Origin of the sequence: Paludibacterium paludis, assembly GCF_018802605.1 — a bacterium.
Lineage (GTDB): Bacteria > Pseudomonadota > Gammaproteobacteria > Burkholderiales > Chromobacteriaceae > Paludibacterium > Paludibacterium paludis.
Window position 1 is genome coordinate 1,362,002 of record NZ_CP069161.1, and the last position, 57,671, is coordinate 1,419,672.

Below are 57,671 nucleotides of genomic sequence, written 5' to 3' on the forward strand. Positions count from 1 at the left end.
GGGCGGACCGCAGTACGATACGCTGGAGCGTGCGCTGCGGCCGGAGCGCGGTCTGCTGGCGATCCGCAAGGATCTTGGCCTGTTCGCGAACCTGCGTCCGGCCGTGCTGTACCCGCAGCTCGCCAACGCCTCGACGCTGAAACCCGAAGTGGTGTCAGGACTTGACATCATGATCGTGCGCGAACTGACCGGCGACATCTATTTCGGTCAACCGCGCGGCATCGGCGTCAACGCCGCCGGCGAGCGCGAGGCGTTCAATACCATGCGCTACAGCGAGAGCGAGGTGCGCCGTATCGCCCACGTGGCGTTCGGCATCGCCATGAAGCGCAACCGCCGGCTGTGCTCGGTGGACAAGGCCAATGTGCTGGAGACCACCGAATTCTGGAAAGAAGTCGTCACCGACGTGGCGCGCGACTATCCCGAGGTGGAACTGAGCCACATGTACGTCGACAACGCCGCGATGCAGCTGGTGCGCAATCCGCGCCAGTTCGACGTGATGGTGACGGGCAATATCTTCGGCGACATCCTGTCGGACGAGGCGTCGATGCTCACCGGATCGATCGGCATGCTGCCCTCGGCGTCCCTCGATGCGAACAACAAGGGGCTTTACGAGCCCTCGCACGGTTCGGCACCGGACATCGCCGGCCGCGATCTGGCCAACCCGCTGGCGACCATCCTGTCGGCGGCGATGATGCTGCGCTACACCTTCCACCGCGAAGAGGAGGCGAGGCGCGTGGAGGATGCCGTCAAGACGGTACTCGCTTCGGGGTTGCGCACCGCCGACATCTGGGAAGCCGGATGCGAAAAAATCTCCTGCTCGGGCATGGGCGACGCGGTGGTCGCGGCGCTGGCGCGCGGCTAGGCGGCACGAAAAGAACACACAGGACACAGAGTGAAAGGAAAGAGCACAATGAGAGTCGGATTTGTCGGCTGGCGCGGGATGGTCGGTTCCGTGCTGATGCAGCGCATGCGCGAAGAGAACGATTTCGCCCGTATCGATGAGCCGGTGTTTTTCACCACGTCGAATGTCGGCGGCCGCGCGCCCGATATCGGCAAGGACGTCCCCGCGCTGCGGGACGCGTTCAGTGTCGACGCGCTGTCCGCCATGGACGCCATCGTCACCTGTCAGGGCGGCGACTACACTTCGCAGATCTACCCCAGACTGCGCGAGGCGGGCTGGAAGGGGTTCTGGATCGATGCCGCCTCCACGCTGCGCATGCAGGATGACGCGATCATCGTTCTCGACCCGGTCAACCTGTCGGTGATCGAGGCGGGACTCGCCCGCGGCGTGCGCGATTTCATCGGCGGCAACTGTACGGTCTCGCTGATGCTGATGGCGCTGGCCGGCCTGTTCCGGGAAAACCTTGTCAAGTGGGTCAGCGCCATGACCTATCAGGCCGCGTCCGGCGCCGGCGCGCAGAACATGCGCGAACTGATTTCCGGCATGGGCGCCATCCATGCCTCGGTGGCCGGCGAGCTGGCCGATCCGGCCTCGGCCATCCTCGATATCGACCGCAAGGTGTCGGACCTGCTTCGCTCGGACGCGTTTCCCCACGCGAATTTCGGCGTGCCCCTGGCCGGCAGCCTGATTCCCTGGATCGACAAGGATCTGGGCAACGGCCAGTCCAAGGAGGAGTGGAAGGGCGGCGTCGAGGCGAACAAGATTCTCGGCCGCTCGGACAACCCGGTCGTGGTCGACGGCCTGTGCGTGCGCGTCGGAGCGATGCGTTGCCACAGCCAGGCCCTGACGCTCAAGCTGACCCGCGACGTGCCGCTCGACGAAATCGTCGACATGCTCGACGGCGCGAGCCCCTGGTCGTCGGTGGTGCCGAACAATCGCGAGGAGTCGATGGCGCGCCTGAGCCCGGCCGCCGTGACCGGCACCCTGTCCGTGCCGGTGGGCCGCCTGCGCAAGATGGCCATGGGTCCCGCCTACCTGTCGGCCTTCACGGTGGGCGACCAGTTGCTGTGGGGCGCGGCCGAGCCGCTGCGCCGCATGCTGAGCCTGCTCGTGTCCCGCTAGCCGTCTATTCCGGCTTTCGCCACCCGGCGCAATGGCCCCTTCGCGGGGCCATTGTCATTTGCGCCTGCCTGGGGTTGACACCGCCGACTTTGCCGGCGCTGTCGCCGCCAAAAACCTCGTCCGGGACGGTAATTGTGCGTATCGCTCCGGTATCGGAGGCCTCCCCGGGTGCATTGTTGGCGAACAGCGCCTAAAATACCGCCATCGCGACTGCTGCCAGTCGACAATGTTATTGCTTCGGGGCGTCGCGGACGCCCCGTGCCCGTTACAGGAAACGCCATGTCCAGAATGATCCCCGTCGCCGTTGTCGGCGCGACCGGCCTTGTCGGCCAAGCCGTCCTCGATTTGCTGGCCGAGCGCCAGTTTCCCGCCAGCCGTGTGTTCGCCGTCGATGCCGGCGAGCAGGACGGTCAGACCGTGTCGTTCGGCAATATCGAACTGGATGTCCACGATGTCGAGGACTTCGCGTTCGATCAGGTGCGTCTGGCGATTTTCGTGGCGGGCGCAGATGTGTCGCGCCGCTTCGTGCCCGAGGCGGGCAAGGCGGGCGTCGCCGTGATCGACTTTTCCGGGGCATACCGCCTGGACGGTGATATTCCGCTGATCGTTCCGGAGGTCAACGGCGATACGCTGGCCGACTGGGAAAGCCTGTCGCTGGTGTCCCTGCCCAACTGCACCGTCGCGCCGCTGGCGCGCGCCCTCAAGGCGCTGGAAGCCCACGGGCTTTCACGCATCACCGTGTCCACCTACCAATCGGTGTCCGGCTCCGGACAGGCCGCCATGGAAGAACTGGCCAACCAGACGACGGCCCTGTTCAACCAGCGGGAGTCCGATGTCGCGGTCTACCCCAAGCGCATCGCCTTCAATCTGCTGCCCGCGATTGGCGCGATCGGCGAGGACGGCGTCTCCGACGAGGAGCGTTCGCTGATGCTCGAATTGCCGCGCTTGCTCGGGCGGACCGATCTGATCATCGAGGCGATGTGCGTGCGCGTGCCGGTTTTCTTCGGGCATGCCTGGTCCGTGCATGTCGAAACCGCTACGCCGCCCGATGCGGATCGTGCCCGCAAGCTGTTCGCGGCCGTCGGTTTGCATGTGGTCGATGAGCCGTCCCGCGAAGACGGGTTCGCCACGCCCATGGAGGTGGCCGGCAGCGAGGACGTGTGGGTGAGCCGGGTGCGCGCCACACCCCGCGGACTGGCGTTCTGGGTCGTGGCGGACAATGTCCGCGCCGGCGCCGCCCGCAATGCGGTGCGTGTTGCCGAAAGGCTGCTGGCGGACGGCAGGCTGGACTGACCCTGCCGCGGTTGTGGCCAAAATTCGTTGCCAGGCCTAAGATGGCAAAAAAATCTATCCGGAAGGTGGAATGTGAGTAAACGGGCCAACACGATTCGGACTTTTCTTGCCGCCGGCATGGTGGCGTTGTCGCTGCCGGCCTGGGCCGGTCTGGGGAGGGTCAGCGTGCTGTCCCGTCTCGGGGAACCCTTCCGCGCCGAGATCGCCCTGACGGGTATTTCCTCCGCGGATCTGGACGGCGCGCGCGTGGGTCTCGCCGATGCGGCCACTTTCCGGGACATGAACGTCGATCTCACTCCGGACGTGTCCGCTCTGCAGTTCTCTTTGCGCAAGACGCGGGATGGCGCCATGATCCATATCGCGTCGCGTCGCGCGATCAGCGAACCCTATCTGAGGTTCGTGGTGTCGGCGCGTCTGGCCTCGGGCACCGAGCACCGGGAGTACACCGTGCTGCTCGATCCGGCCGGTTACGCGGTGCCCGGCATCGGGCAGATCACCCAGGACATGCCCGACTACTCCGACACGGATCAGGCTTCGCGCTACACCCGCCGTCCGGCCAACGCCGCGCGCAAGAGCGCGGCCGCTGCCCGGTCCGCCGGACGCGGGCCCGGCCCGCACACCGCGAAGGGCGTGGCGGCATCGGCCGCGTCGGCGGCCAGGGACGTGACGGCCCAGCCCGGCGATTCGTTGCGAACCCTGGCGCTCAGGGTCAAGCCCGCGCGTGCGACGCTGGCCCAGACCATGGCGGCGATTTTCGCGGCCAATCCTTCCGCGTTCGTCAATGGCGACGCCAATGCGCTCAAGCCGGGCAGCACGCTGCGCATTCCCCCGGTCGCCGAGATGCTCGCGCTGTCACCGGAAAATGCCGAACGCCGCCTGAACGCCGGCGCCGAAAAACCGAAGATCGATCCTTCCAGCCCGCATGCCGCGGAAGGCGCGCCCAAACCGGCCGGCTCCCCGCCGGCCCGGGAGGCCGCACCGGCCAATCCGGCGCATGAAGCCTCTCAGCCCAACGCTGCCGAACCGGCCCATGCCGGGGCCGAGGCGTCGGCCGGCGCCGCCCAGATCGAGGCGCTGCGCGATGAAGTCGCGAAACGCGATGCCTCGCTCGGTGCCGCCCAGTTGCAGATCCGCGCGCTGGAGCGGCGTCTCGGTTCGATGCAGAAGCAGGCCAGCGCCGCCGCGGCGAGCGCCGCCCTGGCCGAAAAGGGCGCGGGCGGCTGGCGACGCTATTGGCCTCTCGTTGCCAGCGGCGCCGCCGGTTTTCTGGCGCTGGCCGGCTTTGCCGTCCTGCTCCTGAGGCGGCGCAAGAAGGACGGGGCGGGGAAGTCCGAATCCTCCGCTCCTGATGCGCCCCCCGGCGCCCCTGTGGCCGGTCCGGCCATGGCCGGCTCCGCCGCCGCGCCCGCGGCGGGTGCGGATGTCGATCCCCTGGCCGAAGCGGAGGTGTATCTGAGCTACGGCCGGGATACGCAAGCCGAAGAGATTCTGCGCGCGGCGCTGGCCAAGGATCCCTCGCGCCATGATGTTCGCATGAAGCTTCTGGAGATTTATCATCAAAACCATGACACCCCACTGTTCGCGCTGCACGCCCGGGAAATCCAGAAGGCCTTCGAGGGCCAGGGGCCGCTGTGGGGGCGTGTCGTGGTCATGGGCAAGGCTATCGACCCGGACAATCCCTTGTACGGCTCGGCCGAAGCCATGCCGCTTGACGAGCTCGAGGCCCGGCTGATGACGGAGGAGGAGGTGCCGGCCGCGGCCGTGACGGCGGCTCCGCCCGCGGCGGGGGACGCGCTCGACTTCGACCTGGATGTCGGGCTTGCCGAAGGCGATACGCCGGCCGCCGACGCGCCGGCCAAGGACGGAAACCTGCTGGACTTCGATTTTTCCATGGAGACCCCCGAGCCGGTGTCCGATGCGGGCGAGCCGCCGGCTGTGGCGGCGACAGCGGCCGCGGCGGCCGACGAACCGTCCAGGGACGACGATCCGTTCGCCGGACTCTACGCGCAGAACGAGACCGTCGCCGCGACCGAACCGGCCGGCGAGGACGCGATCCCGGCGACCTCTCTGGAGAACGATCCGCAGGCGGCCAAGCTGGATCTTGCGCGTGTTTACATGGACATGGGCGACAACGAAGGCGCCCGTGAAGTGCTGACGGAAATGCTGCCTGAAGCAACCTCGCTGATGAAAACCGAAGTCGAGGCTCTGCTCGAGCGTATTGGCCAATGAAACGGAATTTTGAACCGGCCCGCCATGCCGCGTCCCTGATGCTGCTCGCGGCGTTCGGCGCCATGCCGGGCGCGGCGTGCGCAGGTCTCGGCGCGATCCGCGTCGACTCGGCCGCCGGCCAGCCCTTCGAAGCCGATATTCCCCTGGTCGACGAGACCCTGCCGGACGATGCCGCGGTAACGCTCGCCGACCGCAACCGGTATGCGCTGATTTCTCCTTACAGTCCCTCGGCGGGCAAGCTGGCGTTCACCCTGCTGCGCCGCGCCGACGGTTCCGTGAGCGGCGTCAGGATCCGCGGCCCGGCGGCGTTCGACGAGGATCTCTTGCGCTTCGCCGTCGAGGTGAGCTGGTCGGCCGGACGCCTGGTGCGCGAGTTCGAGGTCGATTACCGCCGCGACGGTCCGCGCCGTTCGCCGTCCCGTGACGAGCCGGCCAAAAAAGCGCTGCCGCCGGCGCAAAAGAATCCCTGGCTCGGCAACCTGGTGCTGGGCGGAATGCGCGTCCTTTCCCGGCCGGGCGAGCCGTTTCTCGCCGATATCGAACTGGCCGGCACAGCGCTTGCCGGCGCGGCCGGGCAGGCCGAGTTGATGGTCGTGCCCGAGCTGGATGGCGGTGCCCTGGCTCGGGAACTGGCCGCGCGCGTCGCCGGAATGTCGGTTGAAAGGCTGCCGGCCGATGGCGCGCGGCTGCGTTGGCGGATCCGTTCGGAGATGGCGCTGGATGCGCCGGTGCTGGCCTTCCGTCTCGAAGCCCGGGTGGGCCGGCATGCGGTGACGCGCCGCTATACCCTGCTGCGCACGCGTGACGCCTGGGTCATGTCCGGCGAGGGGGGGCTGCGCTACCGGGTTCGTACCGGCGATACGCTTTCCTCGATCGCGGCGCGGCTGACCGGCGCGGCGCGCGGCGTCTCCATGGCGAAGCTTGTGGCCGACAATCCGGGTGCCTTCGTCGATGGCGATCCCGACCGGCTCAAGGCCGGCGCGCTGCTGCGTTACCCGGCATCCTGGGGAGCGGCCGGGAGCGAAGCAACACGAGCCGCTCCCTCGCCGCAGCCCGCCGCCGTGCCGGACCGCGCGGCCCCTGCGAAGAAGTCCGTCGCGGATCCCGAAGCCGAGCGCCTGAAAGCCAGGCTCGCCGGCCAGGAGGCGTTGTTGCGCGAAGCCCAGGCGCGTTCCGCCGCGCTCGAAGCGCGCATGCGCGACCTGGCTGCCCGTGAACGGCGCGCTGCCCGGCCCGAGGCGCGCGAGTCCGGGCAGGTCGCGCCGTCGTCCGATCCGGCATCCCTGCTGCTGTATGGAGCGGCCGGCGCCGCGGCGCTGGCCGGAGGCGCCGCGCTGGTGCGCCGCAGCCAGCCCAAACGGGACAAGGGGCGAGGCGAACCTCCTCCGGCTCATCCTGGTGCGTTGCCGGACAGTCCTGAGGACGCCGCCGCCGCGATCTCGCCGCAGGACATTCTTCGCCCGGAAATGCCGTTGCAGGTCGAAGGCTTTTTGCCGGATGAATTCGAATTGCCGTCAGCGAAGGAGGAAGGGCCGGGGACCTTGCCGGACAAGCAGGCGCTCGCCCGCTTGTATCTGGAAATGGGCGACTTCGAGGCGGCGCGCGCGTTGCTCGGGACCGCGCCGCCTCGCTCGCGTTGACTCCCGCGAACGTCCCGATTCTGATAGAGTGGGGGCTTTACCGCAGGGGTCGGGATGAGAATTGCGCTCGGCGTGGAATACGATGGCCGCGCCTTCGCCGGCTGGCAGACCCAGCCTCATGGCAATACCGTGCAGGATGCGCTCGAGCGGGCCATCGCGTCCGTCGCGGGCGAGACCGTCGGAACGGTGGCGGCCGGACGCACGGATGCGGGCGTGCATGCCCTGATGCAGGTGACGCACTTCGACACCGCGGCCAACCGGCCGCTGACCGCGTGGGTGAGGGGCGTCAACGCCTTCTTGCCGCAAGGGGTCGCCGTGCTGTGGGCCCGCGAAGTGGAAGACACGTTTCATGCGCGTTTCAGCGCGTTTTCCCGTTCGTACAGTTATTTTCTGCTGACCCATCCGGTGCGTCCGGCGATGCTGTCCGGCAAGATCGGCTGGTATCACCAGCCGCTCGATGTGGCGGCGATGCGCGATGCCGCGCGCGTACTGACCGGCCGGCATGACTTTTCCAGTTTCCGCGCCGCCGAATGCCAAGCCCGCTCGCCGGTCAAGAATCTGGAGCGCCTGTCCATCAGCGAAGAGGCCGGGGTGCTGCGTTTCGATCTGTGCGCTGATGCCTTTTTGCATCACATGGTGCGCAATATCGTCGGCGCGCTCCTTTACGTCGGCAAGGGCGCTCTGAATAGCGCCGATCTTGCCGCCTTGCTCGCCGCGCGGGACCGGACCCGGGCTCCGCCGACCTTCATGCCGGACGGCCTGTATCTGACCGGTGTCGGCTATCCGCAAGAGTATGCCTTGCCCGCGTCGGCGGACCCGGGCAGACTCATGCTATGGAGATAGCCATGACACCCAGAATCAAAATATGCGGCATAACGCGCGAAGAGGATGCGCGCGCGGCCGCCGCGCTTGGCGCCGACGCCATCGGGCTGGTGTTCTACGCGAAAAGTCCGCGCGCGGTATCGATCGAGACGGCGCGCCGTCTGGTGGCGGCGCTGCCGCCTTTCATGACCGTGGTCGCGCTGTTTGTCGATCCCGCCCCGGAAGAGGTGCGGGCAGTGATCGCCGCCGTCCCCGTGGACGTGCTGCAGTTTCACGGCGACGAATCCCCCGAGTTCTGCCGCGCGTTCGAACGTCCGTATCTCAAGGCGGTGCGGGTGCGGCCCGGAATCGACGTGGCGGCGCTGGCCGGCCGTTATCCGGATGCCCGCGGCATTCTGTGCGATGCTTTCGTCGAGGGCGCGCATGGCGGCACCGGAACGACCTTCGACTGGTCGCTGTTGCCCGACGCGCTGCCCTTGCCCCTGATCCTGTCGGGAGGTCTGGACGAGCGCAACGTCGGGCCGGCCGTGAAGGCATTGCGGCCGGCCGCCGTGGATGTCTCCAGCGGTGTGGAGTCGGCCAAGGGAATCAAGGATGCTGCCAGGATGGCAGCTTTTATTACAGGAGTCAGGCATGCATGAGTATGGTCTTCCCGATGCCCGGGGGCATTTCGGCCCTTATGGAGGCGTTTTCGTCGCCGAAACGCTGATGGCGGCGCTTGAAGAACTGAAGGCGGAATACGCCCTCGCCGCGAAAGACGACGCGTTCTGGCGTGAATACCGCCACGAACTCGCGCATTTCGTCGGCCGGCCGTCCCCGCTCTACCATGCGCGCCGATGGTCGGACTCCCTGGGCGGAGCGCAGATTTACTTCAAGCGGGAAGACCTCAATCATACCGGTGCCCACAAGGTCAACAACACCATCGGCCAGGCGCTGCTCGCCCGCCGCATGGGCAAAAAGCGCGTGATCGCCGAAACCGGCGCGGGACAGCATGGTGTCGCCAGCGCCACGGTGGCGGCCCGCTACGGCATGGAATGCGTGGTCTACATGGGATCCGAGGATATCAAGCGCCAGGCCCCGAACGTGTACCGCATGAAACTGCTGGGCGCCACGGTGGTGCCGGTGGATTCCGGCTCCCGCACCCTGAAGGACGCCCTGAACGAAGCGATGCGCGACTGGGTGGCGAATGTCGATTCGACGTTCTACATTCTCGGCACCGCCGCCGGCCCGCATCCGTATCCGATGATGGTGCGCGATTTCCAGAAAATCATCGGCACCGAGTCGATCGAACAGATGCGGGACATGACCGGCCGTCAACCGGACGTGGTGGTCGCCTGCGTGGGGGGCGGATCCAACGCCATCGGAATGTTCTATCCGTACATCGGCGTGGACGGCGTGCGTCTTGTCGGTGTGGAGGCCGGCGGAGACGGTGTCGCGACGGGCCGGCACGCCGCTCCCTTGTCGGCCGGACAGCCCGGCGTGCTGCACGGCTTCAAGAGCTACCTGATGCAGGATGCAAATGGCCAGGTGCTGGAAACACACTCGGTGTCCGCGGGATTGGACTATCCCGGCGTCGGCCCCGAGCACAGCTACCTGAAGGATATCGGCCGCGCCGAGTACACCTCGATCAACGACGATGAGGCGCTCGCCGCCTTCCATGACTGTTGCCGCATGGAAGGCATCATTCCGGCGCTGGAATCCAGCCACGCGCTGGCCTGGGCCGCCAGGGAGGCGCGCCGACTGCCGTCCGACAAGATCATTCTGGTGAACTTGTCCGGCCGCGGCGACAAGGACATCAACACCATTGCCGGCCTGTCCGGCATCACGCTGTGAAGGAGCCGTCATGAGCCGCATCGCTTCGTGTTTTGCCGCCCTGGCCGGCAAAAAGGCCCTGATTCCATTCATTACCGCCGGCGATCCCGATCCGGCGCTGACCGTGTCCCTGATGCACGCGCTGGTCGAGGGCGGCGCCGACATCATCGAACTGGGGGTGCCGTTTTCCGATCCGATGGCGGATGGCCCGGTCATCCAGCGCGCCTCCGAGCGCGCGTTGTCCAAAGGCGTCGGACTGAAGGACGTGCTGGACATGGTCGCGGCGTTCCGCGCCGACAACACGACCACGCCGGTTGTGCTGATGGGATACCTGAACCCCGTGCTGCGCATGGGGGAGCAGGCGTTTGCCGGGGCGGCGCGCGCCGCCGGTGTCGACGGTGTCCTGACCGTCGATTGTCCGCCGGAGGAGTCGGCGGGCCTGGGCCGGATCCTGACGGAGAACGGCATCGACCCGATCTACCTTCTCGCGCCGACCACGCCGCCGGAACGAGTGGCGCTGATCGCCGAACTGGCGCGCGGATATGTGTATTATGTGTCGCTCAAGGGCGTGACCGGTGCCGGGAATCTGGACATCGACGATGTAAAGCGTAAAATTGCGGCCCTCAGAGAACGGATTTCGCTGCCGATCGGAGTGGGTTTCGGTATCCGCGATGCCGCCACGGCGCGCGAAATCTCGGCGGCGGCCGACGCGATCGTCGTCGGCAGCCGGCTGGTACAGGAAATCGAGGCGGCTACGCATGAAACCGCCAAAGAGCGGTTAACCCGTCTGGTGGCCGAACTGAAGGTCGCCATCCTATAGAACAGACAAGGCGGGGACGTGCCCGGACGGCACGCTCCGGCCAGTGACCGACCCGGCGCTAGAGCGACCGGGACATGAATCAAGGAGTCAGCATGAGCTGGTTGAACAAGCTCCTGCCGCCGAAGATCAAGCGCGATAGTCGCTCCGACAAGCCTTCCGCCGTACCGGAAGGCTTGTGGAGCAAGTGCTCGGCCTGCGAGGCAGTGCTGTATTACACCGACCTGGAGAGCAATCTGCAGGTTTGCCCGAAATGTAACCATCATCATTCTCTGTCCGCCAGGGCGCGGATCGACATGCTGCTGGATGCCGAGGGCCGCTACGAGATCGGTTCCGAAGTCAAACCGGTCGATATTCTCAAATTCAAGGACAGCAAACGCTATCCGGACCGCCTGCTCGCCGCGGAGGAACTCACCGGCGAAGACGACGCGCTCGTTGTCATGCAGGGCAGCATCCAGTCCTTGCCCGCGGTGGTCGCCGCGTTCGAGTTCCGCTTCATCGGCGGCTCGATGGGGTCGGTGGTGGGCGAGCGCTTCGTGCGCGGTGTCCGCGCGGCGGTCGAGGCGCGGGCGCCGTTCGTGTGCGTATCCGCCTCCGGCGGCGCGCGCATGCAGGAGGGCCTCAACTCCCTGATGCAGATGGCCAAGACCAGCGCGGCGCTGGATCTGTTGACGCAGCAGCGTCTGCCGTTCATCTCCATTCTCACCGATCCGACCATGGGCGGCGTGTCCGCGTCCTTCGCGTTCCTCGGCGATGTGGTGATTGGCGAACCCGGAGCGCTGATCGGTTTTGCCGGTCCGCGCGTGATCGAGCAGACCGTGCGGGAAACCTTGCCCGAAGGTTTCCAGCGTTCGGAGTTCCTGCTGGAGAAGGGCGCCATCGACATGATCGTCGACCGGCGCGAACTCAAGGTCCGAGTGGCCGAGCTCCTGGCGCTGCTGATGAAGGAACCCGCGCTGCACTGACGGCGACGGGGTGCGTAAATGCAAAACGGCGGGGCCAGGGCCTCGCCGTTTTGTCGACCGCGGTTTTTCGGTCAGGACGCCCGGACGGCGCCCGAAGGAGGTGCCCCGGACGGTTTTTCCCACTCCTGGATGTGGTAATGCTGCCCCAGGCCGATCCTGTACAGCGACACCCGCAAGTAACTGTTGAACCATTGGGCGAAGTCCTTGCCGTTGCGGAAGCTGAACACGCCGGAATTCGGATCGAAGAAGGTGATTTTTCCTGTGCGTTCCCGATGCAGGGCGAGCGCATGCTGTTGCTGAAAATTTTTGCCGGCAAGAGCGATGATCTTGAACTCTTCTTCCTGCCCGCTCCAGGCTGATCCAGCCGTGTTACGCCCCTGCCCCAGCAGATCGTGGATCAGTTGGCTCGTTTCATAGGGTTGACCGCTGCCTCCTCCTTTGTTGACGGTACCCTTTTTCAATCCCGCCCCCTCCAGGGTGGCCCAGCCATCATTGTCGTGAATCTGCAGTTTCATCACCGTTTCCAATGCCTGCTCGTCGATTTTCTTGCCTGCTTTGTAGAGCGAGTCGAACAGGTTGTGTCCTTGCGCGCGTTCGGCGAGCCAGACCGCCGCCAGACCGCCGCAGATGCCTTCACGGGTATCTTCGTAGCGGTTTATGCGGCGAATGACTTTTCTGTGCATCTGGGAAAAGCTGGATTCGACCGTGCCATGGCACAGATGGGCTTCGTTGCGAACGATGAGCAGGGCCAGTTTGACCAGTGGTCGCAGTATCTCTTTTGCCGTGGAGCGCAATCCGGGAGTATGGGGGGCGCCCAGGCTCATTTGGGAAGTGTTGTAGGCGTGTTGCAGGCGCGACAAGCCGGATGGCCGGATCGGGGATGCCGCGCCGGAGGGTGGAGATCGACGGAAGAGTGAGCGGATGTGCATGTATGTGCCTCCCGATAAGGGTGTATGTGGTTTCCCCTATCTTGACTGCGACAGCGCGCATGCGCTTCCAGGAATCAACTTTCATGGCCGATGATTCCGTGGTGATTCTGTCATGCCGGAGAACCGCAAGCCGCGCGCCGTGGTGGCGCGCGGGCATGGGTGTCATCAATGCCGGGTCAGGCGGGCAAGGAAAGGCGCGAGCAGCGCGGTGGCCAGCGCAATGACACCGGTGACAACGCCGATTTCCATGAACACCCTGCTGTAAATTTGCAGCGTCAAGTGGGGGTCGGAAAGCCCCGCGGGAGCCGCGGTGAGGCTGGCGACCCATCCGGCCAGCACCGAAGCCGCCGCGGAGGTCAGAAACCACATACCCATGATGAAACCGGTCAGCCGCTGCGGCACCAATTGCGCGATCATCGACAGGCCCAGTCCCGAAATGAGCAGCTCGCCCACGCTTTGCAACAGATAGCTGAGCACCAGCCAGTTGGACGACACCCTTGCCGAAGCATCGGCCCAGCGGGCGCCGAGCGGCAAGACCAGGAAAGCCAGCGCGCAAAGCACCATGCCGATGGCGAATTTGTGGGGCATCGGCAGCCGGTCTCCTACCCGTGCGTACAGGATGGCCAGCAGCGGACTGGCCACCATGATCCAGAACGGATTGAGCGACTGGAATTGCTCGGGCTCGACCGCGAATCCCAGCAGGTTGTGGGTGGTGTTGTGGATGGCGAAGAAATTGAGCGACAGCGGCATCTGGTTGTACAGCACGAAAAACACCACGGCCTGCAGCATCAGAATCAGGGCGACAATCATCTTGCGGCGATCCACTCCGTCGAGCCGCCATGTTTCACGGGCGTACATCAGAAGGATGGCGCAGGAGATGAGTGCGAGAACAACGTTGGCGACCTGCTGATGCATCAAGAGCCAGGTCGAAACGGCCGCCGTGGCGATGATGCCGGCGATCACCTTGATCCATGTCGCGAGAGTTGGCCGACGAAAGTCCGCGTCCGATCCCACCTTCTCCACCCAGTGACGGCACAGCAGGAAGTTGACGATGGTGATCACCAGACCCGCCACGCTGAGCATGAAGGCGTGGCCGTAACCGAATCGCGCCGCAAGCCAGGGCGTGGCCAGCATGGAAACCAGGGATCCGATATTGATGGCCATGTAGTACATGGTGAAGGCGCCATCCAGCCGGGGGTCATTGTCAGCGTAGCAGCGGGCCAGCAGGGCGGAGGGATTGGCTTTGAAGAGGCCGTTGCCGACGGCGATCACCGCCATGCTGGCATACAGCCAGAGGATATGGTGTGTCGACTGCGTGAGCATGAAATAACCCAGGCACAGCACGATGGCGCCCAGCAGGATGGTCCGGCGTGTTCCCAGCACCTTGTCGCCCAGCCAGCCGCCCACGGCGACCAGACCGTAAACCAGCGCGACGAATGAGGAAAACAGCGTGAAGGCGTCGCTTTCCTTCATGCCCAGCCGGTTCACCAGGAACACGGCAAGAATGCCCTGGATGCCGTAAAAGCCGAAGCGTTCCCAGAATTCGATGGAAAAGATCAGGTAAAAGGGTTTGGGTTGCCGTAATGGGTTGAGAGATGTCATGAGCGCTCTCCGTGTCTTGCCCCAGAATGAGCGAGGGGCGTTTTGTTGTCGTCAGCTTGCATCATCCGGCGCAGACGCGGAGGACCCTATAGGACGATTCCCATAAGCGAAAACGGGAATGGTTTGAGCTTAGACCCGGACTGGCAGAAAGGACAGGTCATCGCCCGGTTGCCGATGCGCGAAAATGTTGCAGCGCGGAGAAAAAGCCACGCTTGATCAGTGGCTTAAACATGATTGAAATAGAGTGTTTCTAGACTGCACGGAATGGAAGGGGCAAGCCCTTCCGGGTGCGCCTCCCCCGAGGCATAGTCCGCAATAAGGAGGCATCCCATGCGAATCGTGACAATCGGAGCGTCGCTGATTGCTCTGGGCCTGATGCTGCCGCATGTGCAACTGGACGAACAGGCCCCGGCTTTCGTCGCCGGCGCCGTCGCGGGATACGCGATCGCGCTGTTGCCCCCGCCCGCACAGTGGAAGGCTTTGCTGGAAAAAGAGCTCGAACCCTGTCTTGGCTGGTTCAGCAATCTGTTCAGGTTGTAGGATACGGCGCCTGTTTCCTCAGCGCCCTCGCCAAGTGATTCACCCGGAAAGGAAAACCCCTGTTGCTCAGGGGTTTTCCACAGGGTTATCCCGTTATTGCTGTGGATAACCGTTTTCCAGCGCCTCGATTTCCTCTTGCAGCGCCAGCCACTCTTCCTCCAGTCGCTCCAGCTCGGCGCTCGCTTCGCCCTGGCGCTTCGCGCTGTCCGCCAGGCGCGCGCGGTTGTCGTCGGCGTAGGCCTCCTCCGAGGCCATGAACGCCTCCAGACCGGCCTTTTCCGTGGTCAGCAGCTCGATGGACTTCTCCAGCTTGGCAAGGCGCGCGAGCAAGGGTTTCTTTTGCTGCGACATGCGCTGGCGCAACTCCGCCTCCTGACGCTTCTGTTCCTTGCGGTTGGGCGCGGCCGTGTCGTCGGAGGACGGGCGCAACGCCTCGGCCTGGCGCGCGAGACGCCACTGGCGGTAATCCTCCAGATCTCCGTCGAAGGGTTTGGCCGCACCGTCCCCGACCAGCCAGAACGTGTCGGTGGTGGCCTCCAGCAGGGAGCGATCGTGGGAGACCACGAGCAGCGCGCCGGCGAAGTCCTGCAACGCCAGCGTCAGGGCATGGCGCATTTCCAGATCGAGGTGGTTGGTCGGTTCGTCCAGCAGCAGCAGGTTCGGACGTGTCCAGACGATCAGCGCCAGGGCCAGGCGCGCCTTTTCCCCTCCGGACATCGGGCCGACCGGACCGAGCGCGGCGTCGCCATGGAAATTGAAACCGCCAAGGAAGGTGCGCAGCACCTGTTCGCGCGCGTCCGGCGCGAGCCGCTGCATGTGGCCGAGCGGCGTGTCGTCCTCGCGCAGTGTTTCGAGCTGGTGTTGCGAGAAATACCCGACCTTGAGCATTTGCGCTTCGATACGTTCGCCCCGCAGCGGAGCCAGTTCGCCGGCCAAGAGCTTGACCAGCGTCGACTTGCCGGCGCCGTTCACACCCAAAAGGCCGATGCGGCTGCCCGATTCGATCGACAAGGACAGGTTGTCGAGCACCGGTTTACCGCCGTAGCCCGCGCTGATGGCATCGAGCCGCAATAGCGGGTTGGGCAGGGATTCGGGGGTTTCGAAGTGGAAATCGAACGGGGAGTGGACATGGGCCGGCGCGATCCGTTCGAGTTTTTCCAGGGCCTTGATACGGCTTTGCGCCTGGCGCGCTTTGGTGGCCTTGGCCTTGAAGCGGGTGATGAACGACTCGAGGTGGGCGATCTGGCGCTGCTGCCGTTCGAAATCGCCTTGCTGGCGCGCCAGTTTTTCGGCGCGCAGGGTTTCGAACTGCGAGTAGTTGCCGGTGTACAGGGTGAGCGTCTGGTTGGCCAGTTCGACAATGTGGCTGCAGACCGAATCCAGAAAATCCCGGTCGTGCGAAATCATCAGCAGGGTGCCCGGATACCCCTTGAGCCAGTCTTCCAGCCAGAGCACGGTCTCGAGATCCAGGTGGTTGGTCGGTTCGTCCAGCAGCAGCAGGTCCGAGCGGCACATCAGCGCCTGGGCAAGGTTCAGGCGCATGCGCCAGCCGCCCGAGAAGCTCGCGACCTCGCGCTCGATGGCGTCGTTGGCGAAACCGAGGCCGGAGAGCAGGCGGGCGGCGCGGCTGCGGGCCGACCAGGCGTCGATGCGCGCGAGTTCCGCGTGAAGGTGGCCGATGGCCACGCCGTCGTTGTCGCGTTCGGCCTCCGCGAGGCGGGCTTCGAGTTCGCGCAGCTCCCGGTCGCCATCGAGCACATAATCGATGGCGCTGACCGCGAGCGCGGGTGTTTCCTGGGCGACATGGGCGACCACCCAGTGGGGAGGCAACAGCGCTTCGCCCTGATCGGCGTGCAATTGGCCCATCAAGAGGGCGAACAGGCTGGACTTGCCGGCGCCGTTGGCACCGGTGAGGCCGGCCTTGCTGCCCGGGTTGAGCGTCAGGGTGGCGTTGAGAATGAGTTCTTTGACGCCGCGGCGCAGGGTCAGGTTTTTAAACTGAATCATGGAGTTGTTAAAGAGCGGGCAGGCTGGACAGGTCCCAGCGGGGTTTCACGGTATAACCGCCCGGCGCGCGGGCGTGGGCGAGGCGCATCGCGCCGGCGAAAGCGATCATCGCGCCGTTGTCGGTGCACAGCGCGATCGGCGGATAGAACACCTCGAAGCGGCGCCGTTTCGCGGCGTCGTCAAGGGCGGCGCGCAACTGGAGGTTGGCGCCCACGCCGCCGGCCACGACCAGGCGTTTCATGCCGGTCTGTTTGAGCGCCTTGAGGGATTTTTTCACGAGGACGTCGACGATGGCTTCCTGGAATGCGCGGCACACCGCATCGCGCGTGGCGTCGTCCATCGGCTGTCCGTCGGCCTCGAGGCTCTTGACGAGCGTCAGCACCGCGGTTTTCAACCCGGAAAAACTCATGTCCAGATCCGGGCTGTTGAGCATCGGCCGCGGCAGCGTGAAGCGCGCCGGATCGCCTCGCATGGCCAGGCGCGACAGGGTCGGCCCGCCGGGGTAGTCGAGCCCCAGCAGTTTGGCGGTCTTGTCGAACGCCTCGCCGGCGGCGTCGTCGAGCGTCTCGCCGAGAATCTCGTAGTCGCCGATGCCGCGCACCGCCATCAGTTGGGTGTGGCCGCCGGAAACCAGCAGGGCGACGAACGGGAACGCGGGGCGCGGGGTGGCCAGCAGCGGCGAGAGCAGGTGCCCTTCCAGGTGGTGCACGCCGATGACCGGAATGCCAAGGCCGAAAGCCAGCGAATTGGCGACGCTCGCGCCCACCAGCAGCGCGCCGCCGAGTCCCGGCCCTTCGGTGAAGGCGATGGCCGACAGGTCGGCGAGCGAGCGTCCGGCATCGGCCAGACAGGCGCGGGCAAGGGGAACGACGCGGCGGATATGGTCGCGGCTGGCGAGCTCCGGCACCACTCCGCCATACTCGGCGTGCATGGCCATCTGCGTGTGCAGGTGATGCGCGACCAGCCCTGCATCGGTGTCATACAAGGCGACGCCGGTTTCGTCGCAGGAGGATTCGATTCCCAGTACCAGCATTGAGGTCATCTTACATAACAGGACAATCTTTCCATTGTACCGGCTAATCTTTGAGCGCCCAAATCCGCGGTGGTAATCTCGTTGCCTTGCCAACAAGGAGAAAGCGCCATGAAAGCGGAGCTCAAATGGATTGACGGAGTATGTTTTCTGGGGGAGAGCGGCAGCGGTCACGCCGTGGTGATGGATGGCGCCCCGGAAGGCGGCGGACGGAACCTGGGGCCGCGCCCGATGGAACTCGTGCTGCTCGGCACGGCCGGGTGCACCAGCTACGATGTCGTGACCATCCTGAAAAAATCGCGTCAGGATGTGCGCGATTGCCGTGTGCTGATCGACGCGGATCGGGCGGACAGCGATCCGAAAGTGTTCACCCGGATTCATTTTCATTTCATCGTGACCGGTCGGGGAGTGAAGCCCGATGCGGTGAGCCGGGCCATTTCCCTGTCCGCCGAAAAATACTGTTCGGCGTCCATCATGCTTGGCAAGACGGCAAGCATTACCCATGATTTCGAAATTCTCGAAAGCGATTGAGTCTCCCGGGGTCGCTTCTGTGGGCGTGTTCCTCCCGAGAGCCTCGATGATTCTTGAGGCACCGGAAAGCGATACGGTGAGTTGTGTAGGATTTATCTTTATTGACTGGTCTAAATTCTGTTTGATTGTAGGTGTTTGATGGTTGTCCGGGCGGGCGAACGCGAGCCCGACGGGGACGAAGTAGGATTTTTCATTTCGCCAAGCCTGAGGCCGCGCCGCCGCCAAGCGGCGCGCAGGCCGGAAAGTGTGCATGAAAACATCCTCCTACGTTCTTTCCCCCCGCGTTCTCGCACGGCTCGTCGTGGCGACCGCCATGCCGTTGGCCGGAGCCGCGTTCGCGTTGACGCCGGACACTTCGGCGCATGTCGGTTACGACAACCTCACCGGAAAGGAAATAACCTACCGGGTCTTGCCGGATGGCGAGGCGCTGGCTTACGGGGATATCCGGATCGGTTCTCACGCGCAGATCCAGCAGCATGGCATCGATACGCTGAATGTCTATCCGCAGATCGACTCGCCCAGAAAAAAACGCGCGGTCTGGCGTCCCAGCGGGACCGCCTGGCCGGACAATATCGTTTATTACGAGTTCGACAGCGATGTCGACCGGCAGACCTGGGACGCCATGCTGGCGGCTATGCGCCACATGGAAGAAAGGACCGCGGTCCGTTTCGTTTCCGATGCCACCCAGCCTTATCGCCTGAAGATCTTCGCAAAGCCAAAGCGGGGCGTGGTGTGTGGAACCTCGTTCCTTGGGCGGCTCGGCCCGCGCTCTCAACCCCAGGCCCTGACGATTTCCTGCCCGGATATCAGCACATCCCTTCATGAGCTGATGCATGCCCTGGGTTTCCATCATGAAGAGATGCGGCGCGGGAACGAGTCTGCGCCGCCCGATCCGGACTCCGTAGTCCGGGCGATCAAGCAATCGTCATACCGCACCCTCTCCGCCGGCGACATCGCCGGTATTCACCGGTATTATCCGTTTTCCCCGACCACGCCTGCGCGCCGGCCGCATCCGGCTTACCGCCCGCCCGAGCCCGGGCGCGAGCATCCGGTCGCGCCCCGCTCGGATGTGAAGGCGGTGTACCAGCTGGTGTCCCAGCGAAAGAAGGAGTGTCTGATGGCCTTCGGTGATGGCGAAACCGTGCCATGGTTTTATGGCGCCAGCGGAGTGGGCACGATGGCGTGCCGGACCGGCATGCTCCAGCAGCAATGGCGTTACCGGCTTGACGGGCGGATTCAGAGCGTGGCGTATCCCGCGTTCTGCCTTGGCGCCGACGGGGCCGGCCATGTCGGGCGCGGCCGCCGGGGGAATGTGTTGAAACGGTGCGACAGCGCCGCATCGTTGCGCTGGTCGGTGAGTCAGGCGCGGATCATCGATCACGACGCCCCGGATGCCATGCTGCAGCCCGTGCCGGGCGGTGTGGATGCCAAAGAGGAGTCCCTGACGGACGTGCCGCTCTCGTACTGGTATTGGGTCGAGGTGAGCCCGGATCCGGCGTCCTCTGTGCCTCCGGCGGCGGTTCCGCCGTCTGCCCGCGTTCCTGTCTCCCCCTTGGCACCCCCAACGGTCCTCCCGATCAGCCTGTCCGGTCATTCGGGAGCCGGCAGGCTGACGGCCAGCCCGCATGACCGTCCGGCGGCGGGTCTGCCGCTCGCGGATCATCGTCTGGAATACCGGCCGTTGATCAGTGCCCGCGACGGCCAGTGCCTGACGGCCATGGCCATGCTGCCAAGCCATGGGAGGCGCGGTGGAAAAGAACGGGCCAGCCTGCAGCCTTGCCGCGCCGGTTCGGAGCACCAGTCCTGGGTGCGCTTGCCCAATGGCTGGATCAAGAACCAGCGCTCGCCTGGACTTTGTCTTGCCCTCACCGGGATCGGCGCCGCGCCCACGCGCCAGGTGGTGGTCGGCGCATGCGAGGCGCGTCCGTTGTTTCAGTGGCAACTGACAGGCAACCAGTTGCGGAATGTGACCGCTCCGGGAACGCCGTTGGCCAATAGCGGCGCTCCGGCGGTGCCGGGGATCCGGGCTCCGGGGAATACCGACCCGGCATGGATCGGCTGGCGCTGGGGTGAACCGCAACGAGCGGCGGATCCGCGGCCGGCGGGATCTGTGGGCGGGACAAGCGCGGGGACCGCGCCGTTCCGGGGCCTGGGTCTGCCGAAGTGAGAATGCGCAATGCTTGTCAGCGCGGGGGGAGGGTGAGAGCGATTGTCGCCGGCGCCATGGCGAGCGGACCGTGGGCATCCAGGTCGGCGATGCTGCCGATGCGGCTCAGAGGTGGCGGCTTGGCGCTGACGGCCTTCCGGTGAGCGAATCGACTCGCCGGCGTCCGGGCAAGGCGAATCCGGGCCGGACGCCGGCCGGTCCGGAGTATGCGGAGGTCAGTCGACAAAGCGGCTGTCCTTTTGCAAGGAAGAGGGCAGCACCAGCCGGTGGCGCGCCAGGGCCGCACGGGAGAACAGTAATACGCCGCCGCCCAGTGTGACCGGAAACAGGTTGCCGGGCGCCTGGTGCCGGAACAGGATGTTCTGTGCCAGCCGCGCGGCGGCCACGCCCTGATCGTGTCCGCTCAGCACCAGCCCGCCGGCGGCCCGGTTCGCGCCGACGGCGAAATCCCAGAACCCGAACAGCGGCAGCGGGCTGTTCGCCGCCGTCCATTCGATCACCCTGGCATCCGGAACGATGGCGCCCGATGTATCGCGCAAAGTTTGATATAGCCCCGTCCAGATCGCCTGGTAGCGGCCGGGCGCATCGCGCACGAGGCGCTGCCACTGTGCGAAGTCGCTCGCCATGACCAGATCGATGTCCACATCGCTGATCCGCAGGCTGCCATGGTCGGCGAACATTTCCTCGCGGATCACCTCGGAGGTCAGATCGCTGTCGAACAAGACCAGTGCCCGTTTAAGATCGGGCACCACCTGCTTCATGATGAGGATGTTGCGCCGGATCAGCGGACGCTCGAGCACTCCCGTGACATTGGCGGGGTTGCCCGGCAGGTAATCGCGCGGGTTGCGGTTGATGCCCAGGTAGACCACGGGAAGCGCGCGGCCGGCCAGCCTGGCGCCGACATACTTGAGCGCGGCATCGTCGCCGGTGATCACAAGATCCGGCTTGTCCGCTTCGATGCGGTGCAGCGCCTCGCGGGCCCTGACTTCGTGCATCGGGTGGGGCAGGCGCTTGGTGTCCATCTGGAAGAATTCCAGCCGGACCGAGGGGCCGAGGGTTTCGGCCAGGGCTTCGCGATAATCGTGCGACCACGCATACTCGGCGTGGTAACTGTCGATGACCAGTATCCGTTTGACCGGTTCCGCGCTCAGCGGCAAGACGGCGCAGAGCAGGATAAGTATCGTCGGCAGGCGGATCCGGTTCATTGTTTATTTCGTGAGCATGGATATTTCATTTGTTTAGTATAGGTTGTTCTGACCGGCCTGCCGCTGTCCTGCCGTCCGGGGCGGCAATTCTTGCCGTATTTCCCGCTATTGTTGCCAGGCTATTTGGCGATGTGTTGGGAATTTCCTTTTTTTTTCAGCGTGTTGCCGGTGGTTTTTTATGTTGGCACGGTTCGTGCTTCTGATGAGGGCATTCAGGAGAGACTTCCATGCTTGACAAGATTGCCAGGGCTTTCGATTTCCAGCAGCGCGCACTGAACCTTCGTGCTTACCGTTCCGAGGTGCTGGCGAGCAATATCGCCAACGCCGACACGCCGTATTACAAGGCAATGGATCTGGATTTCCGCTCGGCCATGCTGTCGGCCGGCAATGCCCAGTCGTCGCTGGCGCTCAGCCGCACCGACGCCCGTCATTTCGGCACCGCCGAGGGCGGCGGCAAGGATTTCTCGTCCGGTCTGATGTACCGCAATGCCGTGCAGCGCAGCCTGGACGGCAACACCGTCGACATGGACGTGGAACGCGGAGCGTTCGCCGAGAACGCGCTGAAGTATCAATCCACGCTGACCTTTCTGAACAAGCGGATCAGCGGTCTTGCCGACGCCATCAAGGGAGGTCAGTAATCATGTCGCTGGAAAACGTTTTCTCGATCTCCGGCTCGGCGCTGACCGCGCAGTCGATGCGCCTTAACGTGGTGGCGAGCAACATCGCCAACGCCGAGAGCGCCACGAGCTCCACCGGGGAACCCTACAAGGGCCGTCACGTGGTGTTCACCGCCATTCCTGTGACCGCCGCCGAGCCCAAGGTCGCCGGGGTGAGGGTGACTTCCATCGTCGAAGATACGACGCCCCCGCGCCTGAAGTACGACCCGGGCAATCCGCTGGCCGACGAGAAGGGCTATATCCGGATGCCCAATGTGAATCCGGTGGAAGAAATGTCCGACATGATCTCTTCGGCCCGGTCCTACCAGACCAATGTGGAAATCATGAACACCGCCAAGACCCTGCTGCAGAAAACCCTGCAGCTTGGCCAGTAAACCAGGAGAGTGAAACATGGCGAGCAGCGTGACCAACGATCCGGCGAGCAATCCGTACAGTGTCGTCAACGGCAATACGACAAGTTCCGGTACCGCCGCCAACAGCGCCCAGGGCATCCAGGACCGCTTCCTGAAGCTTCTGGTGACGCAGTTGCAGGCGCAGGATCCGATGAATCCGATGGACAACAGCCAGATGACCAGCCAGATGGCGCAAATCAGCCAGGTGTCCGGCATGGAAAAGCTCAACCAGACCATGCAGACCATGCTGTCCGCCCAGATCGCCTCGCAATCGCTGATGGCGACCACCCTGGTCGGCCGTCAGGTGTTGTCTCCGGGCAATGTGCTCAACAGCGCGGGCGACGGCGCGACGCTCAGCGGCGCCGCCACGCTCGACGCCGATGCCAAGAAAATGACCGTCACCATCAAGAACGAGAGCGGTGTCACGGTCAACACCATCGACGTGACGAGTCCCGCGCCCAAGGCCGGCATGAACAACTTCACCTGGAACGGCAAGGACATGGCCGGCAACATCCTGCCGTCCGGCAAGTACACCTTCGAGGTGACCGCCACCAAAGCGGACGGCACCTCGGCCAAAACGGTCGCCTACACCACGCAGAAGGTCAACGCCGTGGCCTGGGACAGCTCCGGCATTCCGCAGCTGATTCTTAACGACGGCACGCGCGCCAAGCTGGCCGATATCGCGCAAATGAGCTGACGCCGGTACCCGGTATCAAACAAGGACGACGAAGATGGGTTTCCAACAAGGTCTGAGCGGGCTGTCGGCCGCCTCCAAGCAGCTTGATGTCATCGGCAACAACGTGGCCAACGCCAGCACGGTGGGCTTCAAGCAGTCGCGCGCCGAATTCGCCGATATGTACGCGACCAGTTTTTACGGGGTGGCCAGCACCGCGGCGGGTATCGGTGTGAACACCGCGGCGGTGACCCAGCAGCATACCCAGGGCAACATCACGCCGACGGCGCGAAGTCTGGACATGGCCATCAACAATAACGGCTTCTTCATCGTCAAGGCCGGCGCCTCGACGGCGAACAGCGCCGGCACGATCTACGCGACCCGCAACGGCCAGTTCCAGGTCGATCAGCAAGGATACATCGTCAATACCAGCGGCGACCGGCTGCAAGGCTGGACGGCCAGCACCGGCGGCGTGGTGACGCAGGGGCCGGTCAACGATCTGCAGCTGCAGACCGCGCTGATCAACCCGAAAGTCACCTCGGCGGTGGGCATGGGCGTCAACCTCGATTCCCGGATGACGCCGACGGCGGGGACAACGCTGGATCCGACCAAAACCAACACATTTAACTGGTCTAATGCCACAACGGTGTATGACAGTCTGGGCAATCCGCACAATCTGACGCTGTATTATCAAAAGGCCGCCCCGACCACGACCGGCACCGACTGGGTCGTCAACGCCTATGTGGACGGCAATCCGGCCACGGCGCCCAACACCTTCACGCTGAACTTCAACACCAACGGCGCGCTGACCACCACGGCGAAATTCCCCGTGTCGTTCACCCCGGCGCCGGTCAACGGTTCGGCGACTCCGGTGTCGTTCACCGTCGATTACACCGGCTCCACGCAATACGGCCAGAATGCCGGCACCACGTCGCTGACCAACGACGGCTATGCGCCGGGGACCCTGCGCGCCATCAATATCGACAAGACCGGCATCATTCAGGCGACCTACACCAACAGCCAGACGCGCACCATCGGCCAGGTGGCGATCGGGAACTTCACCAACCCGCAGGGTCTGCAGCCGTCCGGCAACAACCACTGGGTGGAGACCTATTCGTCCGGACCGATGCAGATCAACGCGCCAGGATCCGGCACCGCCGGGCTTTTGCAGTCCGCGGCGCTGGAGGATTCCAACGTGGATCTGACCACCGAACTGGTCAACATGATCACGGCGCAACGGTTTTACCAGGCCAACGCCCAGACCGTGAAGACCCAGGACCAGGTCCTGCAGACGCTGATCAACCTGCGCTGACCGATAGGATACGCTGATGGACCGCATGCTTTTTCTGGCGATGACCGGCGCCAAGCACGTCGAATGGCAGCAGGCCACCACCGCCAACAACCTGGCCAACGTCAACACCAACGGCTTCAAGGCCGACCTGGTGTCGTTCCGCGCGCTGCCGGTCGTCGGCGACGGCGCGCCGACGCGCACCTATGTGGTCGACAATACCATCGGCCACGACATGCGCCAGGGCAGTCTGCAGGCGACCGGCAACGAGAGCGACTTCGCGCTCGGCGGTCCGGGGTTTTTCGCGGTGCAGGGCGCCAACGGCCAGGAGGCCTACACTCGGGATGGCGGCTACGTGCTCGACAGCACCGGCATGCTGCGCACCCGCACCGGTCTGCCGATTCTCGGCGACGGCGGCCCCATCACCGTGCCTCTGGGCACACAGGTGCAACTGGGATCGGACGGCACGGTGTTTTCCGTGCCGCTGTCGGGCGCCGACCGGACGCCGCAGCAGGTCGGGCGGATCAAGATGGTCAATCCCGGCGAGCGCGATACCTACAAGGGCGAGGATGGGCTGTTCCATCTGAACGCCGGTGGCGTGGCGCCTGCCGACGAGAACATGAAGATGGTTACCGGCATGCTCGAAGCGAGCAATGTCAACGCGGTCGATGCTCTGGTGCAGATGATTTCCCACGGGCGCCATTTCGACCTGAACATGAAAATGATCCAGACCGCCGATCAGAACGATCAGCGGGCGACGCAGATCCTGGCCGTCAACGGCTGATCGCCAACGTAAAGAGAAAAGGCAGGCCCCGCCATGATGCGAGCCCTCTACATCGCCAAAACCGGCATGGATTCCAGCCAGTTCCGTCTGGACGTGGTGTCCAACAACCTGGCCAACGTCAGCACCAAGGGTTTCAAGCGCGGCACCGCGGTTTTCGAGGATCTGTACTACCAGACCCTGCGCCAGCCCGGTTCGCAATTGCCCAACGGCGCCAATCTGCCCACCGGCCTGCAGGTCGGCACCGGCTCGGCGCCGGTGGCGACCGCGCGCATCCACACCGAGGGCGATCTGCTGCCGACCGGCCAGTCGCTGGACTGGGCGATCGTGGGGGATGGCTTCTTCCGTATCCAGATGCCGGACGGCACCACGGGCTACACCCGCAACGGCGAGTTCAAGCGCAACTCCAATGGCGACATCGTCAATCCCCAGGGGCTGCAGCTGAATCCCAATGTCAATATCCCGGCCAACGCCACCGATCTGTCGGTGTCCCAGTCGGGCGTGATACAGTACAAGGTGCCCGGCAACCCCGCGCCGCAGACGGCCGGCAATATCCAGCTGACCACCTTCATCAACCCGCAAGGGCTGCAGAGCATCGGCGACAACCTGTATCTGCAGACCGCCGCGTCGGGCGATCCGCAGGACGGGGATCCGGCGACCGACAACCGCGGGCTGATCCGCCAGGGTTTCCTGGAAAACTCCAACGTCAACGTGACCGAGGAACTGGTGAACATGATCACCGCGCAGCGGGCTTTCGAAATGAACTCCAAGGCCATTACCACCTGCGACCAGATGCTGCAGCGTCTGACGCAGCTGTAAGCGGCAAGACGGAAAGGCAACGATGCTGAACAGAACGGGCATGGCCGCGTGCGCGGCGGCGCTGGCGCTGGCCGGCTGCGTCATTCAGGAACCTCCGATCGTGAAGGGGCCGCTGACCGCGCGTCCGCAACCCCAGGCCCAGCCGCCCGGCAACGGCGGTTCGATTTTTCAGGTGGCGAGTTACCGGCCGCTGTTCGAGGATCGCATGCCCAACCAGGTGGGCGATACCCTGACCATCACTATCCAGGAAAAATCGTCCACCTCCGCGAGCGAGCAGGTCAACGAAAGCCGCAAGACCGCGATTTCCGAATCGATCAGCGCCGGCGTGCAGTTGCCGTTCATCCCCGGTTATCTGGAGAAGGCGCTGGGCGGCACGTCGCTGACCGGCAACGGCGCCGCCTCGCTGGCCGGTTCCGGCACCAACCAGGTGTCGACCACCTTCGTCAGCTCGATCTCGGTGACGGTGATCGAGGTGCTGGCCAACGGCAATCTGGTGGTCAGCGGCGAGAAAATGGTGCGCATCAATGGCGACACCGAATCGATCCGCCTGTCCGGCGTGGTCAATCCGCGCGACATCGCCGCCGATCGCAGCGTCTCGTCGCTGAAAGTGGCCGATGCGCGCATCGAGCAGCAGACCAAGGGCAACAACCGGCTGTACAACGAACCGGGATGGTTGTCGAAAATTTTCCTGTCCATCCTGCCATTCTGATAGCCTGTGCGTGCCGGTTCACTTGCAGGAAATATCATGAAACGTTTCATTCTCGGTCTTCTGGCCGCGCTCCTTGTGGCGCAGGCCGCGGCGGCCGAACGCATCAAGGACCTCGCCACCTTTGGCGGGGTCCGTCCCAACCAGCTGGTCGGCTACGGTCTCGTGGTCGGCCTGGATGGCAGCGGCGACAAGGCGAGTTCTTCGCCGTTCACCGCCCAGTCGCTCAACAGCATGCTCAATCAGCTCGGGGTGCAGATTCCCTCCGGCACCAAGCTCGACCCCAAGAACGTCGCGGCGGTCACCATGACCGCCACGCTGCCGCCCTTTGCCCGCACCGGTCAGCCGCTCGACGTCACCGTGTCGTCGATCGGCGACGCCAAGAGTCTGCGCGGCGGCACGCTGCTGCTCGCGCCGCTCAAGGGCGCCGACGGGCAGATCTATGCGATGGCGCAGGGCAATGTGGTGGTCGGCGGCGCCGGCGCCTCGGCCGGCGGCAGCAGTACCCAGGTCAACCAGTTGAGTGTCGGACGCGTGCCATCCGGCGCGACCGTGGAGCGCGAAGTGCCGACGCAGCTGGGCAACAACGGTGTGATCGATCTTGAATTGCTCAGCGCCGATTTCACCACCGCGGACCGCGTGGTGCAGGCGATCAACCGGCAGTTCGGCGCCGGCGTGGCGCGCGCCGTGGACGGCCGGCTCGTCGAGGTGCGCGCGCCGGTGGATGCCAATGCCCGGGTGCAGTTCCTGTCCCGCCTGGAAAATATTGCCGTCGACCCGGCAGATGTTTCCCCTCTGGTCATCATCAATGCCCGCACCGGTTCCATCGTGATGAACCAGGCGGTCAAGCTCGAACCTTGCGCGATCTCCCACGGCAACCTGACGGTGACGGTCAGCAACACGCCGCAGGTCAGCCAGCCCAATCCGCTGTCCGCCGGGCAGACCACCACGACCAATCAGGCCAACGTCAATGTCAATGCCCAGCCGGGGCGGGTGATCAGCGTGCCGCGCGGCACCAACTTGTCCCAGGTGGTCAATGCCCTCAACGCCGTCGGCGCCACGCCGCAGGATCTGGTCTCCATCCTTCAGGCCATGAAAGCCTCCGGCGCCTTGCGCGCCGATCTGCAGATCATCTGATTTTTCATGTTGGCCCGATTCTTGCTAGTTATTACGGGAGGAGGGCCGCATGAGCACGCAATTCACCGCAATCGATAACCTGGGAAGCCTGTCGTCCAGCGCGCTGGCGATGGATCCGAACGCTGTTGCCAGCAGCTTGCAAGGACGGATGCAGAAGGATCCCAGGGGCGCCGTCAAGGAAGTCGCCAAGCAATTCGAGGCGATGTTCCTCGACAACGTGATGCGCGCGATGCGGGCCACGCATTTCAACGACGAAGAAGACAGCAGCGAAATGAGCACCTGGCGCGGCATGCTCGACCAGCAGTGGTCGCAGGCGATGAGCGCCTCGGGCGGCGTGGGGCTGGCCGATGTGCTGAGCCGCCAGATCGCCCGCCTCGCGCGCCTGGAGGAGGATGGCGCCGCGGATGCCCGGGTGCGCACCTCGGGTCCGTCGGGCATGTTGCCGCAGGTGACGCGACGCGCGCTGGCGGCGTATGGCGCCGCTCTGCCCAAGGCCGATGCGGGCGCTCCGGCGGCCGCGGCCGCGCCGTCGGCGGAGAGCTCCGCGGCCGCGCGCGACCCGCGCTCCTTCCTTGGCGCCATGCTCGCCCAGGCGCGCGAGGCGGCCGCCAAACTCGGCGTGGCGCCCGAGTTCGTTGTCGCGCATGCGGCGCTGGAGAGCGGCTGGGGCAAGCGGGCGATCCGCATGCCGGACGGCAGCGACAGCCACAACCTGTTCGGCATCAAGGCCGGTTCCGAATGGACCGGCAAGACCGTGGACATCACCACCACCGAATACGTCAACGGCACGCCGCGCAAACAGGTGGAAAAATTCCGCGCCTACGACTCCTACCGGGAGGCGTTCAGCGATTACGCCAATCTGCTCAGCGGTTCGGCGCGTTACCGCAACGTGCTCAACCAGGGGCAGAACATCGCCGGCTTCGCGCAGGGCTTGCAGCAAGGCGGTTACGCGACCGATCCGCGCTATGCCCGCAAACTGGCCGACGTGGTGTCGACCCTGGCTCGTGCCTGAGGCACTGAAGTTTTCGTCCTTCGGGTCGATACAGTCTTGGAGGTGAACACATGGGAACCAACATCTTTTCTATCGGGGTCAGCGGCCTTAACGCCGCTCAGGTGGCGCTCAGCGTGGTGGGGCAAAACATCTCCAATGCCAATACTCCCGGCTATACCCGGCAGACGTTCGACCAGGCGTCGCGCCTGCCGCAGGACTTGGGCTTCGGTTTCATCGGCAAGGGCGTCGATGTCATCCAGGTGATGCGCAGCTACGACAAATATCTGGATGGCCAGGTGCTCAGCGCGCAGTCGACCAGCAATTACAACTCCAGCCAGTTGGGCCTGCTGAACCAGATCGACAGCCTGATGGGCAGCACCACGGTCGGCCTGACCGCCGGCCTGCAGGACTTTTTCGGGGCCTTGCAGACCGTCTCGAAAACCCCGTCGGACGCCTCCATCCCGTCGCGGACCACCGTGATCAACATGGCCCAGGCCCTGGTCAACAAATTCAAGACGCTCGACAACCGTATGCAGGAGATCCACGACGGGATCAACACCAACATCAAGTCCACGGTCGACAGCATCAATTCGCTCGCCCAGAAAATCGCCGATCTGAACACCCAGATCATGTCGCTGGCGAGCCCGGACAAGACCAAGCAGCCGAACGACCTGCTCGATCAGCGTGATAATGCGATGCAGGAGCTGAACAAGCTGGTGTCGGCCAAGTCGGTGCTGCAGCCGGACGGTTCCTACAGCGTGTTCATCGGCAACGGGCAGTCCCTGGTGATGGGCGCCACACCGATGACTCTGGCGACCCAGCCCAATCCGACCAATCCGCGCGATTTGCAGGTGGTGTATCCAAACCCCAACGGAACCGTGACGGTGATGGCCAATTCACTGATCCAGGGCGGTAATCTGGGCGGTTTGCTCAACGTGCGCGACAACACCCTGGTTCAGGCGGAGCAGCAGTTGGGCAATATGGCCATCGACTTTGCCACGGCGTTCAATTATCAGCAGAAACTCGGCCTGGATCTGGACGGCAACCCCGGCACGGCGATGTTCACCGACCTGACCTCGTTCGCCAGCAATCCGCAAAACGCCATCGCCAACATGGCCGTGCTGATGTCCGATCCCCGCCGCCTCGCCGCCGCCTCGAACATGACCGTCAATCCGGCCTCGATCTCCGGCAGCAACGGCATCACCGTGTCGGGTGTGTATCCGACGCTGCCGGCGAGCTACGGCTGGTCGAGCACCGGCACGCCGCCGGTCTACACCGCGCCGGACGTCACCCAGCATCCGTCACAACTGGGCGCGACCGGCAACATCGCGGTCAATGGCGCGACCATGAAGGCCGTCATCACCGGCGGTCCGATGCCGGGCACCTATAATGTGGTGGTCGATCCCAAGGTGCAGAACGGCTACAAACTGCAGGACAGCAGCACGCCGCCGAAGGATATCGGGGTCGGCTTCATGCTGTCCGGCCAGATGTCCAACACCATGCAGTTCACCATCACCCAGAATACCTCGACCACCTACGGCAAGGGCGACAACACCAACCTGCTGCAGATGCTCAGCCTGCAGACGGCCAAGGTGGTGGACAATGTGCGCAACGGCTCGGGCAACACCCTGCAGTCGTTCGGCACGGCTTATTCGACGGCGGTGAGTTTTGTCGGCAACCAGACCAGCAACGTCCAGCTGGCGAGCGCGGCCGCGGATACCGACTTGAAGCAGACGGTCCGGGCCCGTTCCGACGTATCGGGCGTGAACCTCGATCAGGAGGCCGCGGATCTGATCCGTTACCAGCAGGCCTACCAGGCGTCCAGCAAGGTGATCCAGATCGCCCAGACGATATTCGACAAGCTCTTGCAGCTGTGAAGAGCATGTTTAGGAGTGCATGATGCGCATCAGTACGTTTACCACCTACTACATCGGTTCGACCGACATGTCGAATCTGCAAAGCACGCTGCAAAAGCTGCAGATGCAACTGGATACCCAGAAACGGGTGGTCAATCCGTCCGACGACCCGGTGGCGGCATCGCAAATCCTGCAATTGTCGCAATCGAACGGCCGCAACGATCAGTTCATCACCAACAACAAGTCCGTCGAGTCGACGCTGGCGATTTCGGAAACCGCCATCGGCAATTCGATCAACGTGATGCGCTCGCTGAAGGAACTGGCGGTGCAGGCCGGGGGCGGCGGCCTGTCGGTCACGCAGTTGCAGTCCATGCAGGTGCAGGTGACCCAGTATTTCAATCAGCTGGTGGCCAACGCCAACACCACCGACGGGATCGGCACCTATCTGTTCGGCGGCAACAAGGACAACGCGCCGCCCTTCACCGCGGACAGCGCGCTCAACACCACCTACAACGGCGACACCGGGCAGCGCCTGGTGGAAATCAGCTCGTCGCGGCGCATTCCGACCAATGAGGTCGGATCGCAGGTATTCGGCAACACGCCCGCGTCGTCGAGTCCGACGGCGCTGTTCGACTCGGTCAAGGCGTTCCATGATCTTCTGGGGCAAAATCCCAAACCGGCCAACTTCGCGACCCAGCTGACCACCATCATGGGCAATATGGACGCGGCGTCGCAGAACCTGGTGAACGCCCAGGCGTCGATCGGTTCGCGCCGCAAGGAAAACGAGGATACCCAGAACACCGCGGAAGACGCGACCTTGCAGTACAAGAGCGCGATCAGCAATCTGCAGGATCTCGACCTGCCGCAGACCATCAGCGATTTTTCGCTGACCCAGGCGTCCTTGCAGTACTCGCAGCTGACCTTCAACAAGATCACCAGCCTCTCGCTGTTCAACTACATTTCCTGACGGACCGCGCGGCGCCGACGCGCCGCGCCTGTCAGTCCGCCGGCCCGACGACGATGCCGGCCCGCAAGCCCGGGCTGACCGACGGATTGGGGAAGAGGATGCGCTCCTCTCCGCCCGAGGCCACATAGCGGTGCTCGCCGTCCTCGGCGATCAGCATGCCGTCCGGCAGCGGCGTGAAATTCTCCACCGAATCTTCCAGATGCAGCACGAAGGCTTCGCTGTGCTTGATAATGTCGTAACGCGCCCGGAATAGCCGTGGGGGCGGCACGTCAGGATCGGTCGCGGCCTCGCCGGCGACAAGCCGGCGAATCGCCCTGTCGATGCCGGTGAAACGGGTCAGGTCGTTATGGCCGAACGGCCGGGCCTTGCCCAACTCCAGCGTGAAAGCCACCGCGCCGGATGTCCGGCTCGTGCAGTAGCTATAAGTCGGGGAGGGGGCGCTGTGCAGCAGCACGGCCCCGATGCCCGCGCCCGACAGCCAGCCCAGTTGCCCCCGGTCGGGCTGCGCCCCGTGCAGCCAAGGGCAGATGGCGAACCGCTCGAACACCGAGCCGCGGATCGCCGTGTGCAAATCCAGGTGCAGACGCGCCACCCCGGCCGGCGCCTGAGCGAAAAAGCCGGCCGACAGCGCCTCCAGTTGAGCCGCCCGCGCCGCTTCGCGCGCACCGCCATGCCGCCGGTGCGCGCCGTCGAACAGCCGGTTCATGTCGTAATCGAGGTAGCGCTCGCCAATGCGCAGCGCCGCGGGATTGGCCAGCTGAATCATCAGATGGCAACCCAGCACGACCTTGTCGGCCAGAATGTCCCTGACGAGAAAATCGAGCAGTTCCACCGGCGCCGTTTCGTTGCCGTGCACGCCGGCGGACAGCAGCACGCGCGGCGCGAACTCGTTCGCCGGCGCAAGGCAGAGAACGCCTTCGGCGACATGCTCCATCCTGCCGCCGTTGTTCAGGGGCAGCGGTGTGGGCAGCGAGGGCTGTCCGCCCAGTGTCAGGGCCAGAAACTCCATGTCGGTCACTTCATCCAGTCGGGTTTGCGTTTGTCGAGGAAGGCCTGGATGCCTTCGCGGCCTTCGGCGCTGGTGCGCACCCGGACGGTCGACTCGATGCCGGCGGCGATGGCCTCCTCGCTGGCGCCGAGTTTGCCGATGCGGTTGACGAGCCGTTTCGCCTCGGCCATCGCCGCCGGGCTGTTGACCAGCAACTGGCTGATGGCGTGGGTGACGGCGGTGTCGAGCTCGTCCGCTTCGAGCACTTGATGCAGCAGGCCGAGCCGTTTGGCCTTGCCGGCGTTGAAGCGCTCGGCCGTCATGAAATAGCGGCGCGTGGCGCGCTCACCGATCGCCCGGATGATCCAGGGGGCGATGACCGAGGGCACGACGCCAAGCTTCACCTCGGAAAACCCGAACAGCGCCTCGGACACGCCGATGGCCACGTCGGCACAGGCGATCAGCGCGGCGCCCGGGCCGAAGGCCGAGCCCTGCACCCGCGCGATCAGCGGTTTGTCTAGGTTGTCGAGGGCGGTCAGCAGGCGGACCATCTGGCCGGCCTGATAGCGGATTTCCTCGGCGCCCGCCTGGGTCAGCCGGCGGGTCCATTCGATATCGTGGCCGATCGAAAAGTTGATGCCGCGTCCGGTGAGCACCACGGCGCGGATAGAGTCGTCCTCGGCCAGGGTTTCCACCGTCGCCAGCAGAAAACCGATGGTGTCGCCGTCCAGCGCGTTATGCACTTCCGGGCGATTGAGACTGACCGTCGCGACACCCTGAAGGTCGACGGCGAGCGTAACTGGGTCTGTCATGATGAACCGGTCCTTGGTGGGTCAGGGTTGGCAAAAGGCGATGATCGAACGGGCGAACGCCTCCGCCGCTTCAATATGCAGCACGTGGCCGGCTCCTGGCAACTCTTCCCGCACCGCGCCGGGAATCAGGCCGGCGATCAGATTGGCCTGGTAAAGCGGGGTGAGCCGGTCTTCGGTGCCGATCAACACTTTGACAGGCAGGGCGAGATCGCCAAGCCAGGTTCGCGCGTCGTGTTCGCGCACGCCGTTCATCAGTCTGACCACCGCCGGCCAGTCGACGCGCGCGGCGATGGTTTTCAGTTCATCGAGCGCGCCGGGGTGGGCGGCGAGAAAACGGCTCGAGAACAGCCAGGGAATGCTGATCGTGTAACGCAGATCCACGCCGCCGGCGGTATTGGCTTCGGTCCAGCTTTGCATCGCGGCGAGGCTGGCGTCATCGGCCCAGGCGAGGGTTGCGGCCAGAAGCAGGGTGCGGATGCGCGCGCGGTGGCGCCGCGCGAAGTGCTGGGCGACCATGCCGCCGTAGGACAGTCCGACGACATGGGCCGTGTCCAGTCCGACGTGGTCGAGCGCGGCGGCGGCGATATCGGCCTGCATCGCCAGATCGTAGCGCGGCAGATCCGGGCGGTCGCTTTGCCCCTGTCCGAGAAAATCCAGCCGGATCAGGCGGTAGCGCGCTTCCAGCATCGGCTGCAGCAAAGCCCACGACGCGGTCGACATGGTGATGCCGTTGAACAGGATCAGCGGCTCCGCGCCGTGTCCGGTCTCCTCGATCTGGATGGCATGGCCCTGATAGCGCAACGTCGGCATGGCGTGCTCCCGTGATGTGGTCGGCAACGTAAGGAAAATCGAGTGTACACGCTTAAGTGTAGGGCGGAGTCGGGTGTATTGCCAATGTCATCGAATATGGCTTTCCCTGTAACAACACCTGCTCATTACATAAATATGTCATGAAATGGGAGTATTTTTTCCGTCTTTATCGCGGATGGTATCGGGTATTCATGGAAGCACTAACGGTCGACGTCCTTCCCGCGCGCAGCGGCGCCTCGCCCTGCCTCGACCTCGAACGCATTATCGGCGAGCGACGCTTGCAGCCGGTGTTTCAGCCCATCGTGGATCTGCAGACCGGGACGGTGCTCGGTTTCGAGGGACTGATACGCGGGCCGTCTGACTCGGCGCTGCATTCTCCTGTCAGCCTGTTCGAGCATGCGGCCCGCTGCGGGCTTGGCGTCGCGCTGGACCGGACCTGCCGGCGCGTGACCACCGAACGGTTCGCCGAGCTGGCATTGCCGGGCCTTTTGTTTCTCAACATCAATCCCGAGACGCTGCTCGCCCCCGACCACCGTCCCGGCGAAACACTCGGGTTTCTTGCGCGGATCGGATTGCCGGCGGAGCGCATCATCATCGAGCTGACCGAGACGCATCCCAATTGCAGCTATCTTGCGCTCAGGGAGGCGACACGCCACTACCGGGACAGCGGGTTTCGCATCGCGCTGGACGATCTTGGCGAAGGATTTTCCAATCTGCGCCTGTGGTCGGAGTTGCGCCCGGATCTGGTCAAACTGGACAAGCATTTCGTGCAAAACATCCAGCACGATCCGCTCAAGGAGCAATTTGTCCGCTCCATGGTGGACATCGCGCGCGAGTCCGGCGCGATGCTGGTGGCCGAAGGCATCGAGTCGCCGGCCGAATTGCGCACCTTGCGCAATCTTGGCGTCAGCTACGGCCAGGGTTACCTGATCGGCCGGCCGCTCGCGGTTCCGGCCCTTGAATTGCAAGCCTCGATCGACGGCGTGGTCTGGACCGGCAACCGCAGCCGCAGTCCCATCCGCCAGGCGCCGGTGGCCGGCGACCTGCTGATCGAGGCGACCGCCCTGACGCTGACCGACAATAACGAAACCGCCTATCAGCATTTCGCCAATGATCCGGATCTGTTCGCCATCCCCGTGCTGGAAAACGGAGTGCCGGTGGGACTGTTGCGGCGCCAGCATTTTCTGGAGAGTTTCGCCCGGCCGTTCAATCGCGAACTGTATGGCAAGAAAAGCTGCCGCGTCATGATGGAAAAGCACCCGCTGGTGGTCAACGCGGAGATGAACATCCACGATCTGTCCAGCCTGGTGGTGTCATCGGGGCGCAAGTATCTGACCGACGGTTTCATCATCACCGGGCAGGGGCGTTACCTCGGGATGGGTACCGGTTTCGACCTGATGCGCAAGATCAACGAATTGCAGATTTCGGCCGCGCGCTATGCCAATCCGCTGACCGGGCTGCCCGGCAGCGTGCCGATCAACGAAACCATCGACCGGCTTTTGGAGGCCGAGTTGCCGTTCGTGGCGGCGTACGCCGATCTGGACAATTTCAAGCCGTTCAACGACCTGTACGGCTATGCGGCCGGGGACGAGCTGATCGAGCTTGTCGGGGATATCCTGGTGGATCTGGCCGATCCGGATCGGGATTTTGTCGGTCATGTCGGCGGCGACGATTTTGTGTTGTTGCTGCAAAGCGCCGACTGGAAAAACCGCCTGGACACTCTGACCGCGCGGTTCGATCTGGCTGTGCGCGAGTATTTCGAACCGCGGCATCTGGCCGCCAACGGTTTCGAGATTCTCGACCGTCGCGGCGAGTTGATGTTTTTTCCGCTGACATCGGTATCGGTCGGCGTGTTGTGCGTGCGTCCGGGACGCTACCGTTCCTACCACGAAGTGGCCGCGGCGATGGCCGATGCCAAGAAAATGGCCAAGAAAATGGCCGGCAGCGCGATCTTCGTCGAACGGCGCGCGTAATAGGGTAGGGCGGCGGGTTCAACCATTAAGTTTTTCTAATGCGGGTCACAAAATTTTTTGCTTGTGATCTGGTGTGATGTTGTTACAATCCGCCCTCGCTTCGCCGCACGCACCGCCGTCCCGCTTGGGCCGGCCCCGCGTGGCGGCCTGACAATTCGCATCGCTCCGACATCCCGGGCCCACATAAAAGCTTCCAAGCCTGAAAGCCGTGCACTAAGGAGCGGGTTCTCCATTTGTTTCGAACGAGGAAACACTCATGGCCTGGACTGTGGCTGACAGCCGGAACCTGTACGGTATCCGGAACTGGGGGGCGGGTTACTTCGACATCGGCGGCAACGGTTGCATCACCGTACGCCCGAATGTGCGCTCGGACCGGGAAATCAATCTTCATCAACTGGTGGAGGAACTGGGCGGGAAAGGGCTGGATCTGCCCTTGCTGGTCCGCTTCCCCGACATTCTCCAGGACCGCGTCACCAGCCTGTGCCGGGCTTTCGACAAGGCCATCGATCAGGCCGGCTACGGCAACCGCTACACCGCGCTCTACCCGATCAAGGTCAACCAGCAAGAAGCCGTGGTCAAGAGCATCATCGCCACCTCCGATGTGTCCATCGGCCTTGAGGCCGGCTCCAAGCCGGAGCTGATGGCGGTGCTCGCCTTGTCGCCGCGCGGCGGCACGATCGTCTGCAACGGCTACAAGGACCGCGATTTCATCCGCCTCGCCCTGATCGCCCAGCGTCTTGGCCACAATGTCTTCATTGTGATCGAGAAAGAGTCCGAGGTGGACTTGGTGATCCAGGAGTCCAAGAAGCTCGGCGTCGAGCCGAAAGTGGGCATGCGCGTGCGCCTGTCGTCGCTGGCATCGTCCAAATGGGCCGATACCGGCGGGGAGAAGGGCAAGTTCGGCCTGTCGGCCGCGCAGCTGATTTCGGCCACCGACAAGCTCGCCGCCGCCGGACTCGCGCAGTGTGTGCGTCTGCTGCATTTCCACATGGGTTCGCAGATCGCCAATCTGAGCGACTACCGCGCGGGTTTCCGCGAGGCGATCCGCTACTTCGGCGAATTGCGCAAGCTTGGCATGCCGCTGGATCATATCGATGTCGGGGGCGGTCTGGGCGTCGATTATGACGGCACGCATTCGCGCAATTCCTCGTCGATCAACTACGACATGGACGAATACGCGCAGACCATCGTGACGATGCTGAGCGAATTCTGCGATCAGAACGGCATTCCGCATCCTCGCATCATGTCGGAGTCCGGGCGCGCGATGACGGCCCACCACGCCGTCCTGATCATGAACGTCACCGATGTCGAGCGTCTGCCCGATACCATGCCGCGCATCGATGACGCGGCCGGCCTGTCGCGCCCGGTGCGCAAGCTGATCGATCTGGCGTCGCACGATAATGAAGAGACCTTCACGGAGACGTATTACCGCGCCACGCAGCTGGTGTCGGATGTTTCCGAACTCTATGCGGAAGGCCGTGTCTCGCTGAAGGAAAAGGCGCTGGCCGAACAGGTGCACGCCGCCCTGTGCCGTCGTCTGCACCGCTGCCTGCAAGCGTCGCAGCGCTCGCAGCGCCAGATGTTCGACGAGCTGACCGACAAGCTCGCCGACAAGTACTTCTGCAATTTCTCGGTGTTCCAGAGCCTGCCGGACACCTGGGCCATCGATCAGGTGCTGCCGATCATGCCGCTGCACCGTCTGCGCGAACAGCCGACGCGCCGCGCCGTGCTGCAGGATCTGACCTGCGATTCGGACGGCAAGGTCAAGCACTATGTGGACCAGCAGAGCATCGAGTCGAGCCTGCCGGTGCATGAAATCTCCGAGGGCGAACAATACCTGATCGCGGTATTCCTCGTCGGGGCCTACCAGGAAATCCTGGGCGACATGCACAACCTGTTCGGCGACACCGACTCGGTGAACGTGTATGTCCGCGAGGGTGGCCGTCTGGAGTTCGCCGGCATCGAAGAGCACGACACCATCGAAGACATGCTGCGCTACGTGCACCTGTCGCCGGAAGAGCTGGTGTCGCGCTATGAGGAAAAGACCCGGGAAGCCGGTCTCGCCGACGAGGAGCGCGAAAGCTTCCTTGCCGAATTCACCCGTGGTTTGAAGCAATCGTCCTACCTTGCCGTGTGATCGTCGGGGCAAGGAACGGGGCCGGCATATGCCGGCCCTTTTTTCTGTTGCTCACGCCGCGCGGCATTCCGCGCTCCAGCCTGCCACGCGTTCAAGTTCCGCCTCCAGCCCGGCCAGCGTTTCCGCGACATCGGCGTTTCCCGCCTTGCCGTGCTTTTCCAGGGTTTCGGCGATCAGCCCGATCGCCATGGCGCCGACCATCCGGCTCGCGCCCTTGATACGGTGGGCGAACCAGGCGATGCGCTCGGGCTGGGCATCGGCCACGGCCTGCCGAAGTTCGGTCATGTCCTCTTCGTTGCTCGACAGAAAATCGTCGATGATCTCGCACTCGATGGACAGATCCCCGTTGCTGTACACCGCCAGCACACTGCGGTCGATGATACCTCCCTCGCCGCCGGCCTGTGGCTGCGGCGCCTCCATCTCCTCTGCCGTGGCGTCCTGCGCGATTTCCGGCGCATCGCCCAGCCACTTGTCGACCATGGCGCGCAGCGCTTCAAGCCCCAGCGGCTTGGTCAGAATATCGTTCATGCCCGCCGCGAAGGAACGCTCGGCTTCCTCGCGCGCCGCATTGGCGGTGCAGGCGACGATCGGCACTTCGCGCGCCGCGCGGTTTTCCTGCTCGTCGCGGCGGATGGCCTCCGCCAACTGATAGCCGTCCATATAGGGCATGTGGCAGTCGGTCAGCACCATCGAATAGTTGCCTTCCTTCCACCGCTCCAGCGCTTCCTGACCGTCTTCGGCGACCACGAAGGGCAGTCCGAGCAGACCCAGCTGCTTCATGGTCAGCTTGCGGTTGGTGGCATTGTCCTCGACGAACAGAATGGGCGCGATAGCGCGCTGCGCCAGTGCGTGCGAGGGCAGACTCGATGCCGTGCCGGTATCTTTGCGCGGTAATAGCGCCGGGTCGGCTTTTTCGACGGTCAGTTCCAGAATCGCCGTCGTGCCGTGCCCGGGTTCGCTCTCCAGATGGATCGATCCTCCCATCATTTCCGCCAGCCGTTTGCAGATGGCGAGTCCCAGCCCCGTCCCTCCGAAGCGGCGCGTGGTGTCCGACTCGGCCTGGGTGAACGGCTGCATCAGGTGCGCCATGTTTTCCCGCGAGATGCCGATGCCGGTGTCCGATATGGCAAAGCGCAGGCTCTGCCGGCGCGTATCCTGATCCTGCACGGAGATGGACAGCTCCACGGACCCGGCCTGGGTGAATTTGATCGCATTGCTCAGGAAGTTGTGGAGGATCTGGCGGATCCGCAAGGGATCGATCCAGACCGCTTCGGCGACGCCCGGATCGACCCAGCTGTTGAACCACAGGTTTTTGCGCGAGGCGACTTCACGGTACAGATCGTGGACGCTCGTGCCGATCTCCCTGAGCGATGCCGCTTCCATGTTCAGGTCGAGTTTGCCCGCCTCGATCTTGGAGAAGTCCAGAATATCGTCGATCAGACGCAAGAGGGAACGCGCCGATTCCTGGATGGTCGAGACCGTGTCTTTTTGCTCGCCGTCCAGCGGGCTGAGCGTCAAGAGCTCCAGCATGCCCAGCACGCCGTTCATCGGCGTGCGGATTTCGTGGCTCATCGCCGCGAGAAAGGCGCTCTTGGCGCGGTTGGCGCTGTCGGCAAGATTGCGGGCGTTTTCCAGTTGCTGCTCGCGGTCCTTGAAGTCGGTAATGTCGGTGAACACGCCGACATAACCCAGACCGATGATCAGCCGGTCGGTGGCCTGATACCAGCGCCCGGCGACCTGCAACTGAAAAACACTTTCGAAGGAGTGGTGACGCCGGACACGCTCCCGGATCCATTCCTCGGTGTCGAATCCTTCGCTGAATTCGCCGTTTCTGACCGCCATCGCCACAATATCGGCGAAATTGCAGCCGATGAGTTCGGCGGCCTTGATGCCGGGCTGCACCACGTCCGCGTAGCGCTGGTTGCACAGCACCAGCTTGTCGTTCATGTCGTAAAAGACAAAACCTTCGGAAATCGATTCGATGGCGGTGATCATCTGGTAGCGCGCTTCCGCGGCTTCATCGCGCGCTTCGCGCAGCGCGATTTCGTCATGCTTGCGCGCCGTGGTGTCGATGCAGGCGACGATGGCGCCGCTTTGCCCCCCGTCGTCCTGCAGGCTGCGCAATTCGAACATGACCCAGATGCGTCGTCCATCCTCGGTCAGGCACTGCACTTCGCAGCTGCCCGGTTCGCCATTGGCCGCTTCCGCCTCGAGCAATCCGGCCAATTGGGCGCACCCTTCCTCGTCACTGATCAGCTCGAACAGATGCCGGCCAGGCAGGCCCGGCTCGCTGACGGCGAAGATGCGTTCCGCCGCGAGGTTCGAGCGGGTAATGGCGAATTGGTCGGTGATTTGTAGCAGTCCGACCGGCGATGCGCTGAAAATCAACTGTTGTTCGTGCACCGCCTGGCGCATTTGCAGATCGCTTTCCTGGCGCAGTTCTTCTCCCTCCAGGAATGTCATGATGCCACCATAAGCGGCCGACCAGGGTTCGAGCACCGACGACAGATGTTCCAGCGCGGGGTTTTTCAGGCATGCCAGCGCGATGATGGAGGCACCGAGCCGGATCGGCACCGCCACCCATTCGTCGTTCAGGTGGAAGCGTTTTTCCTTGGGGGAAAGGCCGGGCAGGCGCTCGGCGATCATGGTCTGCAAGGAATCCACCGGGATGTCGGCGCTGTCGCCCTGAAGACACAGAATGGACAGGCGGTCCGTTGCTTCGTCCATCTGGAACAGTACGCCATTCTGGCTGTACAGATAGTCGACCAGCACGGTGAACAGGGCGAAGAGCGTCGAGACCGGTTCGATGCGCAAAAAGATCGATTCTTCGACATTCGCTATCGCCGCCATCAGGTTGAGACTGCGCTCGTTGGCCTGCTCGGCAAGGCGCCGCTGGTGATCGTCCCGGATCGTCACCAGCGCGGTATTGGGCAGATTGCGAAGATTCAGCGGCGCGATCGACGCCCGCATGTAAAAGCGGGGCCGATGCTCGGGAATGACTTCGCCTTTCATGTCGACCATTTCGCTGAACGGGTAGGTGTGCCAGTCCGGATTGCCGTCGTGCGATGGGTCGAGGCTGATCAGGGTATCGACATGCCGGTCCAGCAGCTGCTCGTGCGGAATATTGAACAGCCGCTGGGCTCCCTGATTGGCCATGATGATGCGCGACTGCCCGTCGATGATCAGGATGGCCTCAGACGCCGCGTCCTGGATGGCCTCGAGGGCGCGCAGCGGTTTGAGTACCCGGTTTTTGATAAGCCATAGCAGCGACAGGCTCAAGGCCAGCGAGAGAGCGCCAAGACCGATGTCCTTGACGAGTTGCCGGAGTACGTCATCCCGGTGCGCGCCGATCGCCGCTTCGGCCCGGTCCGCCACTTTCATCGCCGTGTCGCTGATCAGCGCAAGATCCGTCTCCAGTTCCTGGCGGGCCGCATCGCCCGACAGGGTTAATGGCCGGATTTGCTTGAGCTCGCCAAGCTGGGTTTGCGACAGGGACTCCACACGGTCGAGCATGCGGGTCATGTCCTGCAGCGCCGGTGTCAATTCCGGCGCATGAAGCTGCCGTGCCTCGCTATTGAGCTTCTCCATGTAGGCATTGCCTTGCTCGCGGCTGCGCATGATATCCATTTCCGCGGAGCTGTTGAGCGGTCTTTCCAGTTCGGCGCGCGAGACAAGGCCGGCGGCCTGATTGGAGATGGAGCGGCGCACCAGCCACAGATCCACTTTGACATTGGTCAGTTGGTTGATCGTCGGCTCGTCGGTGATTTGCAGTTTGCGCGACATATCGATCACGTAATCGCTGATGCTGTCCAGCTCCCGGGCCTGGGCGAGGGTGGTGGCATACGCGAGGGACTGATCCGGCGCGTGCGGACGGTGGGCAAGATACAGATCGACTTCCCGGCGCATGCGCAGCAACTGCTCATGGGCGTCGGCGATGCGCGCTTGCATGGCGGGGTTGGAAATGCGGGTCAGCTCCCTGCCGCCAGCCTGTGCCCGGGCCAGCGATTGCTCCGTTTGCTCGCGCCAGCTCTTCAGGCGGCGGATTTCCAGCGGGTCGGGCTCCGATGTCCGGGAGAGCAGTGTCAGAGTCAGCGCCCTTTCCTTGTCCAGATTGTCGGCGGCGTTCAGATAGTCGCGCACCACCTCGTTGAGCGTCATCAGATCGCTGGATTGCCGGTAGTGCGTCCAGGAGGAGAGGGTCAGTCTTCCGAATGCCGCCAACTGTAGAATCAGCAAGGTGATGACCAGAACGACCACGGTGCGCCGCATGGTGGTGGCGCGTGAGTGCTGGCCGAGCGATTTCATGGCTGTCTCCGTCCGTCACTGGTTGACCAGTGGATCCGCCGGGGCGTCCGCCGCCGCATCCGCTTCGGCCGGGGGCGGCTCGACATGGACTTTGTGCACCCCATAACGATCCTGGAATTCCCGCAATGCATGAATTTGCGGTTGGGTAAGACGCGCGCCCTTGGGCAGAATGAGGATTCCCGTGCCGCTCATCAGGGGCCGGGCGAGGATGGCGCCGGGTCGCACCTGGGCCAGCGAGCGCTCTTCACCCGCGTCTTCGAGGGCAATTTGTTCCGATGCGATGTTGACATAGGCCATCGGAAATTCGACCTTGTCGTAAGGTGTGCCTGTTGCAATATGGTAAAAGGCGAAGAGATCCATTTCGGGCCGCGGTCTGCCCATCGCTCCATCAATGGTTTTTTCGATATTGGCCGGCGTGGGGGGTTTGACGATGAAACCGTCGGCAAAAAATTTCGCGGCGGTGACAATGGTTTGTTTTTCCGGATGACCGGAAAGGAAAACGAAGGGAAGCGTGCCCGGATTACTGGTACGTCCGCAGCGCACTTCCTTGAGCAGATCGACCCCGCTCATGCGGCTCATCTGCACATCGCACAGCACCAGATCGACTTGGCGGATATCCAGCACGCGCAACGCGGTCTGCCCGTCGGCGGCCTGGGAAATGTTGTCCCCGCGGAATCCCATGGCTTTGAGGGCCTGGCTGACCAGCGTCCTGACCAGTTGCTGGTCGTCGACGATCAAAATACGGATGGTCGAGAAGTCAACACTCATCTCCGACTCCCTGTGGTGGGGCTTAATTAATGAATAGCGTGTTGTGACACGCCTGACAATCGGTGTCGTCATATGTTGAACGATTTTCAGGAAAAAGCCATGAGGCAAGTCATTTGTCGGAAGATGTTTAAATCCATGCCTCGCCGGGCCTGGTTTCCACTGTTTTTCCTGATAAACGCACGAGTAGGGGTGTGAGGAGGCGTCGTCTTCGACGGACGGCGCTACCGCGTCAGGGCGTGAAACTCGCGCGGTATTGGCTTACCCAATCCGCGGGAGTAGTTCATAATGTCGGTATCAGATCAATGTTGGCGGCTCTCCCCTGGTGGCACGGCCGCCTTTCTCGTTTCAGGAACAGGTATGGAAGCAGTACGCTTGTCCAAGCGTCTGGCCGAGCTGGGCATTTGCTCGCGGCGCGAAGCGGACAGCTATATTGAAAAAGGTTGGGTCAAGGTCGACGGAGAAGTCGCCGTGCTGGGGCAGAAAGTCACGCCCGAACAGCGCATCGAACTGGATCGCCAGGCCCGCGAGGCCCAATCGTCGCGCGTGACCATTTTGCTCAACAAACCGGTGGGGTATGTGTCCGGGCAGCCGGAGAAAGGCTACCCGCCCGCCGTCGCGCTGATCACCGGCAGCAGCCGCTGGATCGAGGATCGCGCATCGCAGAAATTCTCCCCGGCCCATCTGAAGGGGTTGGCTCCGGCCGGCCGTCTGGACATCGATTCGGTGGGCTTGCTGGTGCTGACCCAGGATGGCGTGGTGGCCAAACGCCTGATCGGAGAAAACTCCCAGGTGGAAAAGGAGTATCTGGTGCGGGTTTCCGGGCAGATGATTCCGGACGGACTGGCTCTGCTCAATCACGGACTGTCGCTGGACGGCGAGGCTCTGCGTCCTGCCAAGGTGGTATGGCAGAACGACGATCAGCTGCGCTTCATCCTGCGCCAGGGTAAAAAACGCCAGATCCGGCGCATGTGCGAACAGGTCGGACTGACGGTGACGGGACTCAAGCGCGTGCGCATCGGCAAGGTGATGCTCGGCAATCTGCCGCCGGGGCAGTGGCGTTATCTGCGCGATGACGAAGTCTTCTGACCGGCGGACCACAGGGGAGCGCTGACATGTTCGGATGGCTCGCGCACTGGTTGTACGGGACGGGAAAGCGGCCCGATCCGGCCGTGCTCGACAAGATCGTGGATCGCACCGATCCGCGGTTGCGCCTTTTATCCGGGTATGAACGCGCGTTGGGCAAGGGCGCTGGAACCAGCCTTGCGTTCTGCGCGGCGCTGGGAGGGCGGCTTGGCGAACCGCTTCCCCTGTCCTTGCGCAGTTTCACCACGGACCGTCGCCTCGGGTTGTTTTTTTCTTCGCCGGCGAGTCTTCTGTCGGCGCTCGAACACTCCGGGTCGCTCTCGGATTTTTTCTCGTCGCCAAGCCTGGGCGACGAGGCTCACGCCTTGTTGTTGATGCAGCGCACCGAAAAGCAGCGCTTCGGCCGCGAAGAGCGCAACGGCGAGGTGGTCAACGATGTGGCGCAGACGGTGGTCAGCTTCGACCGGCACCGGATCGTGCTGGCCAGTCCGTCGCGCGACGCCTTGCTCGCGGCCTTGCCCGGACGCGGCCTGGAAGTGCTGCTGGCCGTGGCGAGCCGCCATCTGGCCAACGAAGGCCGGGTGAAGACCGAGCTGGAAAGCGAGCTCATGCATATCGACATGAAGCTGGCGACGCTTGCCCATCCTGCCAACAGTATCACTCAGGGGTTGCCTTCCGGCTGCCGCCCCTTGCCCGACAGCCGGCACGCCCTGGAAGTCTTGCGCCGCGATACACAAAAGCGGCTTACCCTGATCAAGCGCATGACCGAACTGCCGGGAGTGCTCCAGACCGTGCGTCATATTCTCGAGCATCCCGACGATTATTTCCGGCTGCGCCCGGCGCGGCTCGCGCTCGACCGCATGGGAGTGCTCCAGCCGGACGGGGCGGAAGGGAGCGACATCACCCGCATCGATCTTGAAGAAGTCATGCTGGGCCATGGCGAGCCGTTTTGCCGGGCCGTGGTGCCGGTCACGATTACGCGCTCCGCCTTGCTCGAACTGCGTCAGGGATTCGGCGGCGAGGCGGCGCTGTCATCCTGAACGTAATGGGGCCTAAGATTCCGACTATTCTCCTGTAGCCTTGTTTGCATTCGTGTTCCCCTCGCCCCGGAACGCGTTGCATTTCTGCCAACATGGTACCCGTGATCGATTATCTGACCGGGTGCTGCGGATATGTTGCTTGTTGACCTGACTGAAAACCCCCTTGGCCTTTCCCCTTCGGCGCGCAGTGCCGTCCTGCGAGAGGTTTCCTGCCTGCATGCCTTTCCCGACGGCGCTGCCGACGCGCTGCGGCATCGATTGGCGGCGCATCTGCGTCTGCCTGCCCGGTGCGTGCTGCCCGGAGCCGGTTCGTCGGACGTGCTGGGCATGGCCCTGTCGACGCTCGTGTCCGGTCACTCCCGCCTGATCTGCCCGGCTTTGCTGCCGCCTCATGTCGAGACGCTGGTCAATGCAAGCGGGCTGTCCGTGGAGCGAGTCAGAGAGGCGGATGGCTGGCAGCCGTCGCTGGATAGTCTGGCCCGGGCCGTCTGCGGCCAGGATGATGCGCCGATCGTGTATCTGCCGTATCCCGATAGTCTCGGCGGCGGTTGCCATGATTCTGATGAGCTGGCGGCCTGGCTGCGGGCGCAGGCCGGGCGGGCCGTGACGATCGTGGACGAAAGCTATATCGAGTTTTACGACGGCCATGACGCCCTGTCGATGGTGTCGCTGGTGCGCGAAGGAATGGCCGGCATGCTGGTGTTGCGTTCCTTTTCGCATGCCTACGGGCTTGCCGGAGTCCGGGCCGGCTATGGACTGGGCGACAGCGCTCTGGTGGGGGCCTGCGCCCGCCGGATGCGGCCTTACCCGATCAGCCTGCCCGCCCTGGCGGCTTGTCTGGATGCGCTCGATAACCCGGAGTGGCTGTCGCAAAGCCGGCTGTTTGTCCGTGTCGTGCGGGATTTCCTGGGGGAGCGCCTGAGCGCGATGCAGGCGGAGGTGCGCGATTGCGGGCTCAATTTCCTGTTGCACCGGCTGGAGGTTCCCGAGGAGCGCCTGGCCGGCGCATTGACGGATGCCGGCTGGCCCTCGGTTCGCCGCATAGGGGGAATGGATGGCTGGGCCCGGGTTGGCGCGTCGACGATCGAGACAGCGGGACGCTATCTGGAGGTGCTGGACCGTTGCCGTTCCGCCTTGTCCTAATCCTCTCCCGCATTCCCCCGTTTTTTCCGGCTTTTGCCCCCAAAGGGGCGGCATGACGCGAGTTAACGGCCAGGTGGATCGGTGCGGGGCGGGTTTTCTTTGAGGGGAGCCGTGGCGCAGGTATAGTGATGCCAAATGATCGCCCTGCGCTTGCGACTTCGGAAGGATGCCCGGATGAACCGATTGCGTATCAGTACCGACAATGCCGAACTGGACATCGCTTTGATCCACCGTTTTTTGGCGGAGGAATCGACCTGGTCGAGGAATATCGGGCGCGACAGAGTGGAGCGGGCCATCGCCCATTCGCTTTGTTTTGGCGCCTACCTGGATGGCGGGCAGGTGGGGTTTGCCCGCGTGATCTCGGATCGCGCGACCTTCGCGAACCTGGTCGATGTGTTTGTGCTACCCCAATGGCGCGGCCGCGGCATCAGCCGCGCGCTCATGGGCGCGGTGCTGGCGCATCCCGATTTGCAGGGCTTGCGCCGTTTCACTCTGGCCACCTCGACGTCGCGGGGGTTGTACGAGAAGTTCGGCTTCACGTCCCCGGCGCGTCCGGACACCCTGATGGAGCGGTATTTCCCCGATATCTACGCGCCTTCCTGCCAGGGCTGACCGCGCGGTTCGCCGTGGCGGGACAAAGAAAAACCCCCGCCGGGGCGGGGGTCGGTATCACGCTCAGTCGCGCGGTGCGCGGGAGCTGGTGTTGGCGCTGCGCGGCGCGCGCTTGGCGTAGCCGCTGCCGGGCTTGCGGTCGGAGCCGTAGCCCTGGCCTTGTCCGTGACGGCGCTGGCCGCTGTGTCCGCCGGGCTTGCCGTTGTGACGGCGCTGGCCACCCTTGGGCGGACGGCGCGTCGGCTCCATGCCGTCGATCACGCCTTCGGTGATCTGGCGCTTCAGGTACTGCTCGATGCGGCGTACGCGATGGAACTCGCGGGTCTCGGCCAGGGTGATGGCGATGCCGTCGCGGCCGGCGCGGCCGGTACGGCCGATGCGGTGCACATAGTCCTCGGCCTGCTTGGGCAGGTCGTAGTTGACCACGTGGGTGATGGTCGGCACGTCGATGCCGCGCGCGGCGACGTCGGTGGCGACCAGCACGCGGATGCGTCCGCGGCGCAGGTCGTTCAGTGTGCGGTTACGCCAGCTTTGCGGCATGTCGCCGTGCAGGCAGGCGGCCGAGTAGCCGAGGTCCGACAACTTGTCGGCCAGTTCTTCGGAGCCGATCTTGGTGGCGGTGAAGATCACCGCCTGGTCGAAGCCGGCTTCCTTCAGAATGTGCTCGAGCAGGCGATCCTTGTGACGCTGGTCGTCGGCGTAGAGCAGGTGTTCCTCGATCTTGCCGCCGTCATCAACGCGTGCGATTTCGATGCGCTTCGGATCGCGGGTCAGGGTCTGGGCAAGACGGCCCACATTGCCGTCGAGCGTCGCGGAGAACAGCACGGTCTGGCGTTCGGCCGGAGTGGCGGCAACGATGGTTTCGATATCTTCGATGAATCCCATGTCCAGCATGCGGTCAGCTTCGTCGAGCACCAGCATTTCGAGACGGGAGAAGTCGACGCGGCCCTGACGCATGTGATCCATCAGGCGGCCAGGAGTGGCGACCATCAGATCGACCGGGCGGGACAGCGCGCGGGTCTGGAAGCCGAACGAGGCGCCGCCGACGAGGCAGGCGGTGCGCAGCCAGCGCAGATTCTTGCCGTACTCGAGGGCGTTCTTTTCCACTTGCTGGGCGAGTTCTCGCGTCGGGGTCAGCACCAGAACGCGCGGGCCGATGCCGCTGCCCTGGGAGCGCACGGTCAGCTTTTGCAGGGCGGGCAACAGGAAGGCGGCCGTTTTGCCGCTGCCGGTCTGGGCGGAGACCAGAAGATCGCTGCCAGCCAGCGCCGCAGGGATGCTTTCGCCCTGTACGGGGGTGGGGCTGGTGTAGCCGGTTTCTTCGAGGGCACGGGTAATGGCGGGCGCGAGTCCCAGATCGGAAAACAGCATTAATATCCTTTCGTTCCGGAGGATTCCGGCGTCACATTGGCCTGGTTGTAGGCGGTGGTTTTTGCGATCCCGTCAATGGATCGGCTGACTCATCGGCACCAACCAGGCAAGCGGCGAACAGCGGTCCGTACGAAGGTTTTCCGTGGACGAAGCCTGAAATAAGGTCAGGGACGATGAAACTGGGCTTGTGCCGAGAAGCGGCACGACAGCGGTCAAAAACTTTAGAGGGCGCAATACTACGGTAATTCAAACCGGTTGGCAAGAGAAAACTGCAAACAGGGCGGGTAAGTCCATGATTTGTCGCCGTCTTGTGACAGGTGTTTGGCATGTTTACTTATCATGGATTTTCCGGCGGGGCGCCGGGGCGCCTCAGTGGGAGCGGATGAACTGCTTCACCAGATTGCGCACCACGTCGGTTTCGAACGGCTTGTTGCAGATCGCCGAAACGCCGGCATCCTGAACCGCGGCAAGCTTGTTCGAATCCGCTTCGCTCGACACCATCAGGATCGGTACCGAGCTTTGCATGCTTTGCGAGCGGATGAATTCGGTGAGGGCCCGGCCGTCCATCTGCGGCATGTTGTAATCGGTGACCACCAGGTCGAACAGGGTGTTTTCCAGGTGGGTGATCGCGTCGCGGCCATTGTAGGCCTCGGTGATACGTTCGAAGCCGATGCGCTCGAGCACGGTGCGGATGTGACGCCGCGCGGTGAGGCTGTCGTCGACGATGAGCACGGCCAGTTCCGCGAAGTCGATATCCGTTTCCTGATCGTCCTCGGCGTTGAGGAAATCCAGCGTGTTGCGCAGCGCCTTTTCCATTTGCCGGGTCGAAAAGGGCTTGGGCAGGATCGCCATGGTGCCCGCCTGGCGCACCGGGTCGATATAGTCGGGGTTGGTTTCGCTGGAAACCAGGATGAAGGGCAGCTCGGCCGTGTCGTCGCTGGCGCGCAGCCGCAAGACCAGATCGGTGCCGGTCATGTCGTCGAGGTAAAAGGCGCTGATCACCACATCGGCCGGGCCGCGGGCCAGCGCGTCGAGGAGGTCGGAGCCGGAACTGCACTGGAGTATCTGGTCGATGCCCAGTTCCGCAAGGGATTGGCGGATGATGTTCGCCTGCACGCCGGACGGTTCGACCAGCGCGACGATCAGATGGGGCAGTTCCAGCATGGCATGTCTCGCAAAAAGGGAACGGGGCTACAGTTGGCAGTGTAGCCCAGCTATCCCGGGGAGACTACGGAAATCACGCGTCCTGGTGGTAGCGGGTGACGATTTCCACTTCCTCTTTCGAGCCGAGGAACACGGCGACGCGTTCGTGCAGGGCTTCGGGCTGGATGGCCATGATGCGCTCGCGTCCGTTGGTCGCCATGCCGCCGGCCTGCTCGATGATGAAGGCCATCGGATTGCCTTCGTACATCAGGCGCAGCTTGCCTTTCTTTTCCGGTTCGCGGGCATCGCGCGGGTACATGAAAATGCCGCCCCGCGTGATGATGCGATGCACTTCGGCGACCATGGAGGCAACCCAGCGCATGTTGAAATCGCGTCCCCGCGGGCCGGTGCTGCCGGCGAGCATTTCTTCCACGTAGCGTTTGACCGGGGGTTCCCAGTGGCGCCAGTTGGACATGTTGATGGCGAATTCGCCGGTGCGTTCGGGAACGCGCATGTCGCGGTGGGTGAGGACGAAGCTGCCGGTTTCGCGATCCAGGGTGAAACCGTGCACGCCGGCGCCCCAGGTCAGCACCAGCATGGTCTGCGGACCGTAGACCGTGTAGCCCGCGGCGACCTGGCGGGTGCCGGGCTGCAGGAAGCTCTCTTCGGAGGCGTGCTCGGTGCCTTCCGGGCAGCGCAGCACGGAAAAGATGGTGCCCACGGAAATGTTCACGTCGATGTTCGACGACCCGTCCAGCGGATCGAAAAGCAGAAGGTAGTCACCCTTCGGGTATTCGCCCGGAATGTGATACGGCAGCTCCATTTCTTCGGACGCCATCGCCGCCAGACTGCCGCCCCACTCGTTGGCGTCGAGCAGGTAATCGTTGGCGATCACGTCGAGTTTTTTCTGGGCTTCGCCCTGGATGTTGCCGGTTCCGGCCTCCCCGAGCACGCCGGCCAGCGCGCCCTTGTTCACGGAGTAGCTGATGGCCTTGCAGGCGCGTCCGACGGTTTCGATCAAAAGACGCAGCTGGGGCGGCAGGCTGCCGCCTTTGCGCTGTTCCTCGATGAGGAAGCGGGAAAGGGTGATTCGGCTCATGGGGTCCTCGGGAAGACGGAGAAAGGCCGGCCCGACCGGGCCAGGCCGCAACGGGGCCATTATACCGGAACGGGGTCGGTCCGGATACGGTATGCCTTGCGCCCGTCAAACTACGGGTCTGGCGGGTGTTGACGTTGGCGTAAACTGTCATGCTGCGATGCGGTCAAAATTCTTCCCATCGCATTCGCATCGAAGTAGAATGGGAGAGGCAGAGAGACCGAAATTTCCTGATCTTGCGCCTTCCCGCCCTCTCGGGAAGCGTGGCCAGAACGAACTACCAACGTCCAAGATACAGAGAGGATGAAGCCGTGCTAGAAGCCTATCGTCAGCATGTCGCCGAGCGCGCAGCGCTCGGTGTCCCCCCCCTTCCGCTGAATGCCAAACAAACCGAAGACCTTGTCGAACTCCTGAAGAACCCGCCAAAGGGCGAAGAAGCGTTCCTGGTCGACCTGATCACCCATCGCGTGCCGCCCGGAGTGGACGATGCGGCCAAGGTCAAGGCCTCCTTCCTTGCCGCCGTGGCCGAAGGGCAGGTCGCTTCGCCGCTGGTGTCCCGCGAGAAGGCCACCGAATTGCTCGGCACCATGCTTGGCGGTTACAACATCAAGCCGTTGATCGACCTGCTCGACGACGCCGCTGTGGCGCCCATCGCCGCGGCCGGCCTGAAAAAAACCCTGCTGATGTTCGATGCCTTCCATGACGTGAAGGAAAAGATGGACAAGGGCAACGCGGTCGCGCGCGAAGTGGTCGAATCCTGGGCCAATGCCGAATGGTTCACCTCGCGCCCGGCCGTCGCCGACAAGATCACCGTCACCGTCTTCAAGGTGTCCGGCGAAACCAACACCGACGATCTGTCGCCCGCGCCCGACGCCTGGTCGCGCCCCGACATTCCGCTGCACGCGCTGGCCATGCTGAAGAACCCGCGCGAGGGCATCGTGCCGGACAATGCCGGTTCCGTCGGCCCGATCCGCCTGATCGAGGAATTGAAGGCCCGCGGCCATCTTGTCGCCTATGTTGGCGACGTGGTCGGCACGGGCTCCTCCCGCAAGTCCGCCACCAACTCGGTGATCTGGCACACCGGCGAGGACATTCCCTACGTACCGAACAAGCGCTTTGGCGGTGTGTGCCTTGGCGGCAAGATCGCGCCGATTTTCTTCAATACCCAGGAAGACTCGGGCGCGCTGCCGATCGAAGTCGACGTGAGCGCCCTGAACATGGGCGATGTGGTCGACATCTATCCGTATGAAGGCAAGATCGTCAAGAACGGCGAAACCGTTTCGACCTTCAAGCTCAAGTCCGATGTGCTGTTCGATGAAGTCCGCGCCGGCGGCCGCATCAACCTGATCATCGGCCGCGGCCTGACCGGCAAGGCCCGCGAAGCGCTGGGCCTTCCCGCGTCCACCGAGTTCCGCCTGCCCAAGTCCCCGGCCGATTCCGGCAAGGGCTTCACGCTCGCCCAGAAGATGGTCGGCCGCGCCTGTGGCCTGCCCGAAGGCCGCGGTGTGCGTCCGGGAACCTACTGCGAACCGAAAATGACCACGGTGGGGTCCCAGGACACGACCGGCCCGATGACCCGCGACGAACTGAAGGATCTGGCATGCCTCGGCTTCTCCGCCGATCTGGTGATGCAGTCCTTCTGTCACACGGCCGCGTATCCCAAGCCGGTCGACGTGAAAATGCACAAGGAACTGCCGGCCTTCATCGCGACCCGTGGCGGCGTTTCGCTGCGCCCAGGCGATGGCGTGATCCACAGCTGGCTGAACCGTCTCTTGCTGCCCGACACCGTGGGCACCGGCGGCGATTCCCACACCCGCTTCCCGATCGGCATTTCCTTCCCGGCCGGTTCCGGCCTCGTGGCTTTCGCTGCCGCGACCGGTGTGATGCCCCTTGACATGCCAGAGTCCGTGCTGGTGCGCTTCAAGGGCGAACTGCAGCCGGGCGTGACGTTGCGCGATCTGGTCAACGCCATCCCGCTTTACGCCATCAAGCAGGGGCTGCTGACCGTGGCCAAGGCCGGCAAGAAGAACATCTTCTCCGGCCGCATCCTCGAAATCGAAGGTCTGCCGGACCTGAAAGTCGAGCAGGCCTTCGAACTGACCGACGCGTCCGCCGAGCGTTCCGCCGCCGGCTGCGCGGTGCACCTGAACAAGGCGCCGATCGTCGAGTACATGCGCTCCAATATCACCTTGATGAAAGTGATGATCGCCGACGGTTACCAGGATGCCCGCACCCTGGAACGCCGCATCAAGGCGATGGAGGAGTGGATCGCGAACGGTGAGCTCCTGAAGGCCGATGCCGATGCCGAGTACGCTGCCGTGATTGAAATCGATCTGGCGGACGTCAAGGAGCCGATCGTGGCTTGCCCCAATGACCCGGACGACGTGAAGTTCATGTCCGAAGTGGCCGGCACCAGGATCGACGAAGTGTTCATCGGTTCGTGCATGACGAACATCGGTCATTTCCGCGCGGCGGGCAAGTTGCTGGAAGGCAAGGCCGATATCCCCGTCAAGCTGTGGGTGGCCCCGCCGACCAAGATGGACGCCAAACAACTGACCGAGGAAGGCTACTACGGCATCCTCGGCCGCGCCGGCGCCCGCATGGAAATGCCGGGTTGCTCGCTGTGCATGGGTAACCAGGCGCAGGTGCGTGAAGGCGCGACCGTGATGTCGACCTCGACCCGCAACTTCCCTAACCGTCTGGGCAAGAACACTTTCGTGTACCTCGGTTCGGCGGAGCTGGCCGCGATCTGCTCGAAGCTCGGCAAGATCCCGACTGTCGAGGAGTATCGCGCCAATATCGGCATCATCAACGAGAAGGCCGGCGAAGTTTACCGCTACATGAACTTCGACCAGATCGAGGACTACGCGAAGGAAGCCGGCGCGGTCAAGGCGTGATGACGGAGTCCTCTGTCGGCTGAGGCGCCGGGGGCGCGGAAACCCCGATTCCCGAAGCGCGAGAGCGGCCAATGAAACACCCCGAAAAACGGACGCCTGTCCGGACTTCGGGGTGTTTTGTTTGTGCGGCCACCCGCTCGACGGGCGCCGAGCGGCAGGCCTCACTCGTCAGGCATAACGGGCATTGAGCGCGTACAGGATGGCGCAGGTTTCGGCGTCCATTGTCCCGTCGTAACCGGAGGGGCGGAAATGCATTTGAAAGGCCCTGACCAGTTTGCGGTAGTCGCCATCGTTCGCCGGCGAGAGGTAGCCGTAGCGCTTGAATGCGTTGACGATCTCGCTGCGGTCGGGAAGTGTCGTTGCGAAACGCGCGCGGAAGTCTTCCTTGACGCTTGAGTCATACCACGCGCCGATGCCGGACTGATGGAGTGCCTGCCAGGGGAATTTCGGACCTGGGTCGCTTTTCCGGGTGTAGGCGATATCGGCATGGCCCACGATGTTTTTCGGCGAGATGTCCGGGTAGCGCATCAGGATATTGCCGAGCAGATCCTTGAGCAGCGCGATTTGCTCGTCCTCATAGTCCGGAAACGTGATGGAGCCCCTCTCGTCGCGCGCCAGATTGACGATTTCGATGCCAATGGAGGTGTCGTTGAGATTGTCCCGGCCGGCCCAGTGGCTGACTCCCGCGTGCCAGGCGCGATCCGCTTCGTCGACAAGATTGAAGATTTGCGCAGTGGTGAAGCCCGCATCCCGGTATGTGGTATCGGACAGGGCGGGAATGAGGTAATGGGCGCCGACTTGCTGCCGGGTCAGTGTGACGGTCGATGCGGCAAAATCCATCGCCGTATAGTGCAGCACCAAAAAGCGCACGCGTTTACCGTAACCGGTAGTTGTGCGATAAGCCGTGTAATTGATTTTGCTTGAGGACATTGCATGCCTCCTGAGCTGGTTTCGGTGAAGATCCCCGGCAGTGGTTAACCGCGTCCGGGTGCTGCATGGACGGAAGATGGCCCTGACCGGTTCTGCGGCATTGCGGTTACCGACGAAAAACAGGCGCTTCCGCCATCGCCGGCAGTTTTATCGGTGCGCCAGACACGGCGAAGCGGTGCGGGGGAGGGGAAAGATTCTTCTTTCGCTAAAACGGCCGGACAAGCGGCGATGCGATCGTGGGGTAAAACGGGTTACAATGCCAAGTCGAGCTAAACCCGTCGCCGCAGTCACGGCGCGGATGTTTTTCCTCATGCTTTTCTGGGTGGCGTTATTTTGATTGTCCTGGTTGTCATGTTTCTGCTGCTGGTTGCGGCAGGCGGTGTTGTCTGGGCCGCGCGCAACGGCCGATTGCCCGATCCTCTGGCCGAGAAGGTGAATCGTTGGCTGACCCTGTCCTGGTGGTTCGAACCGGTTCGCAAGGAGCAATGGGAGGGACCCATGCTCAACGATACGTTGAACCTTGGCCCTGAACCCGGGGCGGCGTTCGAGCCGTCTTCCCCTTTGGCCCAGGTGGCCGGTCCGGACGCGTCTTCGGACGAAATCTCCATGGAACGTCCGGCCGCCGGAAATGACGGCGTGCCGGTGATCGATCTTGCCGATGTCGCCAAGGCCTTGACCGAGCGTCAGCGCAGGATGGCATCCGCCGAGCTTGCCGATGGCGGTGAACTGCCGGTGATCGGCAGGGATGACCTGGGGCAGCCGCCGCCGCTGCGCCAGCCGCGGCGCAAGGCGCCGAGCCTTGGTCCGGAGCGTGTGCTGCCGGTGATTGGCAAGGACGACCTCGGCCAGTTGCCTGTGCGGGAGGGGGAGCGCCATCGTCCACCCAGCGCGCCGCGCGAATTGCCCCTGATCGATCATGAGGAGCTGGAGCGTAATCTCAAGGCTCGCGGACGCGTCCTGCCGTCTTCGCCGGCGCCGCAGGCGCATGACGACCCGGAATTGCCGATGATCGATCCGGATGAGGTTCGTGCCAATTTGCGCATGATTCATGGCGACCGCCTGCAAAAGCGCGACCCCTTGCCCGCGCGAAGCGCGCCGGTCCCCGAGCCTGCCGCTGCGCCGCTGCGCCGCATGACCAACCCCGTGCGCAGCGTACCCTCGGGGTCTTCGCACCCCGCGCAGATTTCGCCCGACGATATCGATGAAACGCCGGAAAGCGACTGGAGCCTCACGCGCGATTATCTGGCCGCGATGCATCGCAGGACGGCGGAGACCACGCCGGCGCAGGCGCGTCCTTCCACGCCGCCGGCCACGGTGACGCCGGTCTCCGTCCCGGTTCCGGTGATTCATCCCGAACCCCCCGCCGCCGTCGGTGGCGCAATGGCGCCCGCTGCGCACGAATCGGCCGAGCCGTTCGCGCCGTCCGTTCGGTCCGGACTTCAGGACGGCGTGCCCGTCATTCATGCCGTGCCGGATACCAGCGAGCGCGAGCCGCGGCCGCCGGCTCGCGAAACCGCAATGAACCGGCCCGTGCCGGCCGGCCCCGGGACAATGCCCGTGGCGGCGTCGGAGGCATCCGGTTGCCCGCCAACCAATCCCGGGCCCGAGCCGGTTGTCGTCTCCATGGTCGAGTCCGGAACACCCGCCTTGCACTGGCGGGAGGATGCTCCGGATGCCGGCGGCGCGCAGGCCCGGGCCGGCGAGCCTCAAAACCTTGCGGCCATGGCATCCGGCGGGACGGAGGGTGTCGCCGCGCCGGCCAGGCCGCCGGTGGTTTACGGCGAGGCGTGCCTGCCTTCGCTCGAACTGCTGCGGCCCGCCGAATCCGAAGCCGAAACGGTCAGCGAGGAAATGCTTCTCGAGCGCGGCATCCTGATCGAGGAAAAGCTGTCCGAGTTCAAGGTCAAGGTCAGTGTGGTCGATGCCTGCGCCGGACCTGTGATCACCCGTTTCGAAGTCGAGCCGGCCGTCGGCGTGCGCGGCAGCCAGGTCGTCAACCTTGTCAAGGATCTGTCGCGGGCGCTGGGGCTCGCCTCCATCCGCGTGGTGGAGACCATCCCCGGCAAAACCTGCATGGGCCTGGAATTGCCCAATCCGCGCCGGCAAATGATCCGTTTGTCGGAAATCCTGTCATCGGACGCTTTCCTGTCGCATCCATCGCATCTGGCGATGGCGTTGGGCAAAGACATCACCGGCCAGCCGGTGGTCATGGATCTGGCGCGCGCGCCGCATCTGTTGGTCGCCGGCACCACCGGTTCGGGCAAGTCGGTGGGGGTCAATGCCATGATCCTCTCCATTCTGTACAAGGCGACGCCGGAAGACGCGCGCTTCATCATGATCGACCCGAAAATGCTCGAGCTGTCGGTCTACAACGATATTCCGCATCTGCTGGCGCCGGTGGTCACCGACATGAAGCTGGCGGCCAATGCCCTTAACTGGTGTGTCGGCGAAATGGAGCGCCGCTACCGGCTGATGAGCGCGCTCGGGGTGCGCAATCTGGCCGGTTACAACGAAAAGATCCGCGAAGCGGAGGCGTCGGGCGCGCGTCTGACCAATCCGTTCAGCCTGACGCCCGAGACGCCGGAGCCGCTCGCCACCTTGCCGTTCATTGTGGTGGTGGTCGACGAGTTCGCCGATCTGATGATGGTTTCCGGCAAAAAAATC

The 57,671-nt window shown here is 63.9% G+C and carries 47 protein-coding genes (2 of these 47 running past the window's edge); 32 read left to right on the forward strand and 15 right to left on the reverse strand.

Features of this window, described 5'->3' with window-relative positions:
• From leuB to accD, 10 genes are all read left to right on the forward strand, one after another.
• On the forward strand, positions 1 to 862 hold the 3' portion of the coding sequence (gene leuB / locus JNO50_RS06260) for a 3-isopropylmalate dehydrogenase (RefSeq protein WP_189531196.1). It extends 212 nt beyond the left edge of the window; only the last 862 of its 1,074 coding nucleotides appear in the window; the start codon falls outside the window, past its left edge; it ends in the stop codon at positions 860 to 862.
• A 48-nt stretch (positions 863 to 910) separates the two neighbouring features.
• The gene (asd, locus tag JNO50_RS06265) at positions 911 to 2,023 is read left to right on the forward strand and encodes an aspartate-semialdehyde dehydrogenase (RefSeq protein WP_189531195.1); all 1,113 of its coding nucleotides are present in this window, start codon (positions 911 to 913) and stop codon (positions 2,021 to 2,023) included.
• Positions 2,024 to 2,302: 279 nt separating this feature from the next.
• Positions 2,303 to 3,316, forward strand: coding sequence for an aspartate-semialdehyde dehydrogenase (locus JNO50_RS06270; RefSeq protein ID WP_189531193.1), 1,014 nt, complete (start codon positions 2,303 to 2,305; stop codon positions 3,314 to 3,316).
• A 72-nt stretch (positions 3,317 to 3,388) separates the two neighbouring features.
• Positions 3,389 to 5,545 carry a motility hub landmark protein FimV gene (locus JNO50_RS06275; protein WP_189531183.1) on the forward strand — a complete coding sequence of 719 codons (2,157 nt, stop codon included), beginning with the start codon at positions 3,389 to 3,391 and terminating at the stop codon, positions 5,543 to 5,545.
• Positions 5,542 to 7,185, forward strand: a complete 1,644-nt coding sequence (locus JNO50_RS06280; protein ID WP_189531181.1) for a type IV pilus assembly protein FimV — start codon at positions 5,542 to 5,544, stop codon at positions 7,183 to 7,185. Before JNO50_RS06275 ends, JNO50_RS06280 begins: the two co-directional genes overlap by 4 nt.
• Positions 7,186 to 7,239: 54 nt before the next feature.
• Positions 7,240 to 8,028: a tRNA pseudouridine(38-40) synthase TruA gene (gene truA, locus JNO50_RS06285; RefSeq protein WP_189531179.1), complete on the forward strand. Its 789-nt coding sequence runs from the start codon at positions 7,240 to 7,242 to the stop codon at positions 8,026 to 8,028.
• A gap of 2 nt (positions 8,029 to 8,030) precedes the next feature.
• The gene (locus JNO50_RS06290) at positions 8,031 to 8,648 is read left to right on the forward strand and encodes a phosphoribosylanthranilate isomerase (protein WP_189531178.1); all 618 of its coding nucleotides are present in this window, start codon (positions 8,031 to 8,033) and stop codon (positions 8,646 to 8,648) included.
• A complete protein-coding gene (trpB, locus tag JNO50_RS06295; RefSeq protein ID WP_189531176.1) occupies positions 8,641 to 9,840 on the forward strand; it encodes a tryptophan synthase subunit beta in 1,200 nt (399 codons plus the stop codon). Before JNO50_RS06290 ends, trpB begins: the two co-directional genes overlap by 8 nt.
• A gap of 10 nt (positions 9,841 to 9,850) precedes the next feature.
• Positions 9,851 to 10,639, forward strand: coding sequence for a tryptophan synthase subunit alpha (trpA, locus tag JNO50_RS06300; RefSeq protein ID WP_189531173.1), 789 nt, complete (start codon positions 9,851 to 9,853; stop codon positions 10,637 to 10,639).
• A 92-nt stretch (positions 10,640 to 10,731) separates the two neighbouring features.
• Complete coding sequence (gene accD / locus JNO50_RS06305; protein WP_189531171.1) at positions 10,732 to 11,601, forward strand: acetyl-CoA carboxylase, carboxyltransferase subunit beta; 870 nt, start codon at positions 10,732 to 10,734, stop codon at positions 11,599 to 11,601.
• A 71-nt stretch (positions 11,602 to 11,672) separates the two neighbouring features.
• Here the strand turns inward: accD and JNO50_RS06310 are convergent, their stop codons facing one another.
• Together JNO50_RS06310 and dtpA are read right to left on the reverse strand one after the other, a co-directional pair.
• Positions 11,673 to 12,530, reverse strand: coding sequence for a YopT-type cysteine protease domain-containing protein (locus tag JNO50_RS06310; RefSeq protein WP_189531169.1), 858 nt, complete (start codon positions 12,528 to 12,530; stop codon positions 11,673 to 11,675).
• Between the two features lie 165 nt (positions 12,531 to 12,695).
• Positions 12,696 to 14,132 (reverse strand): dipeptide/tripeptide permease DtpA, encoded by a 1,437-nt coding sequence (dtpA, locus tag JNO50_RS06315; RefSeq protein ID WP_189531167.1) that lies wholly within the window; start codon positions 14,130 to 14,132, stop codon positions 12,696 to 12,698.
• 330 nt (positions 14,133 to 14,462) lie between these two features.
• Here dtpA and JNO50_RS06320 point away from each other — a divergent pair, with 330 nt between their 5' ends.
• Positions 14,463 to 14,672: a hypothetical protein gene (locus JNO50_RS06320; RefSeq protein WP_189531166.1), complete on the forward strand. Its 210-nt coding sequence runs from the start codon at positions 14,463 to 14,465 to the stop codon at positions 14,670 to 14,672.
• A gap of 93 nt (positions 14,673 to 14,765) precedes the next feature.
• Here JNO50_RS06320 and JNO50_RS06325 read toward each other — a convergent pair whose 3' ends face one another.
• Both JNO50_RS06325 and tsaD read right to left on the reverse strand, forming a co-directional pair.
• Positions 14,766 to 16,679: an ATP-binding cassette domain-containing protein gene (locus tag JNO50_RS06325; protein ID WP_189531164.1), complete on the reverse strand. Its 1,914-nt coding sequence runs from the start codon at positions 16,677 to 16,679 to the stop codon at positions 14,766 to 14,768.
• A gap of 7 nt (positions 16,680 to 16,686) precedes the next feature.
• On the reverse strand, positions 16,687 to 17,712 hold the full coding sequence (gene tsaD, locus JNO50_RS06330) for a tRNA (adenosine(37)-N6)-threonylcarbamoyltransferase complex transferase subunit TsaD (protein ID WP_189531162.1): 1,026 nt from the start codon (positions 17,710 to 17,712) through the stop codon (positions 16,687 to 16,689).
• Between the two features lie 108 nt (positions 17,713 to 17,820).
• Between tsaD and JNO50_RS06335 the strand changes: the two genes are divergently transcribed.
• Both JNO50_RS06335 and JNO50_RS06340 read left to right on the forward strand, forming a co-directional pair.
• Positions 17,821 to 18,240, forward strand: a complete 420-nt coding sequence (locus JNO50_RS06335; protein ID WP_189531160.1) for an OsmC family protein — start codon at positions 17,821 to 17,823, stop codon at positions 18,238 to 18,240.
• 250 nt (positions 18,241 to 18,490) lie between these two features.
• Complete coding sequence (locus JNO50_RS06340; protein WP_189531157.1) at positions 18,491 to 20,407, forward strand: M12 family metallopeptidase; 1,917 nt, start codon at positions 18,491 to 18,493, stop codon at positions 20,405 to 20,407.
• Between the two features lie 16 nt (positions 20,408 to 20,423).
• On the opposite strand, the gene JNO50_RS06345 is transcribed toward JNO50_RS06340, so the two are convergent.
• Together JNO50_RS06345 and JNO50_RS06350 are read right to left on the reverse strand one after the other, a co-directional pair.
• A complete protein-coding gene (locus JNO50_RS06345; RefSeq protein ID WP_189531156.1) occupies positions 20,424 to 20,633 on the reverse strand; it encodes a hypothetical protein in 210 nt (69 codons plus the stop codon).
• The gene (locus JNO50_RS06350) at positions 20,623 to 21,612 is read right to left on the reverse strand and encodes an ABC transporter substrate-binding protein (RefSeq protein WP_189531153.1); all 990 of its coding nucleotides are present in this window, start codon (positions 21,610 to 21,612) and stop codon (positions 20,623 to 20,625) included. Before JNO50_RS06350 ends, JNO50_RS06345 begins: the two co-directional genes overlap by 11 nt.
• A gap of 227 nt (positions 21,613 to 21,839) precedes the next feature.
• On the opposite strand from JNO50_RS06350, the gene flgB reads away from it, so the two are divergent.
• From flgB to flgL, 11 genes are read left to right on the forward strand one after another with little or no spacing between them, the layout of a single operon-like run.
• Positions 21,840 to 22,250 carry a flagellar basal body rod protein FlgB gene (gene flgB, locus JNO50_RS06355; RefSeq protein WP_189531151.1) on the forward strand — a complete coding sequence of 137 codons (411 nt, stop codon included), beginning with the start codon at positions 21,840 to 21,842 and terminating at the stop codon, positions 22,248 to 22,250.
• A gap of 2 nt (positions 22,251 to 22,252) precedes the next feature.
• Positions 22,253 to 22,663 (forward strand): flagellar basal body rod protein FlgC, encoded by a 411-nt coding sequence (gene flgC, locus JNO50_RS06360; protein ID WP_189531149.1) that lies wholly within the window; start codon positions 22,253 to 22,255, stop codon positions 22,661 to 22,663.
• A gap of 16 nt (positions 22,664 to 22,679) precedes the next feature.
• Positions 22,680 to 23,378, forward strand: coding sequence for a flagellar hook assembly protein FlgD (locus JNO50_RS06365; protein WP_189531148.1), 699 nt, complete (start codon positions 22,680 to 22,682; stop codon positions 23,376 to 23,378).
• A gap of 34 nt (positions 23,379 to 23,412) precedes the next feature.
• Positions 23,413 to 24,666, forward strand: a complete 1,254-nt coding sequence (gene flgE / locus JNO50_RS06370) for a flagellar hook protein FlgE (protein WP_189531145.1) — start codon at positions 23,413 to 23,415, stop codon at positions 24,664 to 24,666.
• A gap of 16 nt (positions 24,667 to 24,682) precedes the next feature.
• Positions 24,683 to 25,426: a flagellar basal body rod protein FlgF gene (locus JNO50_RS06375; protein WP_189531143.1), complete on the forward strand. Its 744-nt coding sequence runs from the start codon at positions 24,683 to 24,685 to the stop codon at positions 25,424 to 25,426.
• 33 nt (positions 25,427 to 25,459) lie between these two features.
• Positions 25,460 to 26,242 (forward strand): flagellar basal-body rod protein FlgG, encoded by a 783-nt coding sequence (flgG, locus tag JNO50_RS06380; RefSeq protein ID WP_189531141.1) that lies wholly within the window; start codon positions 25,460 to 25,462, stop codon positions 26,240 to 26,242.
• A 22-nt stretch (positions 26,243 to 26,264) separates the two neighbouring features.
• Positions 26,265 to 26,951: a flagellar basal body L-ring protein FlgH gene (locus tag JNO50_RS06385; RefSeq protein WP_229804475.1), complete on the forward strand. Its 687-nt coding sequence runs from the start codon at positions 26,265 to 26,267 to the stop codon at positions 26,949 to 26,951.
• 36 nt (positions 26,952 to 26,987) lie between these two features.
• On the forward strand, positions 26,988 to 28,085 hold the full coding sequence (locus JNO50_RS06390; protein WP_189531140.1) for a flagellar basal body P-ring protein FlgI: 1,098 nt from the start codon (positions 26,988 to 26,990) through the stop codon (positions 28,083 to 28,085).
• A gap of 49 nt (positions 28,086 to 28,134) precedes the next feature.
• Positions 28,135 to 29,097: a flagellar assembly peptidoglycan hydrolase FlgJ gene (flgJ, locus tag JNO50_RS06395; protein WP_189531138.1), complete on the forward strand. Its 963-nt coding sequence runs from the start codon at positions 28,135 to 28,137 to the stop codon at positions 29,095 to 29,097.
• 50 nt (positions 29,098 to 29,147) lie between these two features.
• A complete protein-coding gene (gene flgK / locus JNO50_RS06400; RefSeq protein ID WP_189531137.1) occupies positions 29,148 to 30,953 on the forward strand; it encodes a flagellar hook-associated protein FlgK in 1,806 nt (601 codons plus the stop codon).
• Between the two features lie 19 nt (positions 30,954 to 30,972).
• Complete coding sequence (gene flgL / locus JNO50_RS06405) at positions 30,973 to 31,899, forward strand: flagellar hook-associated protein FlgL (RefSeq protein ID WP_229804470.1); 927 nt, start codon at positions 30,973 to 30,975, stop codon at positions 31,897 to 31,899.
• A 31-nt stretch (positions 31,900 to 31,930) separates the two neighbouring features.
• On the opposite strand, the gene astE is transcribed toward flgL, so the two are convergent.
• Genes astE through JNO50_RS06420 form a run of 3 tightly spaced genes read right to left on the reverse strand, consistent with a single transcriptional unit; the run spans position 31,931 to position 34,509 of the window.
• A complete protein-coding gene (gene astE / locus JNO50_RS06410; RefSeq protein WP_189531135.1) occupies positions 31,931 to 32,908 on the reverse strand; it encodes a succinylglutamate desuccinylase in 978 nt (325 codons plus the stop codon).
• Positions 32,909 to 32,913: 5 nt separating this feature from the next.
• The gene (locus JNO50_RS06415; protein WP_189531133.1) at positions 32,914 to 33,699 is read right to left on the reverse strand and encodes an enoyl-CoA hydratase-related protein; all 786 of its coding nucleotides are present in this window, start codon (positions 33,697 to 33,699) and stop codon (positions 32,914 to 32,916) included.
• Between the two features lie 21 nt (positions 33,700 to 33,720).
• Positions 33,721 to 34,509, reverse strand: a complete 789-nt coding sequence (locus tag JNO50_RS06420) for an alpha/beta fold hydrolase (protein WP_189531131.1) — start codon at positions 34,507 to 34,509, stop codon at positions 33,721 to 33,723.
• A 191-nt stretch (positions 34,510 to 34,700) separates the two neighbouring features.
• Here JNO50_RS06420 and JNO50_RS06425 point away from each other — a divergent pair, with 191 nt between their 5' ends.
• Complete coding sequence (locus JNO50_RS06425; protein ID WP_189531129.1) at positions 34,701 to 36,482, forward strand: GGDEF domain-containing protein; 1,782 nt, start codon at positions 34,701 to 34,703, stop codon at positions 36,480 to 36,482.
• 256 nt (positions 36,483 to 36,738) lie between these two features.
• Positions 36,739 to 38,619: an arginine decarboxylase gene (gene speA / locus JNO50_RS06430; protein WP_189531127.1), complete on the forward strand. Its 1,881-nt coding sequence runs from the start codon at positions 36,739 to 36,741 to the stop codon at positions 38,617 to 38,619.
• A gap of 51 nt (positions 38,620 to 38,670) precedes the next feature.
• Here the strand turns inward: speA and JNO50_RS06435 are convergent, their stop codons facing one another.
• On the reverse strand, positions 38,671 to 42,924 hold the full coding sequence (locus JNO50_RS06435; RefSeq protein ID WP_189531125.1) for an ATP-binding protein: 4,254 nt from the start codon (positions 42,922 to 42,924) through the stop codon (positions 38,671 to 38,673).
• 15 nt (positions 42,925 to 42,939) lie between these two features.
• The gene (locus JNO50_RS06440; RefSeq protein ID WP_189531122.1) at positions 42,940 to 43,692 is read right to left on the reverse strand and encodes a response regulator; all 753 of its coding nucleotides are present in this window, start codon (positions 43,690 to 43,692) and stop codon (positions 42,940 to 42,942) included.
• Between the two features lie 357 nt (positions 43,693 to 44,049).
• Between JNO50_RS06440 and JNO50_RS06445 the strand changes: the two genes are divergently transcribed.
• The 4 genes from JNO50_RS06445 to JNO50_RS06460 all read left to right on the forward strand — a co-directional run bounded on the left by JNO50_RS06445 (position 44,050) and on the right by JNO50_RS06460 (position 47,570).
• Positions 44,050 to 44,778, forward strand: a complete 729-nt coding sequence (locus JNO50_RS06445; RefSeq protein WP_189531121.1) for a pseudouridine synthase — start codon at positions 44,050 to 44,052, stop codon at positions 44,776 to 44,778.
• Positions 44,779 to 44,804: 26 nt separating this feature from the next.
• Positions 44,805 to 45,815, forward strand: coding sequence for a hypothetical protein (locus JNO50_RS06450; protein ID WP_189531119.1), 1,011 nt, complete (start codon positions 44,805 to 44,807; stop codon positions 45,813 to 45,815).
• Positions 45,816 to 45,947: 132 nt separating this feature from the next.
• Complete coding sequence (locus JNO50_RS06455; protein WP_189531117.1) at positions 45,948 to 46,958, forward strand: pyridoxal phosphate-dependent aminotransferase; 1,011 nt, start codon at positions 45,948 to 45,950, stop codon at positions 46,956 to 46,958.
• Positions 46,959 to 47,132: 174 nt separating this feature from the next.
• Positions 47,133 to 47,570 carry a GNAT family N-acetyltransferase gene (locus tag JNO50_RS06460; protein WP_189531115.1) on the forward strand — a complete coding sequence of 146 codons (438 nt, stop codon included), beginning with the start codon at positions 47,133 to 47,135 and terminating at the stop codon, positions 47,568 to 47,570.
• 63 nt (positions 47,571 to 47,633) lie between these two features.
• On the opposite strand, the gene JNO50_RS06465 is transcribed toward JNO50_RS06460, so the two are convergent.
• From JNO50_RS06465 to JNO50_RS06475, 3 genes are all read right to left on the reverse strand, one after another.
• Positions 47,634 to 48,947 (reverse strand): DEAD/DEAH box helicase, encoded by a 1,314-nt coding sequence (locus JNO50_RS06465; protein WP_373298293.1) that lies wholly within the window; start codon positions 48,945 to 48,947, stop codon positions 47,634 to 47,636.
• 363 nt (positions 48,948 to 49,310) lie between these two features.
• Positions 49,311 to 50,105 carry a response regulator transcription factor gene (locus JNO50_RS06470; protein WP_189531111.1) on the reverse strand — a complete coding sequence of 265 codons (795 nt, stop codon included), beginning with the start codon at positions 50,103 to 50,105 and terminating at the stop codon, positions 49,311 to 49,313.
• A 73-nt stretch (positions 50,106 to 50,178) separates the two neighbouring features.
• A complete protein-coding gene (locus JNO50_RS06475) occupies positions 50,179 to 51,183 on the reverse strand; it encodes a class 1 fructose-bisphosphatase (protein ID WP_189531109.1) in 1,005 nt (334 codons plus the stop codon).
• A gap of 308 nt (positions 51,184 to 51,491) precedes the next feature.
• Between JNO50_RS06475 and acnB the strand changes: the two genes are divergently transcribed.
• Complete coding sequence (acnB, locus tag JNO50_RS06480; RefSeq protein WP_189531107.1) at positions 51,492 to 54,077, forward strand: bifunctional aconitate hydratase 2/2-methylisocitrate dehydratase; 2,586 nt, start codon at positions 51,492 to 51,494, stop codon at positions 54,075 to 54,077.
• 168 nt (positions 54,078 to 54,245) lie between these two features.
• Here acnB and JNO50_RS06485 read toward each other — a convergent pair whose 3' ends face one another.
• A complete protein-coding gene (locus tag JNO50_RS06485; protein ID WP_189531105.1) occupies positions 54,246 to 55,007 on the reverse strand; it encodes an N-acetylmuramoyl-L-alanine amidase in 762 nt (253 codons plus the stop codon).
• Positions 55,008 to 55,358: 351 nt separating this feature from the next.
• Here JNO50_RS06485 and JNO50_RS06490 point away from each other — a divergent pair, with 351 nt between their 5' ends.
• Positions 55,359 to 57,671 carry the 5' portion of a DNA translocase FtsK gene (locus JNO50_RS06490; protein ID WP_189531103.1) on the forward strand. 603 nt of this gene lie beyond the right edge of the window, so only the first 2,313 of its 2,916 coding nucleotides appear in the window; the start codon lies at positions 55,359 to 55,361; its stop codon lies off the right edge, out of view.

Bases quoted from the DNA above. Each gene is read 5' to 3' on its own strand.
- asd (WP_189531195.1), top strand. From the start codon at position 911: ATGAGAGTCGGATTTGTCGGCTGGCGCGGGATGGTCGGTTCCGTGCTG.
- JNO50_RS06270 (WP_189531193.1), top strand. From the start codon at position 2,303: ATGTCCAGAATGATCCCCGTCGCCGTTGTCGGCGCGACCGGCCTTGTC.
- JNO50_RS06280 (WP_189531181.1), top strand. From the start codon at position 5,542: ATGAAACGGAATTTTGAACCGGCCCGCCATGCCGCGTCCCTGATGCTG.
- truA (WP_189531179.1), top strand. From the start codon at position 7,240: ATGAGAATTGCGCTCGGCGTGGAATACGATGGCCGCGCCTTCGCCGGC.
- JNO50_RS06290 (WP_189531178.1), top strand. From the start codon at position 8,031: ATGACACCCAGAATCAAAATATGCGGCATAACGCGCGAAGAGGATGCG.
- trpB (WP_189531176.1), top strand. From the start codon at position 8,641: ATGCATGAGTATGGTCTTCCCGATGCCCGGGGGCATTTCGGCCCTTAT.
- trpA (WP_189531173.1), top strand. From the start codon at position 9,851: ATGAGCCGCATCGCTTCGTGTTTTGCCGCCCTGGCCGGCAAAAAGGCC.
- accD (WP_189531171.1), top strand. From the start codon at position 10,732: ATGAGCTGGTTGAACAAGCTCCTGCCGCCGAAGATCAAGCGCGATAGT.
- JNO50_RS06310 (WP_189531169.1), bottom strand. From the start codon at position 12,530: ATGCACATCCGCTCACTCTTCCGTCGATCTCCACCCTCCGGCGCGGCA.
- dtpA (WP_189531167.1), bottom strand. From the start codon at position 14,132: ATGACATCTCTCAACCCATTACGGCAACCCAAACCCTTTTACCTGATC.
- JNO50_RS06320 (WP_189531166.1), top strand. From the start codon at position 14,463: ATGCGAATCGTGACAATCGGAGCGTCGCTGATTGCTCTGGGCCTGATG.
- JNO50_RS06325 (WP_189531164.1), bottom strand. From the start codon at position 16,679: ATGATTCAGTTTAAAAACCTGACCCTGCGCCGCGGCGTCAAAGAACTC.
- tsaD (WP_189531162.1), bottom strand. From the start codon at position 17,712: ATGCTGGTACTGGGAATCGAATCCTCCTGCGACGAAACCGGCGTCGCC.
- JNO50_RS06335 (WP_189531160.1), top strand. From the start codon at position 17,821: ATGAAAGCGGAGCTCAAATGGATTGACGGAGTATGTTTTCTGGGGGAG.
- JNO50_RS06340 (WP_189531157.1), top strand. From the start codon at position 18,491: ATGAAAACATCCTCCTACGTTCTTTCCCCCCGCGTTCTCGCACGGCTC.
- JNO50_RS06350 (WP_189531153.1), bottom strand. From the start codon at position 21,612: ATGAACCGGATCCGCCTGCCGACGATACTTATCCTGCTCTGCGCCGTC.
- flgB (WP_189531151.1), top strand. From the start codon at position 21,840: ATGCTTGACAAGATTGCCAGGGCTTTCGATTTCCAGCAGCGCGCACTG.
- flgC (WP_189531149.1), top strand. From the start codon at position 22,253: ATGTCGCTGGAAAACGTTTTCTCGATCTCCGGCTCGGCGCTGACCGCG.
- JNO50_RS06365 (WP_189531148.1), top strand. From the start codon at position 22,680: ATGGCGAGCAGCGTGACCAACGATCCGGCGAGCAATCCGTACAGTGTC.
- flgE (WP_189531145.1), top strand. From the start codon at position 23,413: ATGGGTTTCCAACAAGGTCTGAGCGGGCTGTCGGCCGCCTCCAAGCAG.
- JNO50_RS06375 (WP_189531143.1), top strand. From the start codon at position 24,683: ATGGACCGCATGCTTTTTCTGGCGATGACCGGCGCCAAGCACGTCGAA.
- flgG (WP_189531141.1), top strand. From the start codon at position 25,460: ATGATGCGAGCCCTCTACATCGCCAAAACCGGCATGGATTCCAGCCAG.
- JNO50_RS06385 (WP_229804475.1), top strand. From the start codon at position 26,265: ATGCTGAACAGAACGGGCATGGCCGCGTGCGCGGCGGCGCTGGCGCTG.
- JNO50_RS06390 (WP_189531140.1), top strand. From the start codon at position 26,988: ATGAAACGTTTCATTCTCGGTCTTCTGGCCGCGCTCCTTGTGGCGCAG.
- flgJ (WP_189531138.1), top strand. From the start codon at position 28,135: ATGAGCACGCAATTCACCGCAATCGATAACCTGGGAAGCCTGTCGTCC.
- flgK (WP_189531137.1), top strand. From the start codon at position 29,148: ATGGGAACCAACATCTTTTCTATCGGGGTCAGCGGCCTTAACGCCGCT.
- flgL (WP_229804470.1), top strand. From the start codon at position 30,973: ATGATGCGCATCAGTACGTTTACCACCTACTACATCGGTTCGACCGAC.
- astE (WP_189531135.1), bottom strand. From the start codon at position 32,908: ATGGAGTTTCTGGCCCTGACACTGGGCGGACAGCCCTCGCTGCCCACA.
- JNO50_RS06415 (WP_189531133.1), bottom strand. From the start codon at position 33,699: ATGACAGACCCAGTTACGCTCGCCGTCGACCTTCAGGGTGTCGCGACG.
- JNO50_RS06420 (WP_189531131.1), bottom strand. From the start codon at position 34,509: ATGCCGACGTTGCGCTATCAGGGCCATGCCATCCAGATCGAGGAGACC.
- JNO50_RS06425 (WP_189531129.1), top strand. From the start codon at position 34,701: ATGGAAGCACTAACGGTCGACGTCCTTCCCGCGCGCAGCGGCGCCTCG.
- speA (WP_189531127.1), top strand. From the start codon at position 36,739: ATGGCCTGGACTGTGGCTGACAGCCGGAACCTGTACGGTATCCGGAAC.
- JNO50_RS06435 (WP_189531125.1), bottom strand. From the start codon at position 42,924: ATGAAATCGCTCGGCCAGCACTCACGCGCCACCACCATGCGGCGCACC.
- JNO50_RS06440 (WP_189531122.1), bottom strand. From the start codon at position 43,692: ATGAGTGTTGACTTCTCGACCATCCGTATTTTGATCGTCGACGACCAG.
- JNO50_RS06445 (WP_189531121.1), top strand. From the start codon at position 44,050: ATGGAAGCAGTACGCTTGTCCAAGCGTCTGGCCGAGCTGGGCATTTGC.
- JNO50_RS06450 (WP_189531119.1), top strand. From the start codon at position 44,805: ATGTTCGGATGGCTCGCGCACTGGTTGTACGGGACGGGAAAGCGGCCC.
- JNO50_RS06455 (WP_189531117.1), top strand. From the start codon at position 45,948: ATGTTGCTTGTTGACCTGACTGAAAACCCCCTTGGCCTTTCCCCTTCG.
- JNO50_RS06460 (WP_189531115.1), top strand. From the start codon at position 47,133: ATGAACCGATTGCGTATCAGTACCGACAATGCCGAACTGGACATCGCT.
- JNO50_RS06470 (WP_189531111.1), bottom strand. From the start codon at position 50,105: ATGCTGGAACTGCCCCATCTGATCGTCGCGCTGGTCGAACCGTCCGGC.
- JNO50_RS06475 (WP_189531109.1), bottom strand. From the start codon at position 51,183: ATGAGCCGAATCACCCTTTCCCGCTTCCTCATCGAGGAACAGCGCAAA.
- JNO50_RS06485 (WP_189531105.1), bottom strand. From the start codon at position 55,007: ATGTCCTCAAGCAAAATCAATTACACGGCTTATCGCACAACTACCGGT.